We start from the raw sequence: 57671 nt of genomic DNA on the forward strand, positions 1-57671 counted from the left end.
ATATATAGAATGATACACGCCAAAAAGCTGCCAAAAACTAGTATGAAAAATTTGAGAAGAAAAGCTAAATTTAAAAGGCCAGCAGAAAAAAGAGGAAAATTCAATGATAAAGGTAGAACAATTAAGAAAAGACCTAAAGAGATATACAGAAGGCAAGAATTAGGCCACTGGGAAGCAGATACAGTGGAATCAGGCAGATTAGATCATAAAAGGAAAAGTAGATGTTGTTTCGTAACTTTAGCAGAAAGAAAATCTAGATATTATATAGCAATCCTAGTTGAAAATAGAAAGTCGGAAAGCGTAACACCAGCAATAATAAATGCATTAAAAGATTATCCAAAAGAATTAGTAAAAACAATAACCTTTGATAGAGGTAAAGAATTTTCAGAATTTGAGAAAATAGAAAAAGAATTAGGATGCAAAACTTATTTTTGTGATCCCTATTGTGCATGGCAAAAAGGTACAAATGAAAATAGTAACGGACTTTTGAGGGAGTTTTATCCTAAGGGTATGGATTTATCAGAAGTGAATATTGATGAATTAAATTATAACTTAAGTTTAATGAATAATAGACCTAGAAAATGTATAAAATATAAAACACCTAAAGAAGAACTTTTTGGTCTCTTACCATAGGTGTTGCATTTGATTTGACAATTCGTCAATAAAATAATATTTGTGGAGGCGCAATATGTCAGGAAAAAATGTCGAAAAACGAGACGGTTTTAGCACTAAGTGGGGATTTATATTAGCGTGTATAGGATCAGCTGTAGGAATGGGGAATATTTGGAGATTTCCAGTTTTAGTTTCGGCCTGGGGAGGAATGACATTTTTAATCCCGTACTGTATATTTGTAATTTTAATTGGTAGTACAGGAGTTATAGAAGAGTTCGCGCTTGGTCGTGCTGCAGGAGCAGGACCGGTTGGAGCTTTTGGAATGTGCACAGAGCAAAGAGGAAATAGAAATTTAGGGGAAACTTTAGGATTAATACCTGTTTTAGGTTCTCTTGCACTTGCGATAGGTTACACATGTGTAATGGGTTGGATTTTTAAATATGCTTGGATGTCAATAGATGGCTCATTATTCGCTATGGGCAATGACATGGAAGTAATAGGTTCTACATTTGGTCAAACTGCAGGAGCAGGCGGAGCTAATATGTGGATTGTTATAGCAATAATTGTAAGTTTAATAATAATGTCCATGGGGATTGCAGGCGGTATAGAAAAAGCAAACAAAGTAATGATGCCAGTTTTATTTGCGTTGTTCATATGCTTAGCTATATACATAGCTCTACAACCTGGAGCATCTAATGGATATAATTACATTTTCACTGTAAACTCAGAAGGATTAAAAGATCCTAAACTTTGGATTTTCGCTTTTGGACAAGCTTTCTTCTCATTATCAGTTGCAGGAAATGGTTCAGTAATATACGGATCATATTTGAGTAAGAGTGAAAACTTAATAGATTCAGCAAAACAAGTTGCATTCTTTGATACTTTAGCTGCAATGCTTGCTGCAATAGTTATTATTCCAGCAATGGCAGTTGGTGGAGCTGAATTATCAGAAGGTGGCCCTGGTCTTATGTTCATTTACTTAGTAAATGTAATTAATGGAATGGTAGGCGGAAGAATTATAGGAGTTATCTTCTACATCTGTGTACTATTCGCCGGAGTCAGCTCAATAATCAACTTATATGAAACACCAGTTGCAGTACTACAAGAAAAATTTAACATGAAGAGATTAGTTGCAGTTGCAATCGTTCACGTAATAGGTTGTGTTGTAGCAATATTTATACAAGCTATAGTTTCTCAATGGATGGATGTAGTTTCAATTTACATTTGCCCATTAGGAGCACTTTTAGCAGGTATCATGTTCTTCTGGGTAGCAAAGAGAGAATTTGCAGAAGAAGCCGTAAATTTAGGTTCACCTCATAAAATCGGAGGTTGGTTCTATCCTACAGGAAAGTATCTATACTGTGCTTTAGCGCTTCTTGCGTTAGTAGCCGGAGCTGTTTTTGGAGGAATAGGTTGATAAAATAAAAGTCCCCTTTTAAAAGGGGATTTTATATAGCCCTTTTTGCAAGGGGTCATATGTTTATATGGGGAGCCATGCTCATTGGTATTATGCCCTATATTTATAAAACACCAGTAGAGGTTTTAGTTGAAAATATTGGTAAAATTGTTTAACTTGTATTGACAAATCAAGTAATATATAATAAAAAATATAAATCATATACAAAAATCATATGATATTCAAATCCTGATTTATTTTATGGGGGGGTAGCAAAGCTAGTAAATAAGCCAAAAATCACACATTAAAATAATAAAAGGAGGAAAAAATGAGCGATATTACAAATTTTAGAACAAGAAAAAATCAGATCGCTAAAAGTTTAAAAAAGCTAATTCTATATTTATTGGTTATAAGCTTAGTGCTACCATCCTTAACAGAAGTTGCATGGGCGGCAGCTAATCCACCGGAAGCAATGCTTAAAGACAATCAAGCGAGAGCAGGAGAAGCACCATGGAAGCCTGACGATTATGAAAATGGTTCAGACGCTGCTGTAATGGCAAGAACGGGCTTTTGTGGAAATGTAGGTGATTTATTATTTAGAGGAAGTGTAAAGGGCATACATTACACTCAATGGAAAGACCCTTATGATGAATTTGGTTGGTCAATGAAACCAGGCGGAAATGATAATTATGCAGATGAACTTATTAGAGTAAATGCAAAATTTGATAAAGAGACCAATACTATACATTGGAAGATTATAGTTAAAGGTCAAAGTGCTGGACCACTTATGGGTGTAACAAAAGACTTAACTAATCCATATTTTTATATTGCGATATCAAGAGGTTTAGAAAGTCCGAGGAACCTCTATGTTTCTAATGGATTTAGAAAGTTGAAAGAATATCCTGACAATTGGCATGCTCTGCATACTGGCAACTTCCAAATGTATGATGTTACTAAAGGTAGCAATTCTATTTTATATAATGGAAGAAGAATTTTAGGAAAAACTGACCAAACGAAAGAATTTCTACAGGAAAAATATAGGCTGCCATGTACAGGGGACAACAAAGATAGCTCAATGGATTACAACATAGAGAAATACAACTACTATTCAAAGTATGCAATCAGAGACAATCAGAGTGGTTTTAATGAAGCAAACACTAGGATGTATTCCTTCACTACTGAGCTGGACATTGGAGAAGTAGTTGCAAACGCAGAACTTCCAAATGTAGATAGCGATTTTACCAACTATATGGGCTGGGGCGGAAAAAGAAATGACGTAGATTTATCCGGTAAAGTATGGGTAACTGTTGGTGCTACAAGTAGAGAGCTTGGCGTAAATAAAGCAAAACCACACGGAACAGGAAATTACAACTTCTCTAAAATTGCAGTTGTTGACGTTATGCCTAATGAAGATAAGCTAAATTTAAAGCCTTACTATAACGAAGAAAAGGGAAAACCAGGAGACACTGTAAAGTTACCAATCAAATTCGAGGATAATAAAAAATTCCCAGAAGGAACTCGTTTCATGTTAGAATCTGATCCAAAGGATGAATTTAATGTAGATCCTAGTACTGGGGAAATTACTCAAAAACCAGCTACAAAAACTGGACCTAAAAGTATAAATGAATACACTGGAGAAGTTACTGTCAAGATTCCAAAGAACGCAAAAGACGGAGAAAAGATAACGGATAAAGTTCATGTTATTTATCCAGACGGTTCAAAGCGCATTGTACCATTTGTAGTAAAAGTAATCGAAGACACAACAGCAAAAAAAGTAACTGAACTAGGTGGACTAAGCCCAGAAACAATAAAAGTATGGGTAAATGATCCAATCACTTGGTCAAAAGGTGTAAAAGCTACAAAAGGTGAAAACAAAGATGAAGTAGCAAAATTACTAAAAGACGCAAAAGTAACAGACAAGACACAACCAGAAAGAACATCAGCAGTAGCAGGAGAAAAACAAGGAACACTACTAGTAACATTTAAAGACAACTCAAAATTAGAAGTAGCAAATCAAATGTTAATCGTAAGCAATGAAAAAGTAGTAGACCCAGAAGATCCTAACAAACTACCAGATGACAAAATCAAAGTAGAATTTGCAAAGGGAACAGGCGTAACAAATGTAGCAGCAAAGAATCTATATGTAAAACCAAACACAACATTAGTAGACGCAGACTTCCCACAAGCAACATTAGAAAATGGATACAAAAACCTAACATGGACACCAGCAGACAAAAAAGTAACAACAACAAACAAGAAATTCACAGCAACAGCTACACCGAAAACAACAGCAGAAAAGATTGAAGGCTTAGGCGGCATAGAAGGAAAAGACCTAGCAGCATGGGTAGGCGACAAATTAGACTCAGACTTCTGGAAGAAAGGTGTAGAAGCTAAGTCGACAGATACTACAGTGAAAGCAGTAGTAAAAGTAGCTATCCAAGCAGCAAAAAAGGTTGAAGACACAACAACACCAGCAAGAACAACAGCTGCTGAAGTATTAAATCCAACAGATGGAAAATTAAAGATCACATTTGCAGACGACTCAACACTAGAAGTAACACAAAAGCTATATGTATACGAAAATGGCGCTCAAAAACCAGAAGGCGGAAAACCAGTACCAACAGACGCAGCGACAGTAACATTCACAAAAGATAATGAATCAATCAAAGCAGACGGTTGGGACGCAGTAAAACCAATAATCGTAAAGAAAGGTACAGCAGTACCAGAAGGAAAATTCCCTAATGCAGAAGCAAAAGAAGGATACAAGAGCGTAACATGGACACCAGCAAAAGACACAGTAGTAAATGCTGATCAAGCATTCAATGCAAAAGCAGAAAAGATAGACTACACAACAGACAAGATCATTCCATGGGTACCAGGAACAGATAAAGAGCCAGACAAAGGAAGCGATGATAAACCAATTCCAACAGATTATATTACAGTAACTTTCCAAGCTCAAAAAGAAGGTACAACAGCACTAGGAAAAGTAAAAGTTGGAACAAAAGAAGGCGCAGAAGTAAAAGCCAAAGTAAAACCAGGCACAAACCTTTCAACATTAAAAGTTGAAGGTAAAGAAGAAGCTTTAATAAAAGCAATACCAAACGAAGGCTATGGATTTACAGTATGGGCACCGGAATTAGGCGTAGCACAAGCAGACAAACCATACGTAGCAAAATTCATCAAAGACGGAAGCGAAGTACAACCAAAGGATCCAATTCCAACAGGATGGCATAGAGTAACAGTAAAACAAGACGCAACAATTGTAGCAGGAACAGTTACAGAAAAAACTTATGCAGTAAAAGACAAACTATCAAAAGATAAATTGGTAGATCTAACAGGAAAAGCTGTAGATAAACATGAAAATCCTGCATGGTACGATGGAAAAACTAACCTAGGAGCAAAACCAACACAAGACGTAGCAGTTAGTGCAGACAAAACAATCCTAGCAAAAGCAACAGCTGAAAAAGACACAACAACAGACAAGATCATTCCATGGGTACCACAAGATCCAAAGAATCCAGAAAAGGACAAACCAACAGAAGGCTCAGACAAGAAACCAATTCCGGACACATATGTAACAGTAACCTTTGAATCAGAAGACGAAGCAAAAGGTGAAATTAAGATAGGTGAAAAACAAGGTAAAAAAGTTTGGGCAAAAGTTGCGCCAGAAACTCTTTACAAAGACATCAAAGAAAAAGTCAGCGTTGTAGGAAAAGCAGGAAACGAACTTAAGAACTGGACACCAGCAGAAAAGATAACAGACACTTACAAGATGGTAGCAAATGACGCCTACACAGCACATTTCATTAAGAAGGGTGTTGAAGATGCAGCATCTAAGCTTAAAGATAAACTTGACCCACAAGATATCAATGTTTGGAAAGACTATCCAGTAAAAGATATTAACTGGAAAGATGGCGTTAAGTTAAAAGAAGGTACAGAAGATACTGGCGGCAAATTACAAGAACTAATAGACAAAGCAACAGTAACAGATGAATCAAAGAGAGATACAAGTGCTGTTGGTAAACATCCAGGAACACTAAAAGTAGCTTTTGAAGATGGATCTGAACTTAATGTAGTAAAACAAAATCTTGTTGTTAAGGACCATATTCTTCCGGACAATGACGAAAATGCGCCTAATGATGCTATCAAAGTTAAATTCTTACTTGGCGAAGGTGTAAAAGTTGTTAAAGAAGGTGTTACTACTGAAGGAATTAAGGAAACCCCAGTACTTTATAAAACTTATAAAATAAAACCAGGGACAAACCTTGGCGAATATAAACATTCAGTATTAAAAGAAACAATATTTAAATTGATAAATGCAGAAGTTCTTGATGACACTTATAAAGATGTAGCTTGGAAGGGTAAAGTAACTAATGATCCAACAAACTATGTTGTAAGCCAAGATAATAACGAATTTACTGCATATGCAAAAAAAGCTAGTGACAAAGACATCATCCCATATATACCAGATGATCAAAACAATCCAACAAATCCAGATGACAAGAATGTACCAAAAGAAGACACTGATGGTAAGCCAATCAAAAAAGATGACTATATAATCGTATCCTTTAAGATTGAAAAACCTAGAGCAGCAACACTAGTATTAGATGGTAAAAAAGGAAAAGTCATATCAGCTTTAGTTAAAAAGACAAATCCAATTAGAAAATGGTCAGAACTAACCCTACCAACAATTGGACAAACAATGGATCAAAACAACCAATACACATTTGAAAAATGGGTAGACGCATCTAAAGCAGAAATGACAGCTGACAAACAACTTGAAGACAAAGCAGTATACACAGCAACCTTCAAGACAAATGATGGATTCGATAAAGATGCGATAATTGGATTCAACTTCATAAAAGACCCAACAAAGATGGAATACAATGAAGGCGAAAAACCAAATCATGATGGCTTAAAAATTGAACTAGTAGACAAGAACAACAATAAAGTCACAGTAACAAAAGATAAGCTAGAAGAATATGGAATCACAATCGAACCAAAAGAAGACACAGCATTAACAAAAGAAGATGATGGAAAACATCTAGTAGCAAAGATCACAACAAAAGATGGAGACGGACAAGACAAAGAATTAACAGCAAGTTCACCAGGAACATTAACTGTAAATCAAAAACCAGTACAAGATAAATCTACAACACCTACTATAAATCAACCAACTGTTGGAGATGAAAAGATTAAAGGTAAGGGTGTCGTAGGAGCAACTATTGTAGTTAAAGACGGCAATGGTAATGAAATTGGAACAGCTACAGTTGACCAAAATGGTGATTGGGAAGTAACAGTTCCAGCAGCTGAACCACTTCAAAAAGATGAAATAATAAAAGCTACTCAAACTGAAACTGGTAAGGATCCATCTGAACCAGCATCAACAACAGTAAAAGACAAAGAAGATACAACTGCAAACCCAACTATTAATCAACCTTACGAAGGCGATGATAAGATTACTGGTAAGGGTGAACCAGGTTCTGATATTGTAGTCAAAGACAAAGACGGCAATGAAATTGGTAAAACTAAAGTGGATGATAATGGTAACTGGACTGTAGATGTACCTGCAGACAAGCCATTAAAACAAGGAGATACTATTAAAGTAACTCAGACTGATGGTAATGGAAAAACTAAAGATGCTGAAACAACAGTAAAAGGCAAAGAAGATACAACTGCAAACCCAACTATTAATCAACCTTACGAAGGCGATGATAAGATTACTGGTAAGGGTGAACCAGGTTCTGATATTGTAGTCAAAGACAAAGACGGCAATGAAATTGGTAAAACTAAAGTGGATGATAATGGTAACTGGACTGTAGATGTACCTGCAGACAAGCCATTAAAACAAGGAGATACTATTAAAGTAACTCAGACTGATGGTAATGGAAAAACTAAAGATGCTGAAACAACTGTAAAAGGTAAAACTACTCCTACACCAGAACCAACTCCAGAACCACAACCAACACCTGATTACAATCCATGGTGGCCTATCTACTTCGGTTCTACTAAGATTGAAGCTAAACCAGAACCAAAATCATTAGAAAGACACGAAGCATATATCTCTGGTTACCCAGATGGAACTGTAAGACCTGATGGCAAGATCACTAGAGCGGAAGTATCTACTATATTTGCAAGATTAACTGAAAATAGTGCTCCTGCAAATTATTCACCTAAGTTCTCTGATGTTCTAGCATATGATTGGTTCTCAGACAGCGTTATGAAGCTTTCTAAGAAAGACATCATCAAGGGATATCCTGATGGAACATTTAAACCTAATAAGAGCATAACTAGAGCAGAATTTGCAACTATCGTTTCTAAATATATTAAGAATCCAAAAGCTGCTGATGAAACATTCGTAGACGTACCAATGAATCATTGGGCAAAAGATGCTATTGCTAAAGTTAAGGCTGAAGGATTAATCTCAGGCTATCCTGATGGAACATTCAAACCAGATGCTCCTATCACTAGAGCGGAAGCAGTATCTATCGTAAACAGAATGTTCGATAGAGCGGCTGACGGCGAATTCGTAAGAGAACACAGATTTGAAATTAAATCTTTCAAAGATTTAGTAGAAAATCACTGGGCTTACTACGAAATCATAGAAGCAGTTCACACTCATGACTATGAAAGAATAGGCACAAGAGTTGAAAAATGGGACAAGATTGTAAAATAATTAAATAATTTTGTATTTTATAACTTAATATGTAAATGTTTGGTTATGAAGTATGAATTAGAAAGACCGGAGGATTACCTCCGGTTTTTTGTGGCTCTATAATATCCATTGGGGAGTAACCACCTTAATGGATGTTTGACATAGAGTCCTAGTTTTCACTAGCCCCAATGTTTGACATAGAGCCGATAATTAAGGACCTCGTTGGAGGTCCTTTTTTTGTGCGAAAATTGATATAAAAAATATTTATGACACCATATAGTTGAAGAAAAAGGTTGGCGAATATATGAATCATAATAATTTGGATAAGTTAAAAAAGATAAATATTTTATTTTCTGTAGTGGGATTGACTTTGATATTATCTATAATTATTTTTCGTGTAGACTATTCAAGTCCACTTTATTCAAAATTGACATATGGCGGAGTATGGTTTTTGGCTTTATCATTGGTTATATGGGCTATAGTTTTTGGGTATGAATTTAAGAAAATTTATAAGAAAGATAAAAAGATAGCCATATTAATTTTAGTTTTTATATTGGGAAGCATAACTTTTAGAGCATATTTAAAATAGAAGATTTTGTGGGGTATGTATGGATAGTTTGGATAGTATAAAAAATTTCGTTGATGAAAATAGACTTGCTTTGTTGTACTTTGGAACTGAAACTTGTTCAGTGTGCCATGGGCTTGAGCCGCAGGTAAAGAGATTACTTGAAGAGTACCCAAAAGTAAAAGAAAAATTTATTTGTGTGAATGATGTAAATTAAGTAAGAGGGCAGTTCCAACTTTTTACATTCCCTGTATTAATAATGTATGTTGATGGGAAAGAAGTTTTTAGAATGGCAAGGTTTATGCCAATTGTTGAACTTAGAGAAAAACTAAATAGAATAGTAGAATTTATAGATTGAATAAAGCAAAATAAACTCGGCATGTAAACCGAGTTTATTTTTATGACATAATAGCAGTTAGAATTAACACACTCACTATTGCCAAGCCGTAGGTAAGTGGTAGACCTACAAACATCTGCTTGTCAAACATCCACTCTCTATCGTCTTCTGTAGGGGATGACATCTGCATAAGCGAACCTGCTGAAGAGAAAGGTGATATGTTAGTAGAGAGCGAACCGGCAACTGTAGCTGTGAATAGAAGTGTTGCGTTAAGATTAGGGTTAGCTGCAACCATCGCTCCGATTATAGGAAATAGAGATGGTGTAACCACTGATAGCGTAGAGCTGAAGAAAGACATCGCTCCAGCAACTAAACAGAAAGCAGTAGGAATTAAGAATTCCGGAACATTTGAATCCATGAAAGTTCCTATTTGACTTATAACACCGGCTTTAACAGCTATTTGAATTAATATTCCCATACCACATAGCATAATGATAGTTGTCCATGGCACTCTGACAAGGACTTCTTTTTGGTCAGCTAAATTAAGTAGTAGAGATATAACTGACATAGTTATACATACAAGTCCGATGTTTAACATTGAGTTGATATCTGCAATCCATTTTATTTCAGGATTTAAGATATTCATAACGGGGAATATTAAGACCAATACAAAAGTAAATGCTATCAACAATAGATTTATTTTTTGTTTAGTATTAAATGGCTTAGGATTTTCGATATCGAGTGTAGCAGAAATATTCTTATGTTTGAAGTGACTTACTAAGAATAAAATCACTAGCACTATTAAAGGATATATAACAGTGAATGAAAATATAGGGATTCCCATTTTAAAAGCCTCATTTTCAAATCCGGCATCTTTCATAAGTCCTTGGAAGACTATTCCTGAACCGCTTGTCATAAGATTTGCTCCACCAGAAGCACCCCAGTTAACTGCTTGTGCTCCGATGAGTATATTTTTGCCGCTTTTCTTACAAAGTGTGATGGCTATTGGACAAAACACAGCCATTACAGTAAAAAATCCCGCACCCATTGCAGAGAGAAGAACGGATATTAAATAGATAATTATGTATAGTAGTTCTGGGAAATTCTTAGTCTTGTAGAGTATATGGCTGGCAAGTTTATCCATAGTTCCATTGACTACTGCAAAATTGTAGAATAGACTCACGGAAAAGATAGCAAAGAATATACTCATTGGCCAAAGACCAATCACTTCTTTAGGGGACATTTTTAATAGACGAATTGTCAAATCAAATGCAACACCTATGGTAAGAGACCAAAAAGTTCTTCTTTAGGTGTTTTATATTTTATACATTTTCTAGGTCTATTATTCATTAAACTTAAGTTATAATTTAATTCATCAATATTCACTTCTGATAAATCCATACCCTTAGGATAAAACTCCCTCAAAAGTCCGTTACTATTTTCATTTGTACCTTTTTGCCATGCACAATAGGGATCACAAAAATAAGTTTTGCATCCTAATTCTTTTCTATTTTCTCAAATTCTGAAAATTCTTTACCTCTATCAAAGGTTATTGTTTTTACTAATTCTTTTGGATAATCTTTTAATGCATTTATTATTGCTGGTGTTACGCTTTCCGACTTTCTATTTTCAACTAGGATTGCTATATAATATCTAGATTTTCTTTCTGCTAAAGTTACGAAACAACATCTACTTTTCCTTTTATGATCTAATCTGCCTGATTCCACTGTATCTGCTTCCCAGTGGCCTAATTCTTGCCTTCTGTATATCTCTTTAGGTCTTTTCTTAATTGTTCTACCTTTATCATTGAATTTTCCTCTTTTTTCTGCTGGCCTTTTAAATTTAGCTTTTCTTCTCAAATTTTTCATACTAGTTTTTGGCAGCTTTTTGGCGTGTATCATTCTATATATCGTTGATGTAGATGGTAATTCATGAATCTCATTTGTGTTTCTATTTGATATTTGTTTCAGGGGACCAATGTTTCGTTAATCTTTACAGTTAAATAATCAATAACATCTTTAGAAAATTTACTTTTTCTATGGCAGTCTTTTCTTCTATCAATATATTTATCATTTTGCCTTTATCGGAAAGTACTTAGTGTAACTTCCCCTACTAACTTTTATCTTAGATGAATTTCTTTTAATTTTCTCTAGATATTGTACTAGGTGACCTTTTAAGTGCTTGTGCAATTTTCCTTATACTCATTCCTAAATTTAAAAATTGGTAAATACAAGATCTTTCTTCTATGGTAAGATGGTTATAGCTCATAGTTAATCACTCCTTTTAATATGTTTTGTTTGGTCACTTACATATTAACACAGCTGATTAGCTATGAGTTTATTTATGTTGCACTTGTTATGATAAATTATCTGCATAAAAATATCTGTTAGGGATTTACTCCCCAACAGATATTATAGAGCCCTTAAAAAATGTGGTTAGAAAAGACGTAGCAAATTCGCTACGTCTTTTTAAATTTCTATATATTTTTCTTTAGCTGTGACATTTGTAAGCTTAACTTTATAGATGTTTGAGTTTTCCAAGACGCCATCTTTTATTAAATCAAACCATTGCATTTTATCTGCATAGTATTTGGAATACAAATCTTCTAATGCATTTACACGTTCTTCTTCGTCTTTTAACAACTCAAGTCTACCATCTGCAATTGCGGATTCATATTCATTAGTAAATACACTTTGATTTAAAAATGATATATTTCCAGAATCAACTTCTTTTTTTATTTCATAAAGAGTGTATTCGTCTGCAACATTAGTCCTTGATACAAAGACTAATTTAATCATCTCTTCTCTTTCAAATATATCAACTTTTGTACCTTTTTTTGAAGATGCAAAGTATATATTGTCATCACTTCTCACAAAAGAAAAGGGAACAGAGTGTATTGAAAAGTCAAAGACACTTAAAACACCGTATTCACTTTCATCTATTATTCTATAAGCTGCATCTAAAGGTAGATTTTTTATAATAGCCATAATCTTCTCCTTAATTTTATTTTAATTATACCCATAAATTAAGAAACAAAAAAAGACAAGCTAAAAAGCCTGTCTTTATTTTAAAAATTATTCAGCTTCTGTTTCAGAAACAGTAGGAACTTCTGCTGATTCAACTTCTTCAGCAACAACTTCTTCTTGTGGTTCTTGTAGAGTAGCTACAGTTTCTTCAAGATCAAAGATAACTTCGATTTTTTCGTTTTTAGCTACGTCAAGATCTTTAACAAGGATAGAATCTCCAATTTGCATATCTACAACATTTACGATAGCTTCAGCTGGAAGGTCTGCTGGAAGACATTCAACTTCAATTTCGTTAACAACTTGTAGTAATACTGAAGGTTGAACTTTAACTTCATCTCTTCCTTCTAATACAACTGGAATGTTAACTTTGATTTTTTCGCTCATGTCGATTAGGTATAGGTCAAAGTGAACGATTTGGTTCTTGAATGGGTGCATTTGAAGTTCTTTGATTAGAACTTGTTTAGTTGTTCCTTCAAGGTCAACTTTGAAAATACTTGAAGTACCATTTTCTTGGTAAACTTTTAATAAGTCTTTTTCTACAGCTGAAACTTCTTTAGCTTCATTTCCTTTTGAGTAAATAACTCCTGGAACAACTTGAACTGCTCTTAGTTTATCTACTTGATTTTTTCCTTTTTCACTTCTGTTTTTTAAATTTAATATCATTGACATAGTGCCTCCTTATTCTATTATACCAGAGCCTAGACATATTTCATCTTGATAGAATACAAGAGCTTGGCCTGGAGTAACTCCCTTTAGGGGATTTTCAAACATAACTTTTAATTTGTCAGGGCTTATTTCTTCAACTAAGGCTTTTTCATCCTTTGCCCTGTATCTTATTTTTACTGTGCACTCAAAAGGTAACTTAGGTGTTTCAGTAATCCAAAATGGTTTTTCAACAATTGTAGTTTTTTTATAAAGAGCTGGATGACTTAGCCCTTGTGCTACTATAAGACGGTTATTTTTTAAGTCCTTATCTTGAACGAAAAATGGTTCGCCATTTCCCATACCACCTAAACCAATACCTTTTCTTTGCCCTATTGTGTAGTGCATAAGTCCGGAGTGCCTTCCAAGAAGTTCACCTTCATAAGAATATATATCTCCTTCTTTAGTGAATAGAAATTGGTCTAAAAATTTGTTGAAATCTCTCTCACCAATAAAACAAATTCCTGTGGAATCTTTTTTATTAGCTGTAGCTAGTTCATTTTCTTCAGCTATTCTTCTAACCTCAGATTTTTCAAGTTCTCCAACAGGGAACAGTGTCTTTGCAAGAGCAGCTTCTGGAACCCTTGATAGAAAATAGGACTGATCTTTATTTTGATCTAAACCTCTTAGTAAATAAGTTCGACCGTTTTCGGTTCTTGTACGTGCGTAATGTCCCATTGCTATATAATCGGAATTAAATTTAAGTGCAAACTCTAAAAAAGCTTTAAACTTTATTTCAGTGTTACACATAATGTCGGGATTAGGGGTTCTACCTTTTTTATATTCTTCCAAGAAGTAAGAGAATACTCTATCTCTATATTCTTTTTCAAAATTTACAGTGTAATATTTTACACCTAAAGCAGAGCAAACCCTTTGTACATCAAGATAATCATCAGCTTGTGTACAGTAATCATCATCAGTGTCATCCCAATTCTTCATAAAGACCGCAGTGACATCATAGCCTTGTTCAAGAAGTAATAGGAGAGAGACGGATGAATCAACACCTCCACTCATTCCGAGTACAACAGTGCCTTTCTTAGTCATTTCGACCTCCTATCTAAAACCTTGTACTATTATACATGAGAGATTTAAAAAAATCCACAAAAAAAGATGAAAATGGCTAAGTATAGATATTTTAATTGCCTTTTAATTGGGGGATTTATTTGGTAAGATATATATGGTGATTAAATGAAAAGATTATTTATTATATTTTGTTTGTTGATTTTAACAGCTTGTGGAGCAAAAAATACGGACAAAATAGCAAAAAATGAAATTGATAGCAATGTTGAAAAATATGAGATTCAATTTTTTGAAGCTTTTGACACAGTGACTACTTTTCAAATTTATGATACAGATGAAGATAGAGCTAATGAAAACCTTGAAAAAATGAGAAATGAATATTTTAAATTACACAGATATTTTGATAGATATAACAATTATGATGGCTTGAACAATTTAAAAACAATAAACGACAAGGCGGGTATAGAGCCTGTGAAAGTGCCTGATGAATTGTTTGAGGTGATAGCTCTTACTCTAGAGCGTGAAAAGACCATCTCAAATAAAGTTAATATCGCGATGGGGCCTGTTATAGACTTATGGGCAAAGTATAGAGAAGCAAATTTGGAAGGTGCAGAAGAAGCTATAAAACAATTTGGACATGCGGTACCAGAAAAAGATGAGTTGGAAGCTCTAAGACCATTGGTAAATACATCAAAAATACAATTAGATAATCAGGGAAAGACAGTATATATTGAAAAGGGAATGATATTAGACCTAGGAGCTGTGGCAAAAGGATATGCTGCAGAAAAAGTTGGACAGTATGCAAAAGAATTAGGAGTTAAGAGTGGATTGATATCTGCTGGAGGAAATGTAAAGCTAATTGGCAAGCACCCTCTAAAAGATTCTTTTTCAATTGCAATTCAAAATCCTTATGATAAAGAGGATAACAGTTCATTTTTAGCTGTTTTGAATTTAAATGATACATCTGTAGTGACAAGTGGTGATTATCAAAGATATTTTGACTACAATTCAAAGAGATATCACCATATAATAGACCCTGAAACTTTTTATCCTGGAGGAGATTATAATTCTCTTAGTATAGTTACTGAAGATTCTGGATTGAGCGATTATCTATCTACAACTCTATTTTTAAGTTCTGAAGATGAGATAAGAAGAATTAGCAAAGAACAGGGCGTTGAAGTTATATGGAACACTCTTTCAGGAGAGCTTAAGGAAACTGGAAATCTGTTAGAAGGTGAAAAATGAGAAATAACACAAGAGGATTATTTATCCACCTTTTAGTAGTTTTAATAATGTTTGGAATAGCTACCATGATAAATTTTAACCAGGTGCTAGTGAAAGTTTTTTATGGAAATTTAATTTTTAAAATTATAATTTCTATTCTTCCAATTTTAATGTATTACAATTTTGGTAAGGGACTATATAAAAAGAATAGTTCTAAACTGGACTTTTTTTCTGGAAATATAATAGTGTTACTCTTCATCTTTTTAGCTGCCATATCTCTTATAGGAATGCAATCTAAAGAGGGATTTGAAATAGCTGGCAGCATTTGGAGATTACCTATGGATTTATTTATGTTTCCTTTTGTATATTCTATGGAAGTTTTGGGGATAAGCTCAAACTACTTATTTTTATTTATCTCGTCATTAATTCCAACTATAATATTTGGAATTTGTATAAAAAGAGAGAGAGTAAAGATTAACAGACGTAAAAGATATATGGAAACGAAGAGAAGAAAAAATGAGAGGTAATAAATACCTGTCTTTAATACTTTTGATTATTCTTATAGGAATTCATTTTTATTTAGGGAATGAAGAAAATTCAACATTAGGTGAATACAGAGAAACCACTATAATAAAGGTTATAGATGGAGACACAGTGTTGTCCAGTGATGGAGAAAAGATAAGAATAATAGGAATAAATACACCTGAGATATCTAAGAAAGAATCTCTTTCTATGGAAGCTAAATATTTAGCTGAAAATATTCTTTTAAACAAGAGAGTATTTATAGAAAAAGATATAGAAGAGTTTGATAGATATGGAAGAACACTAGGATATATATGGGTTGAAGTTCCGGATAAGGTAAATAGAAAGAGTATAGAAAAGTTGAACTACTCCGGAATTGCTTTGAAATTTGGTCTTGCAAGAGTATACACTTTTAAACCAAATGATAAGTATAGAGAGTTTTTTATAGATATACAAAAAAATGCAATAAAGAACAAGATAGGAATGTGGGAATATTCAGAAGAGGGAACTACTAGAGGAAATAGTTTAAAATAAGGAGAAGTTATGAGTTATAACTACGATCAACAAATGCTCTATGATACAACTGTATCAAAGTTAAAGGAAATAGGTGTGGAGTTAGAAGACATTGCAGAAATTGTCTTATTATTACAAAGTGAATATATTGATGATTTAACATTGGAAGAATGCCTTGAAAATATTAAAGCAGTATTGAGAAAAAGAGAAGTTATCCATGCAGTTTTAACGGGACTTGCAATAGATGAAATGGCACAAAAACAATTGTTACCTGAGCCGATTCAAAGTATAATTGCAAAGGATGAAAAATTGTATGGAATTGATGAAGTTCTACCACTTGGCATTGTAAACTTGTATGGCACAATAGGTCTTACTAACTTTGGATACTTAGATAAAAAGAAGATAGGTATTATTGACGAGTTGGATAAGAGAAAGAAAAAGTCAGATTCACTGAAAAATGTTGAGACATTTGCAGATGATATAATTGCTGCTATAGCGGCTGCTGCAGCGGCTAGAATAGCACACTCACGCCAAAATTAGGAGGGAATTATGAAAGTTACTATTTGTATGGGATCAAGATGTACACTAATGGGAGCTAGTGCAATATACGATGCAGTAGAGTTATTGCAAGAAGATATTTGTGGACCGGATTCAGATTATTGTTCGGCAGAAAATTTAGAAATAGAGTTAGGTCAATGTCTAAATTCTGAATATTGTCATCCAGAAAATGAATCAACTAAAGCACCAGTTGTAATCATTGATGACGAAATTATATTTAGAGCTACTCCACAAGAAGTTAGCGAAAAAATTATAAATAAATTAAGAAGCTGAGGTTAGAATGAAAGAAACGTATCAAAGCATTGTAGACATTAGAAGAAAGGTATTTGCCGAAGTAGCTAGAATCGCATACTACGATGTAGATATTTCCGAGTTAGAAGATTCTTCATACAGAATTGTACCGGGAGAAGTTGCAAAATATAGAGAAGATATCTTTAGAGAAAGAGCCGTTGCAGACGAGAGACTAAGACTTGCAATGGGGATGGATGCCAGAGAAATATCAGTATATAAAAAACTTACAGATGGTTTTGATAAGGTGGATATAGATACAAATGCCTATGAAAAACCACTGATAAATGTAATTAAATTTGCTTGTGAAGCATGTCCTACAAAAGCCCATGTAGTAACTGACAATTGCAGAAAGTGTATGGCCCATCCATGTACTAACGTATGTCCTGTGAATGCAGTTTCTATTGGTAGGTCAAGAGCTTACATAGATAAAGATAAATGTATAAATTGCGGAAGATGTAAAGAAGCATGTCCATATAATGCAATTGTTATGTATGACAGGCCATGTGCGGCAGTGTGTGGCGTTGATTGTATAGGATCTGATGAGTATGGTAGAGCTGAAATAAATCACGATGAATGCGTGGCTTGTGGAAGATGTATTGCAAGTTGTCCTTTTGGAGCAATAGCAGATAAAACTCAGATATACCAACTTATAAAGGCAATAAAATCTGGAAAGAAAATATATGCAGCTGTAGCCCCATCATTTGTCGGACAATTTGGTGCCAATTCATCTCCTGCACAGATTGTAGAAGGTATTAGACAATTAGGTTTTGAAGATGTTGTGGAAGTTTCTCTTGGAGCCGACGTAACAACTATGAACGAAGCTAAGGAATATATACACAGAGTTCCTGAAGATATTCCATTTATGGGAACATCATGTTGTTTCTCTTGGGCGCTTATGGTGAAAAATAAATTCCCAGAGCTTACAGAGCAAATTTCTGACTCAGGTTCTCCAATGAGATATACTGCAGAATATATACATGAAAGAGATCCAGAAGCGATTATCTGTTTCATAGGTCCGTGTACTTCTAAAAAATTAGAAGCATTAGATACAAAAGTAAAATCACACGTTGACTTTGTAATAACATTTGAAGAACTGATGGGTATGTTCGTAGCAAAGGGAATAGAACCTTCAGAGATAGTTATAGAAAACGAAGTTAAAGATGCATCTACTTTGGGAAGAGGATATCCAATTGCCGGTGGAGTTGCTGAAGCTGTAAGACAAGTTGCTTTAGAATTAGAACCGGATAGAGAGATAAATGTAGTTGGAGCAAATACTCTTCAAGAGTGTATAAAGATGGTTAAAATAGCCAAAGCAGGTAAATACAATGGATATTTGCTTGAAGGTATGGCATGCCCAGGTGGCTGTATAGCCGGGGTTGGAACTATGGCATCAGTTACAAGAGTTAAGAAGGATGTACAAAAGTTCATGAAGGCATCTGATGTATACTCGCCATTGAAAAATGAAAAAATAGGAAACAAATAACTTATACATTACTAATAAAAAATTTATTTATATTTTAAAATAAATTGTGTAAAATACTTGACCTTTGCTGGTTTATGTATTAAAATATCAGGAGTGTTTTAAAAGCCCCGGAAAAATTTTAAAACAGGAGGAAATCTATGAAAACTTATATGGCTAAAGCCAATGAAGTAGATAGAAAATGGTATGTAGTAGATGCAACTGATAAGGTGTTAGGAAGACTTTGTTCTGAAATAGCATCTATCCTAAGAGGAAAGAATAAGGTAATATACACACCTCATGTGGATACAGGTGATTATGTTATCGTAATCAATGCTGATAAGGTAAAACTTACAGGAAATAAGTGGGAACAAAAAATTCATGCTTACCACACTGGATATCCAGGAGGAAGACGTGAAATTGCCTACAAACAACTCAGAGAAAAACACCCTGAAAGAATGGTAGAATATGCTGTAAAGGGTATGCTTCCTAAGTCAAGACTTGGAAGACAGATGTTTACTAAACTAAAGGTATATGCTGGTGCGGAACATCCTCACGAAGCTCAAAAACCTGAAGTATTGGAAATCAACTGAGGAGGTAGGAAATGGAAAGAACTCAATATAGAGGAACTGGAAGAAGAAAGAAATCTATTGCACAAGTTAGACTTCTACCAGGAAACGGAAAATTTACTGTAAACAATAGAGATATTGAAGAGTATTTTGATTATGCAACACTAATCACAGTTGCTAAAGCACCTCTTGAACTTACTGAAACAGTTGCTCAATTTGACGTAATTGTTAAAGTACAAGGTGGCGGATATACTGGACAAGCAGGAGCTATCAGACATGGTATTGCTAGAGCTCTTCTTGAAGTAGACCCAGAACATAGATCTATTCTTAAAAAAGCTGGATTCCTAACAAGAGATCCAAGAATGAAAGAAAGAAAGAAGTATGGTCTAAAGAAAGCAAGACGTGCTCCACAATTCTCAAAGAGATAAGCTTTATATTATCAAAGAAAATCAGAACCTTTGGAAACACCAACTTCCAAAGGTTCTTTTTTATGTTGTATTCATAAATAGGCTCTATGTCAAATATTGGGGAGGCTAGTTAACTCGAGTCTCTTTCTTTAGGCTCTATGTCAAATATTGGGGAGACTCGTTAACTCGAGTCTCTTTCTTTATGTAAAAATGGGCACATAGACGCTAATAAAGATATCAAAACTAAAATAGCAAAAAACAACTAAAAATAAGCATAGCAAATAAAACCCCTAGGGGTTTTGCAAATTTTCCCGTTTTCCTAATCTCTACTTACATGAAAACATAATTCTTTTTCTAAACAAGTCAAAATTTCTCATACCAAAACAATTTCTTTTTAATGTTTTTATCTTTGTATGAGTTCCTTCAAGAGGTCCATTTGACCAAGAGTAATCAAATGAATTACATATTTCTTCAAACCAGTTATTAAAAGAAGTGATACAAGATTTAAATTCTTTTAATTTTGATTCATCTGCTCTTTTTATCCATTCTCTTAAAGCTTTTTTAGCTCTAGTTTTGTTTGGCTGACTAAGTACATACTGGTACCCACAGGGCACACAGTAGAACAATTCTTTTAACTTGTATGCTTCTTTTAATTCCTTGTTAAGTTCAATCATAAGTGATACTTCATTAGCTTGTTCTGAAGTTAGCTTAGAGGCAGGTTTTGTAATTAAACTCTTACTTCTTTTAAAATATTTCCTAAGCTTTGATGATATATCCTTTTGTATTCTCTTTCTAACATTTTCTAATGCCCAGGATACTTGTCTTATGAAGTGGTACCTATCTATGATATGTATTGCGTTTTTAAAGAATGATTTCTTAACTGATTTAAATGCTTTAGACATATCACTTACAAAAAATTTAACATTTCTCTTTTCTATACTAGGAATCCTTTTAAAATATTCAGCTAAAGAACTTTTATCCCTTGAAGGTAAAATATCAATAATTTTATGAGTATCACCATTAAGAAGAGACGTCTGATACTTAATATTACCACTATCACCTTTAAATTCATCAATACATAAAACCTCAGGAAGTTTAGCTCTAGAAGCACTTAAACAATTTAAAATTCTTAATACTGTGTTTGATGAAACATTATACCTATTAGCAATAGAAGATATAGAATAAATCTCATCAAACTCAGAAACAATAGCAAAAACAAGTCTATTGGTCATAGTATGACCTTTGGCAATAAAATCAAGATTCCTCTCAAAACGAGAACCACAAGACTTACAATCATATCTAGTTTTCTTTAAGAAAATCAAAGATTTCTTACCTCGGATGTGAGTATCCCTAATCTTTTGAATTCTATGATCATGAACCCAAATCTTTTTAGAACCACAATGAGGACAAATAGACATCTTAGAAACAGAAGCGTGAACATTAACAAAATTATTACTCTCATCAACACTATCAAAAACTACATCTTTAAAACCAAACAAATTCATGATATTATTATTTTGCACTTATATGCACCTCCAAGCTTTGTTGTTGGTTACTTAAAGTTTAGGACTAAAAGCGTATAAGTGCAATTTTTTTGCAGACGAATTGTCAAATCAAATGCAACACCTATGGTAAGAGACCAAAAAGTTCTTCTTTAGGTGTTTTATATTTTATACATTTTCTAGGTCTATTATTCATTAAACTTAAGTTATAATTTAATTCATCAATATTCACTTCTGATAAATCCATACCCTTAGGATAAAACTCCCTCAAAAGTCCGTTACTATTTTCATTTGTACCTTTTTGCCATGCACAATAGGGATCACAAAAATAAGTTTTGCATCCTAATTCTTTTTCTATTTTCTCAAATTCTGAAAATTCTTTACCTCTATCAAAGGTTATTGTTTTTACTAATTCTTTTGGATAATCTTTTAATGCATTTATTATTGCTGGTGTTACGCTTTCCGACTTTCTATTTTCAACTAGGATTGCTATATAATATCTAGATTTTCTTTCTGCTAAAGTTACGAAACAACATCTACTTTTCCTTTTATGATCTAATCTGCCTGATTCCACTGTATCTGCTTCCCAGTGGCCTAATTCTTGCCTTCTGTATATCTCTTTAGGTCTTTTCTTAATTGTTCTACCTTTATCATTGAATTTTCCTCTTTTTTCTGCTGGCCTTTTAAATTTAGCTTTTCTTCTCAAATTTTTCATACTAGTTTTTGGCAGCTTTTTGGCGTGTATCATTCTATATATCGTTGATGTAGATGGTAATTCATGAATCTCATTTGTGTTTCTATTTGATATTTGTTCAGGGGACCAATGTTCGTTAATCTTTACAGTTAAATAATCAATAACATCTTTAGAAAATTTACTTTTTCTATGGCAGTCTTTTCTTCTATCAATATATTTATCATTTGCCTTTATCGGAAAGTACTTAGTGTAACTTCCCCTACTAACTTTTATCTTAGATGAATTTCTTTTAATTTCTCTAGATATTGTACTAGGTGACCTTTTAAGTGCTTGTGCAATTTTCCTTATACTCATTCCTAAATTTAAAAATTGGTAAATACAAGATCTTTCTTCTATGGTAAGATGGTTATAGCTCATAGTTAATCACTCCTTTTAATATGTTTTGTTTGGTCACTTACATATTAACACAGCTGATTAGCTATGAGTTTATTTATGTTGCACTTGTTATGATAAATTATCAATACAAAACAACCAACCAAGTATGAAAACGCAAGAGCTATTAATCCGACGTTGAGTTTAGTTTTGTAACCTATAGCAATGGACAACACAATTGCCGATATAATAATAAAATTAATCATAATTCACCTCACATAAACTTAATGATACTATGAAAGCAAAGGAAAAGGAAGATTATTAATCAAAATTGTTAACTGATATAAACAAAAAGATTGATTAAATAAAATCTGTATTAAAGCAATAAGATGCAAAATTAAAAACCAACTTAAAAAATATACTAGAGATAATTAGTTTGGGTAGAAATGTAAAGAGGTGATCAAGGTGAGTGATACTATAAAAAATCAGTTACAACACAAGACTATTAGGAAATTTGAAAATAGAAAGATAGATGAAGAAACACTAAATAAATTGTTTGAAGTCTATAATCATGTGCCGACATCGACAGGGATGCAACAGACGTCAGTAATAAGAGTTATAGACCCTAAAATAAAACACCAAATTATGGAAGTTTCAACACAAAGCTATTTAGAAGAAGTACCGGAGCTTCTAATATTTATTGTGGACTTATACAGAAATTATAGAATAGCGGATGAAAAAGGATACAAAGAAGATGCATATAGCCATATGGATAAATTTTTCCAAGGATTCACAGATGCGGTAATTAGTGCACAGAATATGGTGGTGGCAATGGAGTCAATAGGGCTTGGAGCAGTGTATTTCGGTTCGATTTTAAACGACTATGATAAGATGGTTGAAATTTTAAATTTACCTAAGTATACATTCCCGGTTGTAGGGCTGGGATTTGGATATCCGGCAGAAGAGCCACAGTTGAAGCCTAAAATGCCTGTAGGATTAAAAGTTTTTGAAAATGAATATAAAGTATATGACAACTACTTGGAGACTTTTAAAGAGTATGACGACATCACAACCACTTATTATGACACAAGGGATAATGGAAAAAGATCAGATTGTTTCACAGATCAAGTAGTGAAGAAATTTTTAAGTGTGAATGATGTAAGACGTGATGTAATAAAATCTATTGCAAAGCAAGGTTTTGAAATAAGAATCTAATATTAAAAAGTAAAGCTGATTTCCAGTTTCTAAAGAGAGCAGGATTTAAAAACTTGGATTTGGCCAGCATTTTGCAAGGGGTGATATACCTTTTATGTCTGGGAGCAGTTTTGGATTTAGCATTGTGTATTTCATCAGCCATTGATGAGATAGAATATAATCAGATATTGATATCTAATAAATCTCCTTTTAAGTAGGGAATGGCAATATGAAGGAAAATAGTGGGAAGCCAAATCACGGCACTACTCTTAGCTTATGCAGACTCTTATATTACAGTGATTATGGTTTTTATGGCACAGGGCACACCAATTTTAAATATACTTACGTCAAAGCAAATAGCATATAAAATTTTGTATACATTTGTTGGGTGTATAGGTTCGGTGTGCCCAGCTAACTTGTATGATGTATATCTTTTTGAGAGAGAGTTGTAGCAAGAGAATTTAAAAAATAAATAAAATTATTTTACGGGTGGGTTGAATGCACAAGCATTTTGAAACTAACCAGTTTTATGTAGTGTTTAAGAATTTTGTAAAATTATTGGTGTAAATAAAAAACCGCCTTATAAAGGCGGTTGTATTCATTAAGATAAACTATTTAAAATAGTTCTTCTATTTAATTTTTACAATCTTAGAATCAACTTTAGATTCTTCGATAGCTATATTCAAAAGAGATTTAAAGAAGTTGATAGTTTTTTCAGAATCTATCGCTATTCTGTAAGCACCATCTTCTTTTTTACCCTTGATGACAATGCTGTTGTCCTTATCTGTGTAGATTGATTTTATAGAATCGTAAGGGATTGCAAGGTTACCCAATACAAATCCATCTTCATAAGTGCCGCCAGCTGTGTTGAAAGTATCTCTTCCAGTTCTAAAAGAATTTTTGTTGCTGAAAGTATATACATTCACATCTTTGCTCTCTTCTTTATTTTCAAATAGTCCAGAGAGTAAGTTAACTAAGAATACCACAAGAATAAGTGAAACTATAAGTGGATTAGTTAAAGCTGTTAGCAATTTGTGTTCAGGTAAGTATAGAGTTCTCACAAGGTATAAATTTAAAAAGATTAAAAATACTACATACACTAAAATTTTTACTATGTAGTTTAATGAATTAATCTTTAAAGATTTAAGCTTTGCAACTTTGGCATATTCGCCAAACAATTCATCAACAGTGGATATAAATAAGAAGTTTGCAAAAATCCAAAACATATTCATAATCACCGTATTTTCTATAACTGACTGTTTTTTAAAAAAAGTTTGTATCCCCAAAGGAATTAATAAAGATATAAATACTATAATTCCAAGCTTTAAATTATTTTTCATAGTACCCCCAATAAATTAATTAAAAAAATTATATCACAAATTCATAAAAAATGATTGCAGTTATAAAATTTGGGTATATAAAGAATAACAAAATATTAAGGAGTGATACCAATGTACGACTTAGTAGATTTAGTTAAAAAATATAGTGAGAGTGGCAAATAAGAACTAAGGTTTAAGACAATATCGTTTAGATAAGCCACTGGCTATTAATACGAACAATTAAAAATGAATATATACTAAGGCCGAATAAGAATTCGGCTTTTTTTATGTGATTAATTAAATATTAGAAATTGTGAAATATAAACTTAATATAATAGAAAGCGTTTTTTGTGGTATAATCCTAGCAAAAGGGAGGTAATTTATGAAAAAGAGAATATTGAGTATCGTAATGATGCTTGCAGTAGTTATGAGTTTAGTAGGATGTACTCCAAACGTTGCAGCATATTTAGAAAAAACTAAAGAGGTACAAAATTGGGAAGGTTCTAAAATATCAGGACAAGCAGAAGTTAAAGTATCTTTTAAAGACGAACAAGGCAAAGCACAAGAAGTTAAAATGCCAATGACAGTATCAGGCGTTTCAGAAGGAAAAGAAAAAGCAGAAGTTAAAGTATCTATGGATATGACAGCTATTAAGAAAATGGCTCCAGCAGAAGAGGCTGAAGAAGCTATGAAGATGATTCCTGACAAATTTGAAATGCATATGTTTGTAGACGGAAGTAAAATCTACATAAATAAAGATTACTTTAAAGCTATGGCAATGGGCAACAAAGAAGCTTTAGCGAACATCAAAGAAGACTATATACTTTTAGCAACAGACGAAGAAAATTCAGTTGCAATGATGCCACAAAAAGCAGTTATGGAATATGTAAACTCTGCTGAATTCAACGCTGATATAATGAGTATTCTAAACAAGGCTCTTGAAGGATACAAACCAGTAGTTGATATGAAAGTTGAAGGAAACAAATTCACTTACGAAGCTACATCTGACCAAATGGCACAAGAAATTATAAACTCAGTTACAACTATCGTAGCAAACTGGGATAAAGTTTCAGGAGACATTTACAAATTAGCAAACAAGATGGAAGCTGGCGTAGACGAAGCTACTATCAAAGAAGCAGTTAAAGGATTTAAGAAAGACGACTTTGCTAAGTCAGTTAACGAAGCAAAAGAAAAAATCAAGGGTTCAAGCTTAAAATCATCAATAGACTTTAAAGAAGGAAAATACCTACAAGAAATGGTATTAGACTTAAAAGTTAAAGATATGTTCAACATGGTTATGACTATGAAGTCTGAAGCAGTAAAAGATGATTCAGTAAAAGTTATGATTCCTAAATCAGTTAAGAAATTAACTTCAGAAGAATATATGGACTTAATTTTCCATATGGACAAAACACCTATAATAAACGTAAGAGTTAATGCAGAAGAATTAGACTTCGTAGATCAACAACCTACAATAGTTGAAGGAAGAACTTTAGTACCATTCAGAGCACTTCTTGAAAAATTAGGAGCAAAAGTTGAATGGAACGAAAAAACTCAAATGGTTACAGCAACTAAAGCTGATAAAACTATCGTTCTTAAAATAGGTTCAAACAAAGCAACAGTAGATGGAAAAGAAGTTACACTTGATGTGCCGGCTGTAATAGAAAACGGACGTACTATAGTTCCACTAAGATTCTTATCAGAAAACTTAGGCTACAAAGTTAAATTCGATGCAGAAATGGCACCATTTTATGTAATAGACATCTACAATACTACAGATGAAAAATTAGCTGAAACACTTAAAGCAAAAGAAGACGCTATGATTGCTGAATTTGCAAAGATGGAAAAAGAAAGTCTTGAAAAAGCAAATAAGACTGAAAAAGCTAATTCAGTAGGAATCATAGGTGGTAAAGATTCTGAAACTAAAATAAAAGTAAAGTAAAATTAAATAAAGATTTATGAATTAAAAACAGAATTTACATCGTAAAAAAGTCACTAGATAAAACAAAAATCTAGTGACTTTTTTTGATAGAGATAATTTATCATAACAAGTGCAACATAAATAAACTCATAGCTAATCAGCTGTGTTAATATGTAAGTGACCAAACAAAACATATTAAAAGGAGTGATTAACTATGAGCTATAACCATCTTACCATAGAAGAAAGATCTTGTATTTACCAATTTTTAAATTTAGGAATGAGTATAAGGAAAATTGCACAAGCACTTAAAAGGTCACCTAGTACAATATCTAGAGAAATTAAAAGAAATTCATCTAAGATAAAAGTTAGTAGGGGAAGTTACACTAAGTACTTTCCGATAAAGGCAAATGATAAATATATTGATAGAAGAAAAGACTGCCATAGAAAAAGTAAATTTTCTAAAGATGTTATTGATTATTTAACTGTAAAGATTAACGAACATTGGTCCCCTGAACAAATATCAAATAGAAACACAAATGAGATTCATGAATTACCATCTACATCAACGATATATAGAATGATACACGCCAAAAAGCTGCCAAAAACTAGTATGAAAAATTTGAGAAGAAAAGCTAAATTTAAAAGGCCAGCAGAAAAAAGAGGAAAATTCAATGATAAAGGTAGAACAATTAAGAAAAGACCTAAAGAGATATACAGAAGGCAAGAATTAGGCCACTGGGAAGCAGATACAGTGGAATCAGGCAGATTAGATCATAAAAGGAAAAGTAGATGTTGTTTCGTAACTTTAGCAGAAAGAAAATCTAGATATTATATAGCAATCCTAGTTGAAAATAGAAAGTCGGAAAGCGTAACACCAGCAATAATAAATAGCATTAAAAGATTATCCAAAAGAATTAGTAAAAACAATAACCTTTGATAGAGGTAAAGAATTTTCAGAATTTGAAGAAAATAAGAAAAAGAATTAGGATGCAAAACTTATTTTTGTGATCCCTATTGTGCATGGCAAAAAGGTACAAATGAAAATAGTAACGGACTTTTGAGGGAGTTTTATCCTAAGGGTATGGATTTATCAGAAGTGAATATTGATGAATTAAATTATAACTTAAGTTTAATGAATAATAGACCTAGAAAATGTATAAAATATAAAACACCTAAAGAAGAACTTTTTGGTCTCTTACCATAGGTGTTGCATTTGATTTGACAATTCGTCTAGATAAAAAATTATAAAGCCCAAAGATTATCTCTGGGCTTATCTCAACTAAGGAGAATAGATTGTAAGTCTCCTATAACTATTTACTTTCTAATTTATTGATAGCAGTAACAAGTGCGTCTACATCAATGCCGTGAACCATAGCCGCTTCTTCAAGAGATTCCATTTGAGAAGCTGGGCACATTACACAGCCCATTCCAAAGCTCATTAGAGTTCCTATTGCTTCTGGTTTATCTTTAAGGATTTCTCCTATAATTGTACTTTTAGTAACTGTCATTTCAGTCCTCCTTTAATATTTATCACGCTTAGACCTTTGAAAGTAGATTCACCTTCGTGGTATCCAAGAGTAAGAACAAAATTTGTATCCTTATTTATACCCGCTGGTAGGGAATTTAATTTAATATTTTTTGATTTTAAGATGAAAGTTTCGCTTTTGCCATCTTGTTCCACTTTAACTACTGGTGTAAGTCTTAAACTACCTTTGAATTTAAGTTGGATAGGAGTTAATAGAAGTACATTTTCATCTTCAAGATATTCTATTTCTAAAGCGTGTTGCTTTCCATCATCAGTTCTGCCGATGATGTTAGTGTTTTTAGTGAAGTCGTATACGCTAATAGAATCTTTATCCAAAGTTAAATCTTTAGTGTTTGAAGAAAGTGCAGATGTTAAGTTAACTAATTTGACTTCTTCTCTTGAAGTTAAGTCTTTAGGTTCAACTTTTTCTGGTTTTATTAGAACTTTTCTTTCGGCTTCATTATAATCTACTACAAATCCTAAGTTTTTTCCCAAGTCTCTTAGCTTGAAGTAGTTGTTGCCATTAATTAGATAGCCATTGTATTTAACTTTGTCGTTGTCAACACGAGCTTGTTGGAAAGCTGGTTGAATTTGAATTTCTTTTGAGTCTGACTTAGTTAAATCTGAGGAAAGCGGTGTATATTTTGAAAATCTTTGAATTGTTATATTGTTGGTATCTTTATTGAATCCAACGTCAAATCCAACTTCTGTATCTTTTAGTACTGCGGCTATATCACGTAGTTTAAAGTAGTTACTACCGTCAATATTATATCCTTGTACTTCGACTTGCTTTCCGTCTAAGAATACGGCTTGGTCTGTTACAGTAGCTTCTTGGGCTGAAACTGCACTTGAAAGAGAAACAGCTAATAGAGCTGATAAAATTATCTTTTTCATAAATACCTCCTTGTTCATAGTATATCACTTTAGATTATACCATATATGAAATTGAGCATAATAGCAATAAAAACAATTTCTAACTTTTATAGTATAACTACTTGGGCTATAATAGATGAGGAACGATATAGTTATTTGTATTGTAACAGTAGACTAATAAAAAAATCTATAATTAGAAAACCTTATTTTTGGGTAGGGGCTTTGTTGATAATGTAGGTTTTATTTGTTATAATTACATAAAAGATGGGATTAGTTCCAGTATATGGAATCGGGAGGTGTGTGTATGTGGACTAGCGAAACTATGACGTTGGGAGAAGCTGCCATTTATTCTATAACAGCCATAGCGGTTGTATTTTTGGCTCTTATTTCGATAGCATTATTTGTAAAGATTATCTCAGCTGTCGTTGGCGCAGTGGTAAAAGAAGAATCTGTTACAAAACCCACAGCTGTTCAATCAAAACCGGTTGAACCAAAACAAGATTTAAGCTTAGTTGCAGCAGTAATTGCAGCAGTATCAGAAGAAACTAAATTATCAGTAGATAAATTCAAGATAGTGTCTATTGAAGAAAAGAAATAATTAGGAGGCAAATTTAAGATGAAGTATCAAGTAAAAGTAGATGGAAAAACATTTGAAGTAGAAGTAGAAAAAGTAGGTGGCGGGCCAAGATCATTAACTATGGCAGATTTCGGAGCACCTCAAGCACCAACAGCTCCAGTAGCTCCAGCTGCACCAGTAGCACCAGCTCCAGCTCCAGCAGCTCCTGTTCAAGAAGCTAAACCAGCTGCAGCATCAACAGGTGGAGACGCAGTTATATCACCAATGCCAGGAACAATACTTAAAGTTAATGTAAATGATGGAGCTTCTGTAAACGCAGGGGATGTTATCATTATTCTTGAAGCTATGAAAATGGAAAATGAAATTGTTGCAACAGCTTCAGGTACAGTTTCATTAAAAGTTAAACAAGGAGAAACAGTTGACACTGATCAACTATTAGCAGAAATAAAGTAAGATAATTAGGAGGAAACTAAATTGAATTTCTTTTCAGTATTACAAGGCATCTTAGGCCAATCAGGCTTCGCAGCCATGACATGGCAACAAGGTGTAATGTTCTTAGTATCTTTTATCCTATTATATCTTGCAATTAAAAAGCAATTTGAACCGCTTCTTCTTTTACCTATAGCGTTCGGTATGTTACTTACTAACTTACCAGATGCAGGTCTTATGAGAGAGGCGACAGATCACTGGTATAATTCAGGGGTATTGAGAATAATTTATGGGGGAGTAAAATCTAACCTATTCCCATGTCTAATATTCATGGGCGTTGGAGCGATGACTGACTTCTCTCCATTAATCGCAAATCCGATTTCATTATTATTGGGTTCAGCAGCACAAATTGGTATTTATGTTGCGTTTATGATAGCTATCGCTTTAGGTTTTTCACCTCAAGAAGCAGCTTCAATCGGTATCATAGGTGGTGCTGACGGTCCTACAGCAATATTCACTACATCACAATTAGCACCGGAATTATTAGCACCAATAGCTGTAGCGGCTTATTCATACATGGCGCTTATTCCTATAATTCAACCGCCAATTATGAAAGCGCTTACAACTAAAAAAGAAAGAGAAACTAAAATGGTTGCTCTTAGAAAAGTATCAAAGGCTGAAAAAATTATATTCCCAGTAGTGGTAGTATTATTTACAGCTTTATTACTTCCATCAGTAGCACCTTTATTAGGTATGTTGATGTTAGGTAACTTATTTAAAGAATCAGGTGTTACAGCAAGACTTTCTGACACTGCTCAAAACGCATTGATGAATATAGTAACTATAATGCTTGGAACTACAGTTGGGGCAACTGCAAGTGGAGAAGCTTTCTTAAATGTTAAGACAATTCAAATTATATGTTTAGGACTTATAGCTTTTGCAGCAGCAACAGCAGCAGGCGTACTTTTTGGAAAAGTGTTATACTATGTAACAGGAGGAAAGATAAATCCTCTTATAGGTTCAGCTGGGGTATCTGCGGTGCCAATGGCAGCCAGAGTATCACAAGTTGAAGGTAGAAAGTATAATCCGACAAACTTCCTATTGATGCACGCAATGGGACCTAACGTTGCTGGAGTTATCGGTTCAGCAGTAGCTGCCGGACTATTCTTATTAGTACTTGGTTGAAAAATTTGAGAACCTTATTTTAAGGTTCTCAATTGATGTGTAAATAAAAAAGGAGGAAATCACATTGAGTAAAGTAATGAGTTTAAAAGACGCCGTTAGCAAATATGTAGAAGATGGCGATGTAATCAGCTTTGGTGGATTTACAACAAACAGAAAACCTTATGCTGCTGTTTATGAAATTCTAAGACAAGGACAAAAAGACTTCATAGCTGAAGCAGGTCCAGCTGGTGGAGACTGGGATATGATGATAGGAGAAGATAGAGTTAAGGCTTATATCAACTGCTATACAGCAAACTCAGGATACACTAACGTATCAAGAAGATTTAGAAAAGCAATCGAACAAGGTAAATTATTATTTGAAGACTATTCACAAGACGTTGAAATGCTAAGACTTCACGCAGCATCTCTTGGTCTTCCATACCTACCAGTAAAACTTATGATGGGAACTGACTTAGTTGACAAATGGGGGATTTCTAAAGAAGAAAGACAAAAAATAGACAAACTTCCAAATGACAAATTTGTTTATGTAGAAAATCCTTTCACTGATGACAAAAAAGTTGTTGCAGTACCAGTTCCAGTAATTGATACAGCAGTTATCCACGTACAAGTTGCTTCTCCAGACGGAACTTGCAGAATTATCGGAGACGAATTCCACGATGTTGACATAGCTGTAGCAGCAAGAAAAACAATTGTAACTTGTGAAGAATTAGTAAGTAACGAACAAATAAGACGTGACCCAACTCTTAACTCAATCCCAGGATTCTGTGTAGACGCAGTAGTTCACGTACCATACGGTGCTCACCCATCACAATGTTATGATTATTATGATTATGACCCAGCATTCTACAAAATGTATGACAAAGTAAGTAAAGCAGATGAAGACTTCGATGCATACATGAAAGAATGGGTTTACGACATTGAAGATCACGAACAATACTTAAATAAATTAGGCGCAACAAGATTAATTAACTTACATCCTGTTCAAGGCTTTGGATATGCTACAAATGTCCTAAAGGAGGTTAAATAATGGCAAGATACGATAACTATACAAACAAAGAAATGCAAGCGGTAACAATCGCTAGACAAATCAAAAACGATCAAATTGTTATAGTAGGTACAGGACTTCCGCTAATCGGAGCTTCTGTAGCTAAGAGAGCTTTCGCTCCTGAATGTCAAATAATAGTAGAAAGTGGTCTTATGGACTGTTCTCCAATCGAAGTTCCAAGATCTGTAGGAGACAACAGATTCATGGCACAATGTGCTGTTCAATGGCCAAACGTAAGATTCATAGGTTTCGAAGCTTGTGAATGGTTACACAACAAAGAAAGAATGATAGCTTTCATAGGTGGAGCTCAAATCGACCCATACGGAAATGTAAACTCAACTGTAATAGGAGATTACAACAATCCTAAGACAAGATTTACAGGTTCAGGTGGAGCTAATGGTATCGCTTCTTATGTAAACACTGTTATCATGATGCAACACGAAAAAAGAAGATTCATGGAAAAAATAGATTACATCACATCTCCTGGTTGGATGGACGGCCCTGGCGGAAGAACTCGTGCTGGTATTCCTGAAAACGTAGGACCACAAATGGTTGTAACTGACAGAGGTATCTTAAAATTCGACGAAGATACTAAGAAAATGTATCTAGCTGGATACTATCCAACATCAAGCCCTGAAGATGTACTTGAAAACACAGGATTTGATATAGATGTTTCTCGTGCTGTATTACTTGAAGCACCAGACGAAGCAGTAATTAAGCTAATAAGAGAAGAAATCGACCCAGGCGAAGCATTTATCAAAGTGCCAACAGAATAAAAAACGAGAGGAAATTCATGAGTAACTATTCATTAAATCCATATTTTAAACATATGCAAACAATTGGTAGCCCTATCAAAGCGGCTAACCAAGAAAATTTCGACCTTGTAAGACAAGTTGAAATGGAAATCCAAGAAGCTATAGAAAAAGCTCAAGCAACTGGAAAGCCAGATGAAAAAGTAAACGAAAGAGGAGAATGGACAGCACTTCAAAGACTTGCAGAATTAGTTGACGAAGGAACATGGTGCCCACTAAACTCACTATTTGACCCAGGGGATAATGATACAGGATCAACTGGTATCATCAAAGGTCTTGGACGTATCAATGGAAAATGGGCTATGATAATAGCTTCAGATAACAAGAAACTTGCAGGAGCTTGGGTTCCTCATCAAGCTGAAAACCTTGTTAGAGCATCTGATACAGCTAAGAGACTTAGAGTGCCTCTAGTATATGTATTAAACTGTTCAGGGGTAAAACTTGACGTTCAAGAACAAGTATATCCAAACAGAATAGGTGGAGGTACTCCATTCTATAGAAATGCTGAACTTAACCAATTAGGTATTCCTGTAATAGTTGGTATCTACGGTACTAACCCAGCAGGTGGTGGATACCACTCAATTTCACCTACAATCCTTATAGCTCACAAAGATGCTAACATGGCAGTTGGTGGAGCAGGTATACTTGGTGGTATGAATCCTAAGGGATATATAGATGAAGAAAGTGCAAACCAAATTGCAGATGCAACAGCTAATGCAAAGAAGGTTGCTCCTCCAGGATCTGTTGGAGTTCACTTCGCACAAACTGGTTTCTTCAGAGAAGTATATGTTGAAGAAGAAGGCGTACTTGAAGGAATTAAAAAATATGTAGATATGCTTCCATCATACGATCCAGAATTCTTCAGAGTAGATGATCCTAAGAACCCAGCATTTGATGTAAATGATCTATACTCAATAGTTCCGATGAACCCTAAAAAAGTTTATGATGTTTACGATGTAATCGCTAGACTTATCGACGGTTCTGAATTTATGGAATACAAGAAGAGCTACGGTCCAGAAATGGTAACTGGTGTTGCTAAGATAGCTGGTCTTCCAGTAGGTATCGTTGCAAACGCTCAAGGATTCCTTATGAACTATCCTGAATATAAAGAAAAAGCTATCGGAATCGGTGGAAAGTTATATAGACAAGGTCTTATCAAAATGAACGAGTTTGTAACTCTTTGTTCAAGAGACAAACTTCCTATCATTTGGATTCAAGATACATCAGGAATCGATGTAGGTGATGACGCAGAAAAGGCTGAATTATTAGGTCTTGGACAATCACTAATCTACTCAATTCAAAATTCTCAAATTCCACAAATGGAAATCACTTTGAGAAAAGGTACAGCAGCAGCTCACTACGTACTAGGTGGTCCACAAGGAAATGCAACTAATGCATTCTCAATCGGAACAGCAGCTACAGAAATCAACGTAATGAATGGAGAAACAGCAGCAGTAGCTATGTACTCAAGACGTCTTGCTAAAGATAAGAAAGCAGGAAAAGATCTTCAACCAACAATCGACAAAATGAATGCTTTAATTGAAGATTACAATGCAAAATCAAGACCAGCTTTCTGTGCTAAGACAGGTATGGTTGATGAAATTGTAAACTTGAATGCAATCAGAAACTACATGATCGCATTCACAGAAGCATCTTATCAAAACCCTGAGCATGTATGCCCTGTTCATCAAATGCTTCTTCCAAGAATCATTAGAGATTTCGACAATCTTTATAGGAAGTAAAATATTAGCAGGCTGCAAAGCCTGCTTTTTACATACTTGGTGTTTTTGACATAAACTTGGCTTAGTAGTACAATTATTCTCGTAAGAAAAACTATAAATTTAATATAATTAATTTAATTATGGAAGGGAAAGTATGACAGAATCTATTTACACTATGGGGATAGACATAGGGTCTACCGCCACTAAAGGTGTAATTTTAAAGAATGGTAGAGAAATAATAGCTAAAACTGTTATAGATGTTGGAGCAGGTACAAGCGGTCCTAAAAGGGCTATAAAGAGTGTACTTGAAGCGGCTAATATGAAGAGAGAAGATATCCAATATGTAATGGCTACTGGATATGGAAGAAATGCTCTTGAAGAAGCAGATTTCCAAATGTCTGAGTTATCTTGTCACGCAAAAGGAGCTTACTTCTTGTTCCCAAGAGTACACACTATTATTGATATAGGTGGTCAAGATGCCAAAGCGCTTAAGATAGGCGATGGGGGAGTTCTTGACAACTTTGTTATGAATGACAAGTGTGCAGCAGGTACTGGGAGATTTTTAGACGTAATAGCTAAAGTATTGGAAGTAAATGTATCTCAACTTGAAGAGCTTGACGAAAAGAGTGAAAAGGACATTGCAATTTCTTCAACATGTACAGTATTTGCTGAATCAGAAGTAATTTCTCAACTTGCACAAGGAACTAAGATTGAAGATATAATTAAGGGAATACACGTTGCTATAGCAAGTCGTGTAGGATCTTTAGCAAAACGTGTAGGAGTTCAAGACGATGTTGTAATGACAGGTGGTGTGGCTTTAAACAAAGGTATGGTCAGAGCACTTGAAAGAAATATCGGTCATAAAATTCACACTTCTGAATTATGCCAATTAAATGGTGCTTTAGGAGCAGCATTGTTTGGATATCAAAAATACCAAAATATTTTAAAGAAGCAACAAAGGGACGCTAATAAATAAAAGGAGCCTTTTTTGGAGGAGGAAATATGGCTAAAAAAGTTTTAGAAAAAATACCGGGAATAAAACCAAGACCGGTAGAAGGACACAAACCGGCAGCAGCAGTATTAAGAAGTGTAGTAGACGCTGTTTATGGAGATGCATGGGATGCAAAGCAAAGAGGAGAATTAGTAGGATGGAGTTCATCCAAATTCCCAATCGAACTTGCAAAAGCATTTGATTTACAAGTTGTATATCCAGAAAACCACGCAGCTACAACAGCAGCTAAAAAAGATGGTCTTAGACTATGTAATGCAGCAGAAGACATGGGATATGACAATGATATCTGCGGATACGCAAGAATATCTATAGCATTTGCAGCAGGAGAACCTACTGACTCAAGAAAGATGCCTCAACCAGACTTCGTACTTTGCTGTAACAACATCTGTAACATGATGACAAAGTGGTATGAAAATATCGCTAGAATCCACAATATACCAATGATAATGGTGGATTTCCCATTCCAAAATACAAAAGAAGTATCTGAAGAAAAAATTGACTACATGGTAGGACAATTTGAACACGCTATCAAACAACTTGAAGAATTAACTGGCAAAAAATTTGACCAAAAGAAATTCGAAGATGCTTGTGCAATAGCTAATAGAACAGCAGCAGCTTGGTTAAAAGCTTGTTCATACATGGCTTATAAACCATCTCCACTAAGCGGATTTGACCTATTTAACCATATGGCAGACATCGTAGCTGCAAGATGTGACATTAGAGCAGCTGAAGGATTTGAACTTCTTTCTGAAGAATTCGAACAATCAGTAAGAGAAGGTACTTCAACTTGGGAATACCCAGAAGAACACAGAATTCTATTCGAAGGAATTCCTTGTTGGCCAGCACTTAGACCACTTTTCGAACCACTAAAGAACGCAGGTGTTAACGTAACAGCAGTTGTATACGCTCCAGCATTCGGTTTCCAATACAACGGAATCAGAGAAATGGCAGCAGCTTACTCAAAAGCACCATGTTCAGTATGTATCGAAGATGGGGTTGAGTGGAGAGAAACAATGGCTAAAGAAAACGGAATTAGTGGTGCCCTTGTAAACTACAACAGATCATGTAAACCTTGGTCAGGAGCAATGCCTGAAATAGAAAGACGTTGGAAAGAAGACTTAGATATTCCAGTAGTTCACTTCGATGGAGACCAAGCCGATGAAAGAAACTTCTCTGAAGAACAATATAAGACAAGAGTTCAAGGTCTTGTTGAAATAATGGACGAAAGAAAAGAAGAGAGAGAAGCTAAGGGTGAAGAAGTTTATACAAACTTTGAAAACACTAAAGAAACTGATTGGTCAAAGCCAACTATTGATTGAGGTGTAGCATGGAAATTAGAGAAATATTAGATAAATTAACACATATCGCAAATAACCAAAGAGAACAAATAGATAAATACCTTGCAGAAGGTAAAAAAGTAGTAGGGATATTCCCATACTATGCACCTGAAGAAATAGCTCACGCAGGTGGATTAGTTCCAATAGGAATTTGGGGAGGACAAGGTCCTATAGATAAAGCTAAAAACTATTTCCCAACATTCTACTATTCATTAGCATTAAGATGTTTAGAAATGGCTTTAGACGGAACACTTGATGGACTTAGCGCATCAATGGTAACAACTCTTGATGACACACTAAGACCTTTCTCTCAAAACTATAAAGTTTCTGCAGGTAGAAAAATACCTATGGTATTCTTAAACCACGGACAACACAGAAAAGAAGAGTTCGGTAGAATCTACAATGCAAAAATATTTGATAATGCAAGAAAAGAACTTGAAAAAATCTGTGGAGTAGAAATACCAGATGAAAACTTTGCTAAGACTTTTGAAATCTATAACGAAAATAGAGCGTTAAAGAGAGAGTTTATAAAATTAGCAGCAGATCACAGACAAACTGTAAAAGCATCAGAAAGATGTCTTGTACTTAAAGCATCATGGCATATGCTAAAAGAAGAACACAACGAACTTCTTAGAGAATTAAATGCTAAACTTAGAGAACTTCCAGTAGAAGAATGGGACGGACCAAGAGTTGTTACAAGTGGTGTAATCACTGATAACGAAGGTCTATTACAAGTATTCGATGACTATAAGATCAATATAGTAGCAGATGACGTAGCAAGTGAATCAAGAGGATTCAGAATAGATGTTGATACATCAATTACAGATCCAATGATGGCACTTTCTGACCAATTTGCAAGAATGGACGAAGACCCAATTCTTTACGATCCAGATATCTGGAAGAGACCAGAATTCGTTGTTAAACTTGCTGAAGATAACGATGCAGACGGATGTTTATTATTTATGATGAATTTCAACGATACAGAAGAAATGGAATATCCATCACTTAAACAAGCTTATGAAGAAGCTGGAATTCCACTTATCAAAATGGGATATGACCAACAAATGTCTGACTTCGGACAAGTTAAGACACAACTTGAAACATTCAACGAAATGGTTCAACTTAACAGAATGTAATAACAAAAAGGACTTCTCGAAAATGAGAAGTCCTCTTTTAATGCAAATTTTTAGATTAATTTAGATTTTAAGATGTTAAGTGTAGATTAATTAAACTGTTGGGAAATATCTTTTAAGATAATACAAAGCTACGCAATGAATTATAAAAAATAAAGGGACTAAAATTTTAAACTTAAACTTTTTAGTTTTGTGGTGACAAATATACATACCGAGCAACGCTCCCAAACTTCCAAATAAAAAACTAAAAAGAAGTAGAGTTTGTTCCGAAATTCTCTGAGAGCCGCTAATTGCTTTTCGTTTATCGATAAAGTACAAAAGAAAAGTGATTAGATTTATAATTGCTAAAAATATGTATATATTCAAAGTATCCCTCCTAAAACAAATTAAAATAAAAATCGACAGACTTTTAATCTGTCGTTTATATTTTAAGCTCTAACTCTTTTATCGGCAGGAGCTTTTACAGTAATTTCAAATTGTCCAATTATAAAGGAAGAAACAATAGTTGTCAGCAAAGAAAATATAATTCTTCCCATAGGTATATATAATAAAGACATAGTCAAAACCAAGGCATCAGTTAAAAAATAAATTTTACTAATATTTAAGTTTAATTTATTTGATAGGACAAGAGCCAAGGCATCATCTCCACCTGCTGCACAAGCTTGTGAAACAATAAGTCCACATCCCACTCCAATTCCTATTCCACCAATTAAGGCAGAAACTATTGGGAAGTTGTATAGACTTGGGACAATTGCTCCAGTAGTTAAAAATATTTTATAAAAAATAGCAAAACTTACACAAGCAACGGCAGTTCTTTTTAAAAATCTTTTTCCAAAGAAGGAAACTCCCAAGCTAAAACAAGCAAAGTCAAGTATAGGACTTATTATAGCAGGGTCTAAATTAAAAAGTTTGTATAAGAGCATTGTGAGTCCTAAGACTCCTCCTTCAGTTATGCTGGATTGCATATGTATATTCACAAGAGTAAAAGACATTATGCATGAGCCGATAATTATACGTACGATACCTTTTCGAGAAAGTTCGAAAAAGTTTAAAAATTGATTTAGCATTTTTACACCTCCTCGTTTTTTAAGAAGAGAGTAAATCTTTACAACCAAAAAAAGATAGCTACGGTCATAAGGAAAACCCTCGTACTTTGCAATCTAATGATGGTGTTGATGCTTTTTTATTTTTTGGATTTTTTCTTGTAAAAACTCTGAGCTTCTAAGTATTTTTTTAGCCTTTAAAAATTCCACATCAGGACTTCTCCAGGCTCTTCATCAATATATAGGCATCAGATAAAAACTACCAAAACGGTAACCACCGCAAAACGCTAAAATCTATTAATAGTATATCGTTTATTGGGAAATAACTCAATTACTTAATTATAAACTAAAAGTTTAATAAACAACTAAACAGAGAAGTTAAATATTAGATGAAAGTAATATTATTTAAAGACTTATAGTTTATATAATTAGTTAGTTATCTAAATAAAATGCTTTTGATTGGTGTAGTTTTACACAATAAATCCACAGATTGTGGATAATAATCAACAGAAAATTAACGAACATCTGTGTAACAATGTGTGGATAATGTGGATAGTTTTGTGGATTATGTAAATAAAGGGGAATAGAGCAGTTTTTGATTGTGAATATAGCTGTGCAAAATAAAATGGCTAAAAATAGAGAAGTATAAGCACTTTTCAAAAGTACTAAATGATAATCTCTAAATTTAGCCGTATATTTATGTGGATAAGTATTACTTTCACAGAAGTTATTCACATTACATATCTTCAAGTTCAATCCACTCATCATAAATAGTGGATAAAGAGTCGGAAAGTTCTTGTCTTTTGTTACTAAGTTCTTGAACTTTTTCAATATCTGAATATATTTCTGGGTTGGAAAGTTCAGTATCTATTTCGTTGATTTGTGATTCAAATGATTCAATTTCTTTTTCCAGTTTTTCTTTTTGAATTCTTAATTTTTTTTGCTCATCACGTTGTTGTTTTACCTGCTTCTTTTGGTTTTGAAGTTGTGTTTTAGAAACAACCACTTCGTCGTCGTCATCATCGCCCTTAGTTTTTTGGAGATAATAGTCATAGTTGCCTAAGAACTCATCCATTCCATCTGGATTCATCTTCAATATCTTATCACAAGTTGAATTTAAGAAGTATCTATCGTGGGAAATGGAAATTACTGTGCCTTCAAAAGAGCGAATGGCCTCTTCGAAAACTTCTTTTGAGTCTATGTCCAAGTGGTTTGTAGGCTCATCTAAGAAAAGAGTGTTAGCGCCCTTTAGCATAAGCTTTAAAATAGATACACGACCTTTTTCGCCACCTGATAAATCTCCTATAATTTTGAATACATCATCACCAATGAATAAAAATTTTGCAAGGTATGAACGTATTTCGTAGTGGTTTAGCTTAGGATATTCGTCCCATATCTCATCGATAACAGTATTATCTGGATTTAGATGCTCCATCTCTTGATCGAAGTAAGCTATTTTAAGCTTTGATCCGTATTGAATTACACCGGAAGTCTTTTCCAATTCTTCTGTGAGAATTTTGAATAGAGTAGATTTTCCAACGCCATTGTCGCCTATGATTCCGCATTTCTCATTTTTATAGATGTTAAATGTAATATTTTCAAATATTTTTTTATTTGGAAATGATTTTGCAAGGTCTCTAACTTGCAGGACATCTTTTCCTGATTCATAAAGCGGGGTGAAAGTTAACTTAGTCTTTTTAGTTTCGTTTGGTGGAGTTACTCTCTTCATCTTATCCAAGAGTTTTTGACGAGATTTACCTTGGCGAATAAATCTATCTCGACCAAGTCCCATATAACGTTCTATAATTTGCTCTTGTCTTTTTATTTCTTTTTGTTGATTTTCATATTGCTTAGTGAGTTGCTCAATTTGTTTTTTACGTTCTTTTACATAGACGTCATAGTTTCCAACGAAAGTGGTTAGGCTATGGTTTTCAAGTAGTACAATTTTATTGACTACATTATTTAAGAAGTATCTATCGTGGGAGATGATTATACAAGCTCCGAGATAGTCTTTTAAATATTTTTCAAGCCATGATATTGCGTCCACATCCAAATGGTTTGTCGGCTCGTCAAGAAGCATTAAATCAGGTTTAGAAAGTAATAGCTTTGCAAGTCCAACTCTAGATTTTTGACCTCCGGAGAGAGTATTGACATATCTTTCAAAATCTTCTTCTGAAAAGCCAAGACCAATAAGTGTTCCTCTAATCATTGAAGGATATGAAAAACCTCCAAGTTCCATAAATTTTTCTTGTAGGTGTCCATAGCGTTCTATGTCACTTTCTAAATTTGAGTTGTCTGGATCAGAGAGTCTGTGTTCTAAATTTTTAAGCTCCGAGTCCATCTTTATTAAGTTGTTAAATTCTTTTTCACAAGCTCCATATATAGTAAGGCCTTCTTCGAAATCGTGCTCTTGTCTTAAATAGCCGATTTTAATATCTTTTGGGATTATTATGTCGCCCTCGTCCTTTGAGATTTCTCCGGAGATAATCTTTAGCAGAGTGGTCTTTCCGCTACCGTTGTTTCCAATTAGTCCGATTTTATCTCTATCTTCTACAATCATATTCACAGATTCTAAAATAGGATCAACTATATATGACTTGGATAAATTTTGTATGTTTAAAATCATTTATTTTACCTCATTTTTTCATTCTATCAAATTTTACTTTTAATTTAAAGATTGATATAATTAGAATATACATAGGGAGGGTTAGACGTGGCAGCTAAGAACAAGGTATCAGAAACTGTCATCAGAAGATTGCCGATATATCACAGGATAATTTCAGAAGTGGTTTCAAAGGGAATAGAGCGAATTTCATCTCAAGAACTTAGTAAACTAACAGGATTTACGGCAAGCCAAATAAGACAGGACTTAAACAATTTTGGTGGGTTCGGACAACAGGGATACGGATACAATACAGAAGCTCTTAAACAAGAAGTTTCAGAAATTCTGGGCATGAATCATGAATATAGAACTGTAGTTATAGGAGCAGGTAGACTTGGAACGGCAATTGCTGACTATGAAGGTATAAAAAATAGCGGTTTTAAAATCCTTGCTCTATTTGATAATGATAAGAATAAAGTGGGTAAAGATGTAAGTGGAATTTCAATCTTAGACATCCAAGAATTAGAAAATTTTGTGAAGTCAAATAAGGTTGATGTTGCAGTTATAACAGTCCCTAAAAGTGTAGCAGTTGATGTAATTTATAAATTAGCATCATTTGGCATAAAGGGAATTTGGAATTTTGCCCCAGTTGACGTATCAGTTGAAGGGCCAGTTATAGAAAATATAAGGATAAATGATTCACTATTCAAACTATCCTACTATTTAAAGAACAATGATTAAACCGGGTGAACCGGTTTTTTTAATATATATTATATTGAGGAGAAACGATGAAGATAGAGAGCTTGGATGGAAAAGTAATATTAAGAGGCGCAACAAACTTTGTACCCAAACAAATTTTTGAATGTGGCCAAGCGTTTAGATGGGAAGTAAAAGAGGACGGCTCATATACCACAGTTGCATTTGGAAAAGTGCTAAACGTTAAAATCAAAGATGGATTGGTCGAATTAGATACCACAATAGAGGAATTTGAAAAAATTTGGAGAGATTATTTCGACTTGGATAGAGACTATGTGGCTATGAGAGAAGAGCTATCTTTTGAAGAAACTTTAAAAGATGCAATGGAATACGGAAGTGGAATAAGGATTCTAAATCAAGACCCATTTGAAACGATAATTACATTTATAATTTCTCAAAATTCAAATATAACTCGTATAAAGAATGCAGTTAATTTTATAGCTAATGAATACGGAGAAAAAATAGACGAAGAGCATTCAAGATTTCCAACTCCAAGTGAGCTTGCAATGGCAAAAGTTGAGGATTTGAGAGAAAAGGCGAGAGTTGGTTATAGAGATAGATACATTGTAGAATCTTCTAAGATGATAAGAGATGGGCTTTTGGATATGGAAGTTTTAAGAAAAGCTGACATAGAAACCGCAAGAAAAGAACTTATGAAATTGCCGGGAGTAGGCCCTAAGGTTTGCGACTGCATATTGCTTTTTGCTTTTAAGAGAAGCGAATCTTTCCCGGTTGATGTGTGGATAAAGCGAGTAATGGAAGAATTATACCTTGGAAAAGTAACTCCAAAGGGAAAAATAGCAGACGAAGGAAGAAGAATATTCGGTCAAAATGCAGGCTTTGCTCAACAATATCTCTTCTATTATGGAAGAGAAAATAAGGTGGGCAAAGAATGATAGGAGTATTAGTAAATGCAATAGGAGTAATAATCTGCTCGGTTCTTGGAACTAAAATCGGAATGAGATTTAGCAAAGATTTACAAGAACAAATACTTAATTTACTTGGAATATGCGTTGTAGTGATAGGGGTTTCATCTTCTTTAAAGGGAGAAAATATTTTGCTTACAGTCTGTTCGTGTGCAATAGGAGTAATAATAGGCTATCTGTTGGATATAGACGGCAAATTAAATGCACTTGGAAGAAAAGTAAATAGTATGTTTTCAAGAGAGGGAACTGAATCCACCTTTATAGAAGGATTTGTAACTTCAACTCTTATTTTCTGTATAGGATCTATGGGGATAGTTGGCTCGATAAATGCAGGCTTAATGGGAGATAACTCAATGCTCTTTACAAAGGCGATACTTGACTCTGTAATATCAATAGCTCTTGCCTCTACACTTGGAATAGGAGTGGCATTCTCCGGAGTTATAATATTTCTATATCAAGGGATGTTCGTTCTTTTGGCATCAGTGTTCAAAGATGTCTTCACAGCCTCCATGATTACCAGCATCACTGGAGTAGGAGGAGTTTTGATAATAGCCATAGGGCTTAATATTATGGAAATTAAGAAGTTAAAAAATGCAAATATGATACCGGCTTTAGTTATCCCAATAGGCTACGAACTGCTTACAAACGCATTTTAGACAAAGGTAAAAAAAGGTAAAATTATACTTGAAAAACAAAATTCATTGTATTATTATAAGAATATAAGCACTCGACCTGTAAGAGTGCTAATCTCGAGGAGGGAATTATGATTTTAAAACCATTAGATGACAAAATAGTAATAAAAAAAGTAGAGAAAGAAGAAACAACAGCATCAGGAATTGTGCTACCAAACTCAGCAAAAGAAGAATCAAATTTAGCTGAAGTAGTGGCTATCGGAAAGAAAATAACAACTGATGAAGAAACAAAAGACGAATTAAAAGTTGGAGACCAAGTTATCTTCTCTAAGTACGCAGGTACAGAAGTTGAACTTGAAAAAGTAAAATACACAATTCTAAAATATACAGATATTTTAGCTGTAATTGAATAAGAGTTAAACGGGAGGAAATATGGCTAAGGAAATTAAATTTTCAGAAGACGCTAGAAAAGGACTTATTGACGGAATCAATAAACTTGCAAACACAGTAAAGGTTACACTTGGACCAAAGGGAAGAAATGTAATCCTTGATAAAGAATACGGAGCACCACTTATCACAAATGACGGTGTTACAATCGCAAGAGAAATAGAATTTGAAGATAAATTTGAAAATATGGGTGCACAACTTTTAAAAGAAGTTGCAACTAAGACAAATGACGTTGCCGGAGACGGTACAACAACAGCTACACTTTTGGCTCAAGCTATCACAATCGAAGGAATGAGAAACTTAGCAGCTGGCGCAAATCCTATGGTATTACAAAAGGGAATTAAAAAAGCAGTAGATGCAACAGTTGAAGAAATCAAAAAATTCTCAAGATCAGTAGAGACAAAAGAAGCTATAGCACAAGTAGCAGCTAATTCATCAGCAGACGAAGAAGTTGGTAAACTTATTGCAGAAGCTATGGAAAAAGTTGGAAAAGATGGAGTAATCACTATTGAAGAATCTAAGTCAATGGGAACAAGCCTTGAAGTTGTAGAAGGTATGCAATTTGACAGAGGATACGTATCTCCATATATGGTAACTGACAATGAAAAAATGGTTGCTGAAATGGAAAGCCCATACATCTTAATCACAGACAGAAAGATTACTAATATCCAAGATTTACTTCCACTTCTTGAACAAGTTCTTCAACAATCAAAACCACTTCTTGTAATTGCAGAAGACATTGAAGGCGAAGCACTTGCTACATTAGTATTAAATAAATTAAGAGGAACTCTTAACATAGTTGGAGTTAAAGCTCCTGGATATGGCGACAGAAGAAAAGAAATGCTACAAGATATTGCTATCTTAACAGGTGGTAAAGTAGTTTCTTCAGACCTTGGAGAAGAATTAAAAGACGCTACAATTGAAGTTTTGGGACAAGCTCAAAAAGTAAGAGTTGAAAAAGACCTTACAGTTATAGTAGATGGAGCTGGAAACAAAGAAGACCTTGCTGCAAGAGTACAACAAATCAAAGCTCAAGCAGAAGAGACAACTTCAGAATTCGACAAAGAAAAACTTCAAGAAAGACTTGCAAAACTTTCTGGCGGAGTTGCAGTAGTTCAAGTTGGAGCGGCAACAGAAGTTGAACTTAAAGAGAGAAAACTTAGAATAGAAGATGCACTTTCAGCAACAAGAGCAGCAGTAGAAGAAGGTATTGTTGCAGGTGGTGGAACAGTGCTTGTAGACTGTATCGGAGTGGTTGAAAAACTTTACGAAGAAACAGAAGGTGATGAAAAAACAGGTGTTGGAATAATCTTAAAAGCATTAGAAGCACCAGTTAGACAAATAGCTGAAAATGCAGGACTTGAAGGTTCAGTAATTGCAGACAAAGTAAAAGCAGAAAAACCAGGTATAGGATACAATGCCTACACAGGAGAATATATGGACATGGTAGCTGGTGGAATAGTTGACCCAACAAAGGTAACAAGATCAGCATTACAAAACGCAGCATCAGTTGCATCCATGATTCTTACAACAGAAGCAGCAGTTGCTTCAATACCAAAAGATGAACCACAAATGCCTATGAACCCAGGAATGGGCATGATGTAACAATATATGAAGAATCCGATTCGAAAGAGTCGGATTTTTTGTTGTGAGAAATTTGTTTGGGGATTATTGTAGGGGACGCAAGAGCGAAGCGAAGCCGTCCCGTGCATCCCAAACCGAACGACAGCCAAAGGCGTTGGAATATTGGTGTTGGAATTAATAACCAAAAAATCATTTGTGAATTGTGAACTGCATTATCCTCAAACTGTAACGGGCGGGCTTCGCTACGCTCATGCCGCCCCTACGTCTGTGTGCATCCTAACGTAATTAAAGCGCACAAACTATTTGAAAATGATACTTCATGATTATTTAAAATATCCACAAAAATCATTACTTAACCATTAAAAACATGACCCCAATCCCACCACAAACAAAATCGTTGCCTAAATATTTATAAAAAATTCCGCCACACACGACAACACGGACAAATGCTCCAACAAAATACCAAAAAATATTTAAATAAAAAATTAAATTATAAAAATATATGAAAAATAAACTTAAATTTAGTACAAAAACAATCATCAAAGTGATAGAATAACTATAAGTAAGTAAGTAAGTAAGTAAGTAAGTAAGTAAGTAAGTAAGTTTTATTTTACAAAATTACAAAAGACAAAAGGAGGAAAACATAATGGAAAAAGGTAAAAGATTATTATCTTTTATGCTGGCAATTATCATGATGCTGGGCATATTGCCAAGTAATTTGATAAAGGTAAACGCGACAGGGGAAAATGATTATGGTGTTGTAGGTGCCTATAAAGCATATTCCTATAATGAGAAGCTTTATGAAAATCCTGGAGATACAGACGGGGCAGCTAATGAAGTAATCTATATCAAGAAAAATAATGATAATGATCGTTCGACTAAAGGTATGCCAGCCTATTGTTTCAACGCATCTTTGTCAATGGTTGATGTATATGGAAAACTGGATGATGTACCAGATTTTTCTAATCTTACTGATCCAATGCCAACTTATACTAAGATAAACGGTAGTGTTGGTACTACATTCGTTGATTTAGCTGCTGCCGAAAGAATACAAGATAATAATGAATTGACTAAAGCGGTGTTAAAGGTTATCTATAATGGTTATAGAGAAAATGATGGCAATAGAGTTGAGGAAATAAAAAATGCATATAAGAAAAAATATAATGAAGACATTTCAGATGCAGAAGTATATGCTGCGACTCAAAAAGCCATTTGGTATTATACTGACAGCGTAAAGGAATTTGAATTAGGTGATAAGCGTATAGGAAAGCAAATTACAACAAAAGTTTTAAGAGTGTATAGGTTTTTAATTGGAAAAGACGATCATGGATTGGGTTTAGATTTAAAAGATTATACAGGTGGTAAAACTTTAGATTTATACATGCCAGATAGAGGACCAAAGGATACCGGATTGGCATATCAAAATCTGCTAGGAACAGAAATTGTAGATAAAAATGAGACTACTGTAAAAAAACATGATATTACTGTGAAAAAAGTTGATGAAGACGGAAAAAGTAAACTTGCAGGTGCAACTTTACAATTAAAATCAGAGGATAATATAATTTATAAATGGAAGACTGATACAGAGGATAATAATCAATTCAGTAATCCAAGAAAATTCCACCTTCAAGCAGGTAAGTATGAATTATCTGAAATAGCTGCTCCAGAAGGATACAAAAAGGCAGATCCGATTACATTTACTGTTGATGGCCAAGGTAAAGTAAATGGTAAAACAGAAATTGTGATGACAAATACAAAAATTCCTGTAATGTCTGTAGACGTATCAAAAACATGGAATGATGAGAACGACGGTCCGATAAGCGAAAATGATAAGGAATTTTTAACAGTAAAAGTTAAATTAAAAGCTGATGGGCAAGATGCTAAGGATGCATCTGGCAATGAAGTTACTCCAATACTTTTGAAAAAAGGTGCTTGGAATGGTGAATTTAAAAACCTTCCAATATACCATCCTGGAAAAGAAAATCAACCTAACGAAAAGATAAACTATACAGTTGAAGAGTTAGACATTCCAGCTGAATTTAAGAGAGTAGCTGGACAGAATGATACGGTTACTGGTGATAATAATGGTGATACAAAGTCAATTGCTTTGGTAAATAAGAAAACAAAGACACCAGACAAACCGGAAGTTAAAAGTGAAGCTAGAGTTAACAGAATACAAGTTAATAAAAAATGGTCATCACAAGATAAAAAATCAAATAAAGAGGTATACTTTGAACTTTGGAAAGAAGTAGAAGGTAAGCAATCAAAAGTTACAAAAGATGACTTCCCTGAAGGCATGGGTAATATAGACAATCCACAAAAATTAGGAAATGGTCAAAGTGTTACTTGGCGAAATTTATTTGTTAAAGAAGAATTCCAAAACAAGAATTTTAAATTCTTAGTTAAAGAAGTTGATTCAAAAGGTAACGCATGGGAAGATGAAGAAAATGGCTATCCAGCTAATGACACTGTCTATGATGGAGCAGTACAACCTAATGGTATGGCAAAGCTATTTGAAGTTACTAATACCTATAAAGAACCAACACCTAAACCAGAAGCAAAAGAAATAATCATATCAAAGACAAAATTAGGTGGAGTAGAAGTAGAAGGAGCAGAAATCGAAATCTACAAGGCAGATGGACAAACAATAGCAACAGATAAAATAACAGGACAAGCTGCTAAGTGGACATCAGAAAAAGCAGAAAAACACCTAAAACTAGAAGTAGGAGAATATATCTTCAAAGAAGTAGCAGCACCAGAAGGACTACAAAAAATAACAGAACTAAAATTCAAAGTAAAAGCAGATGGAAAAGTTGAAGTTCTATCAAAAGGAACGAACGAAGACAAAACAGAAGCGACAGTACAAGTCAATGGAAACAAGCTAACTGTAGAAGATAAGGCAAAAGAAGTTAAGCCAGAAGTAAAAGAAATAATCATATCAAAGACAAAATTAGGTGGAGAAGAAGTAGAAGGAGCAGAAATCGAAATCTACAAGGCAGATGGACAAACAATAGCAACAGATAAAATAACAGGAAAAGATGCTAAGTGGACATCAGAAAAAGCAGAAAAACACCTAAAACTAGAAGTAGGAGAATATATCTTCAAAGAAGTAGCAGCACCAGAAGGACTACAAAAAATAACAGAACTAAAATTCAAAGTAAAAGCAGATGGAAAAGTTGAAGTTCTATCAAAAGGAACGAACGAAGACAAAACAGAAGCGACAGTACAAGTCAATGGAAACAAGCTAACTGTAGAAGATAAGGCAAAAGAAGTTAAGCCAGAAGTAAAAGAAATAATCATATCAAAGACAAAATTAGGTGGAGAAGAAGTAGAAGGAGCAGAAATCGAAATCTACAAGGCAGATGGACAAACAATAGCAACAGATAAAATAACAGGACAAGCTGCTAAGTGGAAATCAGAAAAAGCAGAAAAACACCTAAAACTAGAAGTAGGAGAATATATCTTCAAAGAAGTAGCAGCACCAGAAGGACTACAAAAAATAACAGAACTAAAATTCAAAGTAAAAGCAGATGGAAAAGTTGAAGTTCTATCAAAAGGAACGAACGAAGACAAAACAGAAGCGACAGTACAAGTCAATGGAAACAAGCTAACTGTAGAAGATAAGGCAAAAGAAGTTAAGCCAGAAGTAAAAGAAATAATCATATCAAAGACAAAATTAGGTGGAGAAGAAGTAGAAGGAGCAGAAATCGAAATCTACAAGGCAGATGGACAAACAATAGCAACAGATAAAATAACAGGACAAGCTGCTAAGTGGAAATCAGAAAAAGCAGAAAAACACCTAAAACTAGAAGTAGGAGAATATATCTTCAAAGAAGTAGCAGCACCAGAAGGACTACAAAAAATAACAGAACTAAAATTTGAAGTAAAAGCAGATGGAAAAGTTGAAGTTCTATCAAAAGGAACGAACGAAGACAAAACAGAAGCGACAGTACAAGTCAATGGAAACAAGCTAACTGTAGAAGATAAGGCAAAAGAAGAGGATAATCCAGTAGTACCAGGACCGGGTCCAAAAGAAGAAACAGCAACAGTAAAATTCTCAAAACAAGATATAGAAGGCAGAGAACTTGCTGGAGCAAGGATTGTTTTAGCTGGAGATAATGGTTATAGAAATGAATGGACTTCTAATGGAAGCACAGAAGAATTCACACTAAAAGAAGGAAGATATACTTTTAGAGAAATTTCAACACCTGATAACAGTAAATATGAGTTTGCTACAGAAATTACGTTTGAAGTAGTTAAAGATAACGGAAAATTAAAGATTCAAAACGTAATAGTTGGTACTGGAAATAGAGAATTAGCAGATGGAACCTTAGTAATGGTTGATGATTATAAGAGAAATGATAATCCATATGTACCTGTTTATCCAAGACCATCTGAACCGAACAGAGATGCAGAAGTAAGATTCTCAAAACAAAATCTTGCTGGAAAAGAACTTGCTGGAGCACAAATAGAGCTTATAAGAGACGGTAGAGTTATAGATTCTTGGAAGACTACAGGTGTGGATAGAACATTTAACCTTAGTGAAGGAACTTATGTCTTTAGAGAGACTATTGCACCGGAAGGATACAAGATATCTACTGATATAACTTTCACAGTTACAAGAAATGGTGAAATTATAAATGTTGGGGCAACAGGTAAAAATTATGTTGCTGGAAGTCTTGTGGTGATGGTTGATGATTATAAGGATTCAGAAATACCAACTGAACCAACTAAGCCAAACACAGAGGATCCTACAAAACCAACTGAACCAACTAAGCCAAATACAGAAGATCCTAAAAAAGAAGATAAGCCAATTATAGAAGATGCTAAACAGGAAAAAGATGGCGACAACTCAGATGACAATGGAGTTGTAGCAGACAACAATGACAATGGTTTTGATGACAACTATAATAATGCTAAACATCTTCCAAAGACAGGGGATGGAGTAAATCCTATAGTTTATGCTGGAGCTATGGTATTAGCGGGGGCAGCTTTAGGAATTTTAGGTTTTAGAAAATTGAGAATTTCAAGAAAGTAATATCTCTAAATTAAAACTTATAAAAAACAGGCAGAAACTTTTTATTCTGTCTGTTTTGTTTTATAATGTTTTAAAACACAGGAGACTAAAATGAAAAGAGAAAAAATAAATAATGGTAGATTGAGTGCCTATTTAATGATAATTACTGGAGTAGTGTTGGTGATGGTAGCAGTTTATTATTACACTGGCACTATGGCAAGGATTGAGGAGAGAAGGCTTCAGATAGAGAGAGAAAAGGAAATATTAGTTCAGGAGTTGGAAACTCACAGTGAAGATGTTGTGGAGCAACCTGAACCTAAAGAGGAAAGGTCATTTTTACCAAACACTTTAGGTTTTTTAGAAATTGAAAAATTGGAAGTTACTCTTCCTATATTTCCGGATGCAACTCGAAAGTCCTTGAGGGATGGTGTTGGTGTTATAGAAACCACAGATGCACCATCTAGCGAGATGAATACTACGTCGGCCATTGCTGGACACAGGGGCGGATATAATGCCAAGCAAACTTTTTTTAAGATTGATACTTTGAAGAGTGGTGATTTGATTAAGGTAATCACCGCTGATGGAGAGTTGGTATATGCTGTGACTGGGTCTGAAGTGATTGAGCCGACTGATTGGAGTAAGTTTGGTAGAGAGGAAGACAAGTCAAAGCTTATTTTGATGACATGTCATCCTTATCCGGTGAACAACAAGAGATTGTTGGTGTATTCTGAATTGGTTGAGGTAAATTAATTTAGAGGTTAGATTTTGAATATGTAAGAATCCGATTCGAAAGAGTCGGATTTTTTGTTGTGAGAAATTTGTTTGGGGATTATTGTAGGGGACGCACGAATGATAATGAGGTCGTCCCGTTGTATCCATAGCCGAACGATAGCCAAAGATGTTGTTGTAATATTGATGTTGGAATTAATACCAAAAAAATCATTTGTAAATCGTGAATTTCATCATACACAAACTGTAACGGGCGGGCTTCGCCGCCCCTACGACGGTACGGCCTCACGCTGTTCGTGCGTACCCTACGAATTATTGACCCAAGAATAAATGTTTTATAAATATAACCTTGGGTATAATTATCTCTAAGTAGAGACAATTTGGGTGATACAGATGAGTAATTTAGAATTAAAAAATTTTATTGCATTGCATAGAACTGTTATAAAAATGGATAGGATTCTTTCTAGGATTTTTGATTCTTATGGTTTGACTACAGGGCAGTTTGCAGTATTAGAAGCTCTTTATCACAAGGGAGATTTGACAATAGGGCAGGTGCAAGAAAAGATCCTTTCGACAAGTGGGACAATGCCTCTGATAGTTAAAAATTTAGAGGGGAGAAAGTTATTAGAAAAGTTTTCAGACCCTAACGATGGGAGAAGATGTATCTTGCACATAACCGAAGATGGTATGTGTCTTATGCAGAAAGTTTTTCCTGTGGTGGAAGATAAGATTGTAGAGATGTTTGGTCATTTATCAACTGAAAAGAAAGATGAATTGCTGGGGATTTTGAAGTTATTCAGGGAGGAATTATGAATAGAAAAGTAGCAAAAAAGGTGACTGGATTTAGAACGCAAGATGGTGCATAAAGACTCTCTTGGAAATGAAGATGAAATTTTGGGATTGTTCATATCGTCTGAAAAGCTGGACGAGCCAATAGCTTGGGGTGGGCCAATAGTTATGAACACGAGGAGTGAATTGGAACAGGCTTTTGCAGATTTACAAACAGGAAGATTTATAAGAGATAATTTAGTTTTTGATAAAGGAGAATGAAGATGTTTAAAGGTTTAGAAAAGAGAAGATCATATTACAACATAGGAAAGAATATACCAATTAGTGATGAAGAACTTATCAAGTTGGTGCAAGATGTGACATTGGTGGTGCCGGATGCTTTTAATATGCAAAGTCAGAGAGTTGTGGTTGCGCTTGGAGCAAAACAGGAGCAATTGTGGGACAAGATTTATGATGTATTTGAAGGAAAGGTTCCAAGAGAGAAGATAGATTCTTTTAAAGCAGGTCACGGAACAATTTTATATTTCACTGATAGAAAAACTGTTAGCGACGTGCAAGCTCAAATCCCAGATTATGCAGAGGGTTTTGAAATTTGGAGTAAACATTCTATGGGAATGCTTCAACTTGCAATTTGGACAGAGCTTAGGGACAAAGAAATAGGTGCTTCTCTACAACATTACAATCCGGTTATAGACGAGGCTGTGAGAGAGCTTTTTGATATTCCTGAGAAGTGGGAGTTGATTGCTCAAATGCCTTTTGGTGAAATTTTGGAAGAGCCGGAAGCAAAAGAAAAGTTGGTAATTGACGAGAGAGTTAGAGTATTTAAATAAATTTTAGGCAGTGTTATTTGTAGCACTGCTTTATTTATGTTTTAATGTTTAGAAATACTTTATGTTGAAATTTAAAGAAACAATAAGGGTAAAATAAAAAACGAGGTGAGTTATGAAGATAGTACCAATTAGAGCATTTAAAGATAATTATATATGGGCGATAGTGGACGAACGGGATTTGGTGGTGGTAGATCCTGGTGAGTCAAAGCCGGTTATAGATTTTATTGAAGAACAAATTTTAAGTTTAAAAGCAATTCTACTTACTCATAAACATTCTGATCACACAGGTGGAGTGGAAGAGCTTGTGGAGAGATATAAACCTACTGTATACGGGCCGAGTGAAACGAAAAACTTAAATAGCAATAGTTTGTCTGATGGAGATGAGATAGAGGTATTAAATAGAGGGTTTAGAGTTATAAAGACTGCGGGACATACTGAAGAGCACATTTCATACTTGGTTGAAGACAATTTATTTTGTGGAGATTCACTTTTCTTGGCTGGGTGCGGTAGAGTGTTTACAGGAGATTATGAAGAGCAGTACAGGACTATTCAAAAATTTAAGTCTTTGGATGATGGGGTTAAAGTCTATGCAGCGCATGAGTATTCAGTTACCAATTTGAATTTTGCAAGAGAGGTTAAGCCTTGTGAAGATGTGGAGTTGGTTATGAATAAGGTTAGTAAATTAATTTCTAAAGATTTACCTTCGTTGCCATCTAATATAGGATGTGAGAGAAAAATAAATCCATTTTTTAAGGCTAAGGATATTGTAGAGTTTAAAGGGTTTAGAGATATACGAGATAATTTTTGATTTATACAATAATTAACAATAAATTAAGGTTAGATTCTTATAATATAAGTTAAATTATATCAAATTCATATTTTTTGTTTTAGAAATGGAATATTTGTTTGAATTGCATTATAATAGCTATGCAAAATAATTTGAAATTTAGACTATTTAAAGTCGACGATGGTTAAAATTAAAAGAGTAATAATTTTTAATGTAAGAAGTGCAACCAAGATTGAGTTTTCAGTTTTGGTTTGGGGGAAATATATGATAATAAAATTGAGAAGCAATGTACAGGAGGCCCAATTAAAAGAGTTGATAGCTCGAATAGAAAAGCGTGGGTTAACTGTAGAGTGTTCTAAAGGAAATGAAATACAATTAATTGAAGTAATTGGAAACACTGAAAAAGTTGATTTGAGTGAAATACTAAAGATGGATTGTGTAGATGAAGTCTTTAGAAAGCAAGACAATGCTAAGAAATTTAGCAGACAATACAAACCACAAGACACTATCATAACTTTAGAAAATGGTACAAAAATAGGTGGAGGAAACTTTTTACTAATAGCAGGTCCTTGTTCTGTTGAATCGGAAGAACAAGTGATAGAGATTGCTAAGAGTGTAAAGAAGTCTGGAGCAAATGTACTTAGAGGTGGGGCATTCAAACCTCGTACGTCACCTTACGACTTTCAAGGAATTGGCATGGATGGTCTGAAGATTTTATCAAAAGCTAAGGCGGAAACAGGACTTCCTATAGTTTCGGAGATAATGAATATAAATCTTTTGGACCAATATGATGATGTAGATATTCTCCAAGTTGGGGCTAGAAATATGCAAAATTTTGAACTTTTAAAGGAACTTGGAAGAGTGAATAAGCCAATACTTTTAAAGAGAGGACTTTCAGCAACTTATAATGAGCTCTTATCATCAGCTGAATATATATTAAATGCCGGAAATCCAAATGTAATTCTATGCGAAAGAGGTATAAGAACTTTTGAGACATTCACAAGAAACACATTGGATATCTCATCTGTGCCTGTGCTTCACGAAAAGACACATCTTCCAGTTATAATAGATCCGTCTCATGCGGCGGGAATGGCTAGAATGGTAAGACCTCTTTCTCTTGGCGCTGTTGGAGCGGGAGCGGACGGACTTATAATCGAAGTGCATAATGATCCAGAAAATGCTCTTTGTGATGGTGCTCAATCTCTAAGACCGGAAGAGTTTGAGAGAACTGCGAGAGATGTATTTAAGCTTAGAAAGACTTTAAGTGAGTTTTAACTGAAAGAAGGATAATTTTGGAGAAAGTTACGGTATCTACTTCAAGTAAATATGAAATTTTAATAGAAAAGGGACTTCGCAAAAAAGTAAAAGACCTATTGCCTAAGAAAGATGATTGTAAATATATTTTATTGACTGATGAGAATGTCGATAGGCTATATGGTGCTGAAATGTCAGCTGAATTATCTGAATACAAGGTTATAAAATATGTTTTAAAACCTGGTGAGAATTCAAAGTCTTTTGAAGAACTTCAAAAATTTCTTGAGTTTATGGCAAGAGAGGACGTCAATGCAAGTGACATATTAATAGCCTTTGGTGGCGGAGTTGTGGGTGATTTCGGTGGCTTTGCAGCTGGAATTTACAGAAGGGGCATTGAGTACATTCAACTTCCAACAACTCTACTTTCTCAAGTTGATTCTTCGGTTGGAGGAAAGACGGCTGTCAATTTAAGCGAAGGCAAGAATATGGTCGGCTTATTTAAGCAACCTTTGGCTGTGTATTGTGACCCGGACTTTTTTAAGACTTTAGAAGACCAAGACTTCAGTTCCGGAGTTGGAGAGGTTATAAAGTATGGAGTGCTCTTTGACAGAGAACTTTTTGAAGTTTTGAGCCATGGAATAGATAAAAATCAAGATCTATCTCAAATTGTAAAAAAATGTGTGGAGTTGAAGAGAGACATTGTTGAAGCAGACGAGTATGACAATGGAAAGAGACAACTTTTAAATTTAGGACACACACTTGCTCATGCGATAGAGATAAAAGCTGAATATGGTATAACTCATGGAAGAGCAGTTGCCATAGGGACTATGGTTATGGTGAGAGCTTGCAAAGAAGAGGGAATATTTATCGGAGAGGTTCAACAAGTAGAAAACTGTATGCAGAGAAATAATTTGCCTACAAGCACTGAATTTTCTGTCGAAGAATTGTTTGAGTTGATAGAGAGAGACAAAAAACGAAGAGGCTCTTATATAAATGAAATTTTAATAGAAGAAATTGGAAAGTGTAGATTACAGAAATTTGATTTCACAGGGCTGAGACAGTTGATAGAAAAGGGAATAAAATGAAAATAATATCTTCGAGATTGACCGGAAAGATAGATGCTATTCCATCTAAGTCGTATGCACATAGGGCGCTTATATGTGCGGCGCTTGCAGATGGAATATCTAATATATATTTTGACAAGACATCAGATGATATAGATGCGACCATTGGTGCGCTAATAGAACTTGGTGCGAAAATTAACAAAAGAATATATGGCGTAGAAGTTAGGGGAATATCCAAAGGGGAATTCCCCCATCTTAATATGCGGGAAAGTGGCTCGACATTTAGATTTCTGCTTCCTGTGAGTGCAACTCTATATGAGGAGTGTAGCTTTATGGGAGAGGGTAGACTTCCTGAAAGGCCAATCTCTGATTTGATGGAAGTTATGAAGTTAAACGGGGTTGAGTTCGATAGAGAGAAACTACCTTTTAAAACATTTGGAAATTTAAAAGCGGGACACTATAAACTTGCGGGAAATGTCAGTTCGCAATATATATCCGGGCTATTAATGGCTGCTCCAATTATGGATAAAGCTGTTGAGATAGCACTTACTACAGAGCTAGAGTCTAAGGGATATGTCGATATGACAGTTCAGGTTATGCGTGAGTTTGGAGCGAATGTAGATTTTAGAGATGGAATTTATAGTGTTGAGCCAATAGGGTATAAAAATAGAGACTATGTTGTAGAGGGAGATTGGTCTAATGCT

General features: G+C 34.3%; 51 protein-coding genes and 3 pseudogenes (1 of these 54 running past the window's edge). 40 read left to right on the forward strand and 14 right to left on the reverse strand.

The features are described 5' to 3' along the window. The 5 genes from B8869_RS09960 to B8869_RS11520 form a co-directional block, all read left to right on the forward strand. Positions 1 to 633, forward strand: a 633-nt coding sequence (locus B8869_RS09960) for an IS30 family transposase (RefSeq protein ID WP_144017990.1), incomplete at its 5' end; no start/stop codon positions are given. A 55-nt stretch (positions 634 to 688) separates the two neighbouring features. Next, entirely contained in the window at positions 689 to 2029 is a 1341-nt protein-coding gene (locus B8869_RS09965; protein ID WP_084231470.1) for a sodium-dependent transporter, read from the forward strand. 307 nt (positions 2030 to 2336) lie between these two features. After that, a complete protein-coding gene (locus B8869_RS09970) occupies positions 2337 to 8684 on the forward strand; it encodes an S-layer homology domain-containing protein (protein ID WP_084231471.1) in 6348 nt (2115 codons plus the stop codon). Positions 8685 to 8967: 283 nt separating this feature from the next. Beyond that, the gene (locus B8869_RS09975; RefSeq protein WP_084231472.1) at positions 8968 to 9252 is read left to right on the forward strand and encodes a hypothetical protein; all 285 of its coding nucleotides are present in this window, start codon (positions 8968 to 8970) and stop codon (positions 9250 to 9252) included. A 19-nt stretch (positions 9253 to 9271) separates the two neighbouring features. Continuing rightward, positions 9272 to 9445: a thioredoxin family protein gene (locus B8869_RS11520; RefSeq protein ID WP_144017992.1), complete on the forward strand. Its 174-nt coding sequence runs from the start codon at positions 9272 to 9274 to the stop codon at positions 9443 to 9445. A 181-nt stretch (positions 9446 to 9626) separates the two neighbouring features. Here B8869_RS11520 and B8869_RS09980 read toward each other — a convergent pair whose 3' ends face one another. The 5 genes and pseudogenes from B8869_RS09980 to mnmA all read right to left on the reverse strand — a co-directional run bounded on the left by B8869_RS09980 (position 9627) and on the right by mnmA (position 14337). Beyond that, positions 9627 to 10829 carry an SLC13 family permease gene (locus tag B8869_RS09980; RefSeq protein ID WP_234989838.1) on the reverse strand — a complete coding sequence of 401 codons (1203 nt, stop codon included), beginning with the start codon at positions 10827 to 10829 and terminating at the stop codon, positions 9627 to 9629. Positions 10830 to 10843: 14 nt separating this feature from the next. Further along, a pseudogene (locus B8869_RS12520) lies at positions 10844 to 11833 on the reverse strand (IS30 family transposase). 200 nt (positions 11834 to 12033) lie between these two features. Further along, positions 12034 to 12552, reverse strand: coding sequence for a pyridoxamine 5'-phosphate oxidase family protein (locus B8869_RS09990; RefSeq protein WP_084231474.1), 519 nt, complete (start codon positions 12550 to 12552; stop codon positions 12034 to 12036). 87 nt (positions 12553 to 12639) lie between these two features. Beyond that, complete coding sequence (locus tag B8869_RS09995; protein WP_084231709.1) at positions 12640 to 13254, reverse strand: 50S ribosomal protein L25; 615 nt, start codon at positions 13252 to 13254, stop codon at positions 12640 to 12642. Between the two features lie 15 nt (positions 13255 to 13269). Then, positions 13270 to 14337: a tRNA 2-thiouridine(34) synthase MnmA gene (mnmA, locus tag B8869_RS10000; RefSeq protein ID WP_084231475.1), complete on the reverse strand. Its 1068-nt coding sequence runs from the start codon at positions 14335 to 14337 to the stop codon at positions 13270 to 13272. A gap of 144 nt (positions 14338 to 14481) precedes the next feature. Here mnmA and B8869_RS10005 point away from each other — a divergent pair, with 144 nt between their 5' ends. From B8869_RS10005 to rpsI, 8 genes are all read left to right on the forward strand, one after another. Beyond that, positions 14482 to 15558 (forward strand): FAD:protein FMN transferase, encoded by a 1077-nt coding sequence (locus B8869_RS10005; protein WP_084231476.1) that lies wholly within the window; start codon positions 14482 to 14484, stop codon positions 15556 to 15558. Then, the gene (locus B8869_RS10010) at positions 15555 to 16064 is read left to right on the forward strand and encodes a hypothetical protein (RefSeq protein ID WP_084231477.1); all 510 of its coding nucleotides are present in this window, start codon (positions 15555 to 15557) and stop codon (positions 16062 to 16064) included. Before B8869_RS10005 ends, B8869_RS10010 begins: the two co-directional genes overlap by 4 nt. Continuing rightward, entirely contained in the window at positions 16054 to 16593 is a 540-nt protein-coding gene (locus B8869_RS10015) for a thermonuclease family protein (RefSeq protein WP_084231478.1), read from the forward strand. The genes B8869_RS10010 and B8869_RS10015 overlap by 11 nt, the downstream gene beginning before the upstream one ends. Before the next feature lie 9 nt (positions 16594 to 16602). After that, positions 16603 to 17112: a phosphatidylglycerophosphatase A family protein gene (locus B8869_RS10020; RefSeq protein ID WP_084231479.1), complete on the forward strand. Its 510-nt coding sequence runs from the start codon at positions 16603 to 16605 to the stop codon at positions 17110 to 17112. 9 nt (positions 17113 to 17121) lie between these two features. After that, positions 17122 to 17403, forward strand: a complete 282-nt coding sequence (locus tag B8869_RS10025) for an NADH-quinone oxidoreductase subunit NuoE family protein (RefSeq protein WP_084231480.1) — start codon at positions 17122 to 17124, stop codon at positions 17401 to 17403. A 7-nt stretch (positions 17404 to 17410) separates the two neighbouring features. Beyond that, positions 17411 to 18904, forward strand: a complete 1494-nt coding sequence (locus B8869_RS10030) for a 4Fe-4S dicluster domain-containing protein (protein ID WP_084231481.1) — start codon at positions 17411 to 17413, stop codon at positions 18902 to 18904. A gap of 137 nt (positions 18905 to 19041) precedes the next feature. Further along, complete coding sequence (gene rplM / locus B8869_RS10035) at positions 19042 to 19473, forward strand: 50S ribosomal protein L13 (protein WP_084231482.1); 432 nt, start codon at positions 19042 to 19044, stop codon at positions 19471 to 19473. 11 nt (positions 19474 to 19484) lie between these two features. Next, positions 19485 to 19877 (forward strand): 30S ribosomal protein S9, encoded by a 393-nt coding sequence (rpsI, locus tag B8869_RS10040; RefSeq protein ID WP_084231483.1) that lies wholly within the window; start codon positions 19485 to 19487, stop codon positions 19875 to 19877. Between the two features lie 305 nt (positions 19878 to 20182). Here the strand turns inward: rpsI and B8869_RS10045 are convergent, their stop codons facing one another. The 3 genes from B8869_RS10045 to B8869_RS12530 all read right to left on the reverse strand — a co-directional run bounded on the left by B8869_RS10045 (position 20183) and on the right by B8869_RS12530 (position 22690). Next, on the reverse strand, positions 20183 to 21379 hold the full coding sequence (locus B8869_RS10045) for an ISL3 family transposase (RefSeq protein ID WP_234989839.1): 1197 nt from the start codon (positions 21377 to 21379) through the stop codon (positions 20183 to 20185). 103 nt (positions 21380 to 21482) lie between these two features. Continuing rightward, positions 21483 to 22469 (reverse strand): IS30 family transposase, encoded by a 987-nt coding sequence (locus B8869_RS10050; protein WP_084229742.1) that lies wholly within the window; start codon positions 22467 to 22469, stop codon positions 21483 to 21485. Positions 22470 to 22513: 44 nt separating this feature from the next. Beyond that, the gene (locus B8869_RS12530) at positions 22514 to 22690 is read right to left on the reverse strand and encodes a hypothetical protein (RefSeq protein WP_084231485.1); all 177 of its coding nucleotides are present in this window, start codon (positions 22688 to 22690) and stop codon (positions 22514 to 22516) included. 199 nt (positions 22691 to 22889) lie between these two features. Between B8869_RS12530 and B8869_RS10060 the strand changes: the two genes are divergently transcribed. Together B8869_RS10060 and B8869_RS12535 are read left to right on the forward strand one after the other, a co-directional pair. After that, on the forward strand, positions 22890 to 23639 hold the full coding sequence (locus B8869_RS10060) for an NADPH-dependent oxidoreductase (protein ID WP_084231486.1): 750 nt from the start codon (positions 22890 to 22892) through the stop codon (positions 23637 to 23639). Next, positions 23639 to 24070, forward strand: a pseudogene (locus B8869_RS12535) (YibE/F family protein). Before B8869_RS10060 ends, B8869_RS12535 begins: the two are co-directional and overlap by 1 nt. A 177-nt stretch (positions 24071 to 24247) precedes the next feature. On the opposite strand, the gene B8869_RS10070 reads toward B8869_RS12535, so the two are convergent. Continuing rightward, positions 24248 to 24958, reverse strand: a complete 711-nt coding sequence (locus B8869_RS10070; protein WP_084231488.1) for a hypothetical protein — start codon at positions 24956 to 24958, stop codon at positions 24248 to 24250. Between the two features lie 361 nt (positions 24959 to 25319). On the opposite strand from B8869_RS10070, the gene B8869_RS10075 reads away from it, so the two are divergent. Continuing rightward, positions 25320 to 26879: a copper amine oxidase N-terminal domain-containing protein gene (locus tag B8869_RS10075; RefSeq protein WP_084231489.1), complete on the forward strand. Its 1560-nt coding sequence runs from the start codon at positions 25320 to 25322 to the stop codon at positions 26877 to 26879. A gap of 193 nt (positions 26880 to 27072) precedes the next feature. Beyond that, positions 27073 to 28062 (forward strand): annotated as a pseudogene (locus tag B8869_RS10080) (IS30 family transposase). A 106-nt stretch (positions 28063 to 28168) separates the two neighbouring features. Here B8869_RS10080 and B8869_RS10085 read toward each other — a convergent pair. Together B8869_RS10085 and B8869_RS10090 are read right to left on the reverse strand one after the other, a co-directional pair. Continuing rightward, positions 28169 to 28366 (reverse strand): DUF1858 domain-containing protein, encoded by a 198-nt coding sequence (locus B8869_RS10085; RefSeq protein WP_084231490.1) that lies wholly within the window; start codon positions 28364 to 28366, stop codon positions 28169 to 28171. Next, positions 28363 to 29277 carry a stalk domain-containing protein gene (locus B8869_RS10090; RefSeq protein WP_084231491.1) on the reverse strand — a complete coding sequence of 305 codons (915 nt, stop codon included), beginning with the start codon at positions 29275 to 29277 and terminating at the stop codon, positions 28363 to 28365. Before B8869_RS10090 ends, B8869_RS10085 begins: the two co-directional genes overlap by 4 nt. 283 nt (positions 29278 to 29560) lie before the next feature. Between B8869_RS10090 and B8869_RS10095 the strand changes: the two genes are divergently transcribed. From B8869_RS10095 to B8869_RS10135, 9 genes are all read left to right on the forward strand, one after another. Next, positions 29561 to 29854, forward strand: coding sequence for an OadG family protein (locus B8869_RS10095; protein ID WP_234989840.1), 294 nt, complete (start codon positions 29561 to 29563; stop codon positions 29852 to 29854). An 18-nt stretch (positions 29855 to 29872) separates the two neighbouring features. After that, positions 29873 to 30286 carry a biotin/lipoyl-containing protein gene (locus tag B8869_RS10100; protein ID WP_084231493.1) on the forward strand — a complete coding sequence of 138 codons (414 nt, stop codon included), beginning with the start codon at positions 29873 to 29875 and terminating at the stop codon, positions 30284 to 30286. 75 nt (positions 30287 to 30361) lie between these two features. After that, positions 30362 to 31447: a sodium ion-translocating decarboxylase subunit beta gene (locus tag B8869_RS10105; protein ID WP_144018000.1), complete on the forward strand. Its 1086-nt coding sequence runs from the start codon at positions 30362 to 30364 to the stop codon at positions 31445 to 31447. A 64-nt stretch (positions 31448 to 31511) separates the two neighbouring features. Continuing rightward, positions 31512 to 32474 carry a glutaconate CoA-transferase subunit A gene (gene gctA, locus B8869_RS10110; protein WP_084231495.1) on the forward strand — a complete coding sequence of 321 codons (963 nt, stop codon included), beginning with the start codon at positions 31512 to 31514 and terminating at the stop codon, positions 32472 to 32474. Continuing rightward, positions 32474 to 33268, forward strand: a complete 795-nt coding sequence (gene gctB / locus B8869_RS10115; RefSeq protein WP_084231496.1) for a glutaconate CoA-transferase subunit B — start codon at positions 32474 to 32476, stop codon at positions 33266 to 33268. Before gctA ends, gctB begins: the two co-directional genes overlap by 1 nt. Before the next feature lie 17 nt (positions 33269 to 33285). After that, positions 33286 to 35046, forward strand: a complete 1761-nt coding sequence (locus tag B8869_RS10120; protein WP_084231497.1) for an acyl-CoA carboxylase subunit beta — start codon at positions 33286 to 33288, stop codon at positions 35044 to 35046. A 133-nt stretch (positions 35047 to 35179) separates the two neighbouring features. Then, positions 35180 to 36001, forward strand: a complete 822-nt coding sequence (locus tag B8869_RS10125; protein ID WP_084231498.1) for an acyl-CoA dehydratase activase — start codon at positions 35180 to 35182, stop codon at positions 35999 to 36001. Between the two features lie 26 nt (positions 36002 to 36027). Next, positions 36028 to 37356 (forward strand): 2-hydroxyacyl-CoA dehydratase subunit D, encoded by a 1329-nt coding sequence (locus tag B8869_RS10130; RefSeq protein WP_084231499.1) that lies wholly within the window; start codon positions 36028 to 36030, stop codon positions 37354 to 37356. Between the two features lie 8 nt (positions 37357 to 37364). Beyond that, positions 37365 to 38510 carry a 2-hydroxyacyl-CoA dehydratase subunit D gene (locus B8869_RS10135; RefSeq protein WP_084231500.1) on the forward strand — a complete coding sequence of 382 codons (1146 nt, stop codon included), beginning with the start codon at positions 37365 to 37367 and terminating at the stop codon, positions 38508 to 38510. 90 nt (positions 38511 to 38600) lie between these two features. Here the strand turns inward: B8869_RS10135 and B8869_RS10140 are convergent, their stop codons facing one another. From B8869_RS10140 to B8869_RS10150, 3 genes are all read right to left on the reverse strand, one after another. Further along, entirely contained in the window at positions 38601 to 38873 is a 273-nt protein-coding gene (locus tag B8869_RS10140) for a DUF1294 domain-containing protein (protein ID WP_084231501.1), read from the reverse strand. A 62-nt stretch (positions 38874 to 38935) separates the two neighbouring features. Beyond that, entirely contained in the window at positions 38936 to 39574 is a 639-nt protein-coding gene (locus B8869_RS10145; RefSeq protein ID WP_084231502.1) for a YitT family protein, read from the reverse strand. 712 nt (positions 39575 to 40286) lie between these two features. Continuing rightward, positions 40287 to 42176 (reverse strand): ABC-F family ATP-binding cassette domain-containing protein, encoded by a 1890-nt coding sequence (locus B8869_RS10150; RefSeq protein WP_084231503.1) that lies wholly within the window; start codon positions 42174 to 42176, stop codon positions 40287 to 40289. Positions 42177 to 42263: 87 nt separating this feature from the next. Here B8869_RS10150 and B8869_RS10155 point away from each other — a divergent pair, with 87 nt between their 5' ends. The 14 genes from B8869_RS10155 to aroA form a co-directional block, all read left to right on the forward strand. Further along, positions 42264 to 42893 (forward strand): redox-sensing transcriptional repressor Rex, encoded by a 630-nt coding sequence (locus B8869_RS10155; protein ID WP_084231504.1) that lies wholly within the window; start codon positions 42264 to 42266, stop codon positions 42891 to 42893. Between the two features lie 47 nt (positions 42894 to 42940). After that, positions 42941 to 43804 carry a DNA-3-methyladenine glycosylase family protein gene (locus B8869_RS10160; protein WP_084231505.1) on the forward strand — a complete coding sequence of 288 codons (864 nt, stop codon included), beginning with the start codon at positions 42941 to 42943 and terminating at the stop codon, positions 43802 to 43804. After that, entirely contained in the window at positions 43801 to 44490 is a 690-nt protein-coding gene (locus B8869_RS10165; protein ID WP_084231506.1) for a DUF554 domain-containing protein, read from the forward strand. The genes B8869_RS10160 and B8869_RS10165 overlap by 4 nt, the downstream gene beginning before the upstream one ends. Before the next feature lie 107 nt (positions 44491 to 44597). Beyond that, the gene (locus tag B8869_RS10170) at positions 44598 to 44879 is read left to right on the forward strand and encodes a co-chaperone GroES (RefSeq protein WP_084231507.1); all 282 of its coding nucleotides are present in this window, start codon (positions 44598 to 44600) and stop codon (positions 44877 to 44879) included. Positions 44880 to 44898: 19 nt separating this feature from the next. Next, positions 44899 to 46518, forward strand: a complete 1620-nt coding sequence (groL, locus tag B8869_RS10175; RefSeq protein WP_084231508.1) for a chaperonin GroEL — start codon at positions 44899 to 44901, stop codon at positions 46516 to 46518. A gap of 625 nt (positions 46519 to 47143) precedes the next feature. After that, on the forward strand, positions 47144 to 51535 hold the full coding sequence (locus B8869_RS10180; RefSeq protein WP_084231509.1) for a SpaA isopeptide-forming pilin-related protein: 4392 nt from the start codon (positions 47144 to 47146) through the stop codon (positions 51533 to 51535). Positions 51536 to 51625: 90 nt separating this feature from the next. Continuing rightward, positions 51626 to 52264, forward strand: a complete 639-nt coding sequence (locus B8869_RS10185) for a class C sortase (protein ID WP_084231510.1) — start codon at positions 51626 to 51628, stop codon at positions 52262 to 52264. Positions 52265 to 52636: 372 nt separating this feature from the next. Then, positions 52637 to 53056, forward strand: a complete 420-nt coding sequence (locus B8869_RS10190; protein WP_084231511.1) for a MarR family winged helix-turn-helix transcriptional regulator — start codon at positions 52637 to 52639, stop codon at positions 53054 to 53056. Between the two features lie 42 nt (positions 53057 to 53098). After that, positions 53099 to 53293: a pirin-like C-terminal cupin domain-containing protein gene (locus tag B8869_RS10195; RefSeq protein ID WP_084231512.1), complete on the forward strand. Its 195-nt coding sequence runs from the start codon at positions 53099 to 53101 to the stop codon at positions 53291 to 53293. A gap of 2 nt (positions 53294 to 53295) precedes the next feature. Continuing rightward, on the forward strand, positions 53296 to 53862 hold the full coding sequence (locus B8869_RS10200) for a nitroreductase family protein (protein WP_200806005.1): 567 nt from the start codon (positions 53296 to 53298) through the stop codon (positions 53860 to 53862). A gap of 112 nt (positions 53863 to 53974) precedes the next feature. Next, a complete protein-coding gene (gloB, locus tag B8869_RS10205; protein WP_084231514.1) occupies positions 53975 to 54670 on the forward strand; it encodes a hydroxyacylglutathione hydrolase in 696 nt (231 codons plus the stop codon). Between the two features lie 243 nt (positions 54671 to 54913). Continuing rightward, complete coding sequence (gene aroF, locus B8869_RS10210) at positions 54914 to 55924, forward strand: 3-deoxy-7-phosphoheptulonate synthase (protein ID WP_084231515.1); 1011 nt, start codon at positions 54914 to 54916, stop codon at positions 55922 to 55924. A gap of 17 nt (positions 55925 to 55941) precedes the next feature. Further along, entirely contained in the window at positions 55942 to 56988 is a 1047-nt protein-coding gene (gene aroB / locus B8869_RS10215) for a 3-dehydroquinate synthase (protein WP_159445262.1), read from the forward strand. Continuing rightward, positions 56985 to 57671, forward strand: partial view of a 3-phosphoshikimate 1-carboxyvinyltransferase gene (gene aroA / locus B8869_RS10220; RefSeq protein WP_084231517.1) — the 5' portion only. Its footprint extends 552 nt past the window's final position; only the first 687 of its 1239 coding nucleotides appear in the window; its start codon is at positions 56985 to 56987; its stop codon lies off the right edge, out of view. Before aroB ends, aroA begins: the two co-directional genes overlap by 4 nt.

This window comes from Peptoniphilus asaccharolyticus DSM 20463, from assembly GCF_900176115.1.
GTDB classification, from domain to species: domain Bacteria; phylum Bacillota; class Clostridia; order Tissierellales; family Peptoniphilaceae; genus Peptoniphilus; species Peptoniphilus asaccharolyticus.

What these genes read in the sequence shown, in the direction of transcription:
- B8869_RS09965 (WP_084231470.1), top strand. Translation starts at nt 689, where the DNA reads ATGTCAGGAAAAAATGTCGAAAAACGAGACGGTTTTAGCACTAAGTGG.
- B8869_RS09970 (WP_084231471.1), top strand. Translation starts at nt 2,337, where the DNA reads ATGAGCGATATTACAAATTTTAGAACAAGAAAAAATCAGATCGCTAAA.
- B8869_RS09975 (WP_084231472.1), top strand. Translation starts at nt 8,968, where the DNA reads ATGAATCATAATAATTTGGATAAGTTAAAAAAGATAAATATTTTATTT.
- B8869_RS11520 (WP_144017992.1), top strand. Translation starts at nt 9,272, where the DNA reads ATGGATAGTTTGGATAGTATAAAAAATTTCGTTGATGAAAATAGACTT.
- B8869_RS09990 (WP_084231474.1), bottom strand. Translation starts at nt 12,552, where the DNA reads ATGGCTATTATAAAAAATCTACCTTTAGATGCAGCTTATAGAATAATA.
- B8869_RS09995 (WP_084231709.1), bottom strand. Translation starts at nt 13,254, where the DNA reads ATGATATTAAATTTAAAAAACAGAAGTGAAAAAGGAAAAAATCAAGTA.
- mnmA (WP_084231475.1), bottom strand. Translation starts at nt 14,337, where the DNA reads ATGACTAAGAAAGGCACTGTTGTACTCGGAATGAGTGGAGGTGTTGAT.
- B8869_RS10005 (WP_084231476.1), top strand. Translation starts at nt 14,482, where the DNA reads ATGAAAAGATTATTTATTATATTTTGTTTGTTGATTTTAACAGCTTGT.
- B8869_RS10010 (WP_084231477.1), top strand. Translation starts at nt 15,555, where the DNA reads ATGAGAAATAACACAAGAGGATTATTTATCCACCTTTTAGTAGTTTTA.
- B8869_RS10015 (WP_084231478.1), top strand. Translation starts at nt 16,054, where the DNA reads ATGAGAGGTAATAAATACCTGTCTTTAATACTTTTGATTATTCTTATA.
- B8869_RS10020 (WP_084231479.1), top strand. Translation starts at nt 16,603, where the DNA reads ATGAGTTATAACTACGATCAACAAATGCTCTATGATACAACTGTATCA.
- B8869_RS10025 (WP_084231480.1), top strand. Translation starts at nt 17,122, where the DNA reads ATGAAAGTTACTATTTGTATGGGATCAAGATGTACACTAATGGGAGCT.
- B8869_RS10030 (WP_084231481.1), top strand. Translation starts at nt 17,411, where the DNA reads ATGAAAGAAACGTATCAAAGCATTGTAGACATTAGAAGAAAGGTATTT.
- rplM (WP_084231482.1), top strand. Translation starts at nt 19,042, where the DNA reads ATGAAAACTTATATGGCTAAAGCCAATGAAGTAGATAGAAAATGGTAT.
- rpsI (WP_084231483.1), top strand. Translation starts at nt 19,485, where the DNA reads ATGGAAAGAACTCAATATAGAGGAACTGGAAGAAGAAAGAAATCTATT.
- B8869_RS10050 (WP_084229742.1), bottom strand. Translation starts at nt 22,469, where the DNA reads ATGAGCTATAACCATCTTACCATAGAAGAAAGATCTTGTATTTACCAA.
- B8869_RS12530 (WP_084231485.1), bottom strand. Translation starts at nt 22,690, where the DNA reads ATGATTAATTTTATTATTATATCGGCAATTGTGTTGTCCATTGCTATA.
- B8869_RS10070 (WP_084231488.1), bottom strand. Translation starts at nt 24,958, where the DNA reads ATGAAAAATAATTTAAAGCTTGGAATTATAGTATTTATATCTTTATTA.
- B8869_RS10075 (WP_084231489.1), top strand. Translation starts at nt 25,320, where the DNA reads ATGAAAAAGAGAATATTGAGTATCGTAATGATGCTTGCAGTAGTTATG.
- B8869_RS10085 (WP_084231490.1), bottom strand. Translation starts at nt 28,366, where the DNA reads ATGACAGTTACTAAAAGTACAATTATAGGAGAAATCCTTAAAGATAAA.
- B8869_RS10090 (WP_084231491.1), bottom strand. Translation starts at nt 29,277, where the DNA reads ATGAAAAAGATAATTTTATCAGCTCTATTAGCTGTTTCTCTTTCAAGT.
- B8869_RS10095 (WP_234989840.1), top strand. Translation starts at nt 29,561, where the DNA reads ATGTGGACTAGCGAAACTATGACGTTGGGAGAAGCTGCCATTTATTCT.
- B8869_RS10100 (WP_084231493.1), top strand. Translation starts at nt 29,873, where the DNA reads ATGAAGTATCAAGTAAAAGTAGATGGAAAAACATTTGAAGTAGAAGTA.
- B8869_RS10105 (WP_144018000.1), top strand. Translation starts at nt 30,362, where the DNA reads ATGACATGGCAACAAGGTGTAATGTTCTTAGTATCTTTTATCCTATTA.
- gctB (WP_084231496.1), top strand. Translation starts at nt 32,474, where the DNA reads ATGGCAAGATACGATAACTATACAAACAAAGAAATGCAAGCGGTAACA.
- B8869_RS10120 (WP_084231497.1), top strand. Translation starts at nt 33,286, where the DNA reads ATGAGTAACTATTCATTAAATCCATATTTTAAACATATGCAAACAATT.
- B8869_RS10125 (WP_084231498.1), top strand. Translation starts at nt 35,180, where the DNA reads ATGACAGAATCTATTTACACTATGGGGATAGACATAGGGTCTACCGCC.
- B8869_RS10130 (WP_084231499.1), top strand. Translation starts at nt 36,028, where the DNA reads ATGGCTAAAAAAGTTTTAGAAAAAATACCGGGAATAAAACCAAGACCG.
- B8869_RS10135 (WP_084231500.1), top strand. Translation starts at nt 37,365, where the DNA reads ATGGAAATTAGAGAAATATTAGATAAATTAACACATATCGCAAATAAC.
- B8869_RS10145 (WP_084231502.1), bottom strand. Translation starts at nt 39,574, where the DNA reads ATGCTAAATCAATTTTTAAACTTTTTCGAACTTTCTCGAAAAGGTATC.
- B8869_RS10150 (WP_084231503.1), bottom strand. Translation starts at nt 42,176, where the DNA reads ATGATTTTAAACATACAAAATTTATCCAAGTCATATATAGTTGATCCT.
- B8869_RS10160 (WP_084231505.1), top strand. Translation starts at nt 42,941, where the DNA reads ATGAAGATAGAGAGCTTGGATGGAAAAGTAATATTAAGAGGCGCAACA.
- B8869_RS10165 (WP_084231506.1), top strand. Translation starts at nt 43,801, where the DNA reads ATGATAGGAGTATTAGTAAATGCAATAGGAGTAATAATCTGCTCGGTT.
- B8869_RS10170 (WP_084231507.1), top strand. Translation starts at nt 44,598, where the DNA reads ATGATTTTAAAACCATTAGATGACAAAATAGTAATAAAAAAAGTAGAG.
- groL (WP_084231508.1), top strand. Translation starts at nt 44,899, where the DNA reads ATGGCTAAGGAAATTAAATTTTCAGAAGACGCTAGAAAAGGACTTATT.
- B8869_RS10180 (WP_084231509.1), top strand. Translation starts at nt 47,144, where the DNA reads ATGGAAAAAGGTAAAAGATTATTATCTTTTATGCTGGCAATTATCATG.
- B8869_RS10185 (WP_084231510.1), top strand. Translation starts at nt 51,626, where the DNA reads ATGAAAAGAGAAAAAATAAATAATGGTAGATTGAGTGCCTATTTAATG.
- B8869_RS10190 (WP_084231511.1), top strand. Translation starts at nt 52,637, where the DNA reads ATGAGTAATTTAGAATTAAAAAATTTTATTGCATTGCATAGAACTGTT.
- B8869_RS10195 (WP_084231512.1), top strand. Translation starts at nt 53,099, where the DNA reads ATGGTGCATAAAGACTCTCTTGGAAATGAAGATGAAATTTTGGGATTG.
- B8869_RS10200 (WP_200806005.1), top strand. Translation starts at nt 53,296, where the DNA reads ATGTTTAAAGGTTTAGAAAAGAGAAGATCATATTACAACATAGGAAAG.
- gloB (WP_084231514.1), top strand. Translation starts at nt 53,975, where the DNA reads ATGAAGATAGTACCAATTAGAGCATTTAAAGATAATTATATATGGGCG.
- aroF (WP_084231515.1), top strand. Translation starts at nt 54,914, where the DNA reads ATGATAATAAAATTGAGAAGCAATGTACAGGAGGCCCAATTAAAAGAG.